The following is a 57,671-nucleotide window of genomic DNA, read 5'->3' as shown; positions in this document are numbered from 1 at the left end:
ATACTCCATACAATTTAAATTCTCTCAAGCCATTGACTCGATCAGAAAATTTTATGGCTTTGAGGTTCCTGTTTATGGCTGGATCATAATAGGCACCGCGCTTTTTTCAGAGCCAATAATTACCAACTTAGAATTATTAGATTGAGCTAGCTTTTCTGTGGCTTCAATCGCTCGTAATTGTAGCATTTGGTTACTAAGTCCACCTGAGAGAATTTTTTGGGAATCAGCTATACCTCGCGCTTCAATCAGCTTTCGTTGTGCCTCTTGACGCTCTTTCTCTAAAACAAATTTCATCTGCTGATTTTCTTGCTCTGTCTTGAGTTTGTTTTGAATTGCAGCTTGTAGAGTATCAGGCATTTTGATGTTTCTTAAAAGAGCTTCCTCAACGATGAAACCCAAAGCTGGTATCTCTTGGGTGAGTTGTTGGTCAATTTTTTGGGCGATTTCTTGGCGTTTGGTAGAGTAAATAGCATTGGCTGGGTAATTTGCCGTGATGGCGCGGACGGTAGAGCGGAATCTGGAAATCACCAGTTGTGTTTCATCAGTTCCAATTGTTTTATAGACTGTAGCTGCCTTTTGCGGATCGAGCTTGTACTGAAGGCTGACATCAAGATTTAGGCTCAAACCTTCTTGGGATGTTGCATCTACATTTTCTTTTATATCCTTAATGCGAGTAGAAAAATTCAGCACCTTGCTAAAGGGGTTAAGCAAGTGGACACCAGGATTAAGAGTAGTTTCGGAAACCTCACCAAAGAAATTGACGACACCGACATTACCAGGTGGGACAATCACCAAAAGCCTAGAAAAAGAATTCAGTACTGCAATACTGCCAATTAATATCATAATTCCACGTATTGCTAAACGTGACCTTTCACTAGATATCCTATCTGTATTGAGATAAACGAGAATTGCAATTAGGCTAGTTATAAGAGAGACTAGAAAACCCATGAGTTTAAGACGAATGTACTTAATCACATAATTCCCAAATGCTTTTATGAAACTCATATCATTTCAGACAAGTTAGAGATTTACAAATCCTTTTACAGATTAAAAAAGATTCCCAACTTTTATTAGAAGTCAGGAATCTCAGCCTTGGAGCGATGCCTACGCACCTTACTAGAAAGTAATGTATAATTCAATGTATACATTAGATACAATTTAAATTGTGTCGAGTAAAATTCGTAAGCAGATTTATATTGAACCGCATCAAGAACATCTGCTAAAAGTGATCGCCCAACAAGCGGGTGTAAGTGAAGCAGAGATTATTCGCCAAGCTATTGACCTTCATCTTGGTGAAATAACTGCACCCCAAACCAATCTTGCAATGTGGGAAGCCGAAAGGGAATTTATTGACCAAATCAAAACTCGATCGGCTCAACTTGGAGGTCGGGACTGGCAGCGTGAAGACCTGTATGAACGGTAGAATTTTACTTGATACCAACATTCTTGTTTACATCTACGATCCACTGGATACCGCAAAACAGGAACGAGCGATGCCTACGGCGGGCAAAGCCTACGCACTTACTGACCAATTGATTCGTTCTGGCAAGGCGGTAATTAGTACCCAGGTGTTGGGAGAGTTTTTTATGGCCACAACCCGGACTCGGCGATTGTTGTTAACTCCGGCTGAAGCGCTGGTACGAATGCGTAACTATTTAGCTGCTTGCCATGTCGTTGATATTACACGGCTCATTTCCTTAGAAGCAATTCGCGGCGTGGAAACTCATCACTTCGGGTTTTGGGACGCGCAAATTTGGTCAACGGCGCGACTCAACCAAATTGAAGAAGTTTACACTGAGAATTTTGCATCAGGTGCGACGATTGAGGGCGTGCGGTTTACGAATCCCTTTATAGATTGAAAAAGATTCCCGACTTGTAAAAGAAGTCGGGAATCTCAGCCTTGGTGATATTTACAAAAACAAAATTTTGTTATTTTAGCAATATTTTCGGGAAAACTATTACTGTAGCTTCTCTTTTAAAACAAGATTGGAAAATAGTTATGGATTTAAATGGATTAATTTGGACTAAAAACGTAAAACCTTTAAATGGTGAAGATTGGGCTTATCACAGTATACCTACCATATATCCCGACTTAAAGATTTTCGCTTTACATTGGAGAAATTTTCAAGGTGGAGACGAAATAAATGCTAATACTCCACAACAAGATGAACTGATAATTTTAAGACAACGTAGCAAAGTAACACATATTGTAAAAGTACTGGATAAGCAATTTTCTTTTGACAAAAATGCTGGAGATGAATTTAATATTTATCGTCTTGTATAAGTAGCTTGGATAGCTGATAATTGGGCTACTCCCCCAGATACTAATAAAGTATTTGATTGTGTTATTAAGTTCCCTCGAAATGGAAAGGCAATAAAATTGGAAAATATACATATATTCCAAGAACATTGGAGCAAAAAAGAAGTAGCATTTCAACACCATGTTCAGAGTGTATTAAATATTCATTAACAAAAAGCCCTGCACTTTTAAATACAGGGCTTTGATTTTAAAAAAATCCAAAATTACTTACCGTTGCCGTTACTACCATTGCCATTGCTATGAATGACACGTTCGGCAAGTTTTTCCGGCACTTCCTGGAGATGGTCGTATTCCCAGTGGAAGGAACCAACGCCGAGAGTGAGCGATCGCAGCTCTACAATAAAATTCTGCATCTCTGCTTGTGGTAAGTATGCAGAGACATTATCCCAGCCTTGCCAATCGTTTCTCCCCTCATAGCCTAAAATTTGCCCTCGTCTACCACTCAACAGTTGCAGCACTTTGGAGGTAAATTCGCTCGGTGTTGTCACTTCCACCCGCAAGATTGGTTCTAATAGGGTAGGTTCCGCTTGAGATATCCCTGTTTGCATTGCCAATCGGGCAGCTTGCTTAAAAGCTTGTTCGGAACTATCAACGTTGTGATACGAACCATTAGTCAGAGTTACCGCTAAATCCACTATTGGGAAGCCCAAAGGCCCGTGTGTCAAAAATTCCCGCACGCCCATTTCTACGCCAGGAATGTACTGTTTCGGAACCACGCCGCCGACAATAGTTTCATTAAAGTTAAAACCTGTACCCCGTGGTAAAGGCTTGATTTCGAGAAAAACATCACCAAACTGTCCGTGACCACCGCTTTGGTGCTTGTAGCGCCCATGAACTGAAGCCACCGTTTTGCGGATGGTTTCTTTGTAAGGCACTTGCGGCAAGTGGGTTGTCATTGGCAAGTTATATTTGCGGCGCAGTCTATCTAGGGTGACTTGCAAATGAATCTCGCCTTGACCCCACAAGATAACTTCGTGAGTATCCCCGTGTTGTTCCCAAGCCAGTGAAGAGTCTTCTTCTAACAACTTGGTAATGGCACTGCTGAGTTTAACTTCATCGTTGCGCTTTTCTGGTGTAATAGCGAGGGCATACACAGGTTCCAACTGTACAGCTTTGGGTAATTCCATCGCCGATTGCTGTTCTGTGGAGAGTGTATCGCCTGTCTTAATGCCTTCTAAACGGCTCAATGCGACAATTTCACCAGCACCAACTTCATTAACGAACTGTTGTTGTTGTCCCATGAGGCGGTAAATCCCACCAGTGCGAATGCCATTGAGGACAATGCCATCAGTTAATTTGCCCTGCCAAACGCGCACCAGAGAGAGTTTACCACCTTGGGGAGTGTAGAAAGTTTTTAATACCTGTGCTAGAGGTTTATCACCTTTGATGTTTTTTAAACGACGTTCTGCTGTGGTTTCTGGTTCGGGGGCTTCTCGTAACAAGGCTTCTAATAAAGGTCTAACACCATAATCTTGTTCTGCCACACCAAAGAAAACGGGCACTACCAAATCTGCCCCTAATTCCATTTTTAAATCTTTGAGGATTTCTTCTTGGGATGGTTCGATGTCTTCTAAAAGTTCTTCGAGTAAATGATCGTCAAAATTTGCTAAGGCTTCAAGCATTTCTGCTCGTGCTGTATGTTCTTCTTCTTTTAAACTTTCGGGGAAGGGAATGGGGTCGGCAGGTGCGCCTGGATGATATTGATATGCCTGTTCGCTCACCATATCGATAAAGCTGGTGAGTTGTTCCCCGTTCATGATGGGAAATTGATGCGCTACCAAAGGACGGCTAGATACTGCTTTTAGGGCGTGTAACGTTTCTAGGACGTGAATATTTGCCCGATCCATTTTGTTGACGAAGACAAGGTGGGGAATTTCCCAATCGTCCAGGAATTTAAATAGAGGGGCTAGGGTGAGAACTCTTTCGCGGATGGGTTCGCAAACTACAATTGCTGCATCCACTCCAATTAGAGCATTGTACGTTTCTTGGGCAAATTCTACGCTTCCCGGACAGTCAATAAAAGTGAAGCGAATGCCGTTATACTCAGTGCTAGCGGCGCTGACTTCTACACTCATGTGGCGATCGCGCGACTCGGCTGCACTATCTCCCACTGTATTGCTGTCCTTAATATTGCCTTTGCGGGAAATTGCCCCTGTGACAAATAACAAGCTTTCTAGTAAAGTGGTTTTTCCACTTAAATAAGGCCCGACAATTGCAACGTTCCGCGAACCCGATTTTACTTTTTCGTTCATAAAACCTCCCTTGCGGTAAGTCTTTTATAACCGCATGATTCTTTATGTATCAAGGGTTAAAGAAGAATCCAGAAATCAGAATTCAGGATTCAGAATTAAGACAGTAGCAAGTCCGCGAGCATCTTAAAACGATTTATTTCTTTGTCAGTCGTACAGAATTACCAACTGAATTCTGGCTCCTGACTCCTGAATTCTATTTGAAAAAAATGGTTCTCTGGAGTCAAAATTACCCCTTCTTTAATTTGTTATTATGCTCCTTTTAATCGAAAGTTAAAAAAATTGTAGCCTGTCGTAAGATTTAGCTTAAGAAAAGTTAAGCATCAAAAATTTTTATGCTGAATCAAAAACTTTTGTAAAAAACTTTTTATCAAGTAAATTTAACTGAAAGTGTTGCGAGTCAGAAAATCAATGAGATTATCATTCTTTAAATATCGCATAGCAGGGTTAGTAAGTTTAACTTTGCTGATTATGAGTATTTCCTCCCCCTCTCTTGCTCTATCTCTTCCTGTCGCCTCAAAGCTAGCACAATCTAATCCTAAAACTGCTGTAGACTGGTTAAACCAAGGCTTACAGGCAATTCAGGCGGGAAGGGTACAAGATGCGATCGCAGCTTTTAAACAAGCAACCCAGTTAGATCCGGCATTGGCACCAGCGTATTATAATCTGGGGTTAGCACTCCGACAAACGGGACAATTACAACCCTCTGCGGATGCATTTTATCGAGCGACGCAAGCCGATCCCAAATTTGCTCCAGCTTTTGCTAATTTAGGCGGAGCGTTGTTAGAAGGCAATAATTTAAAGTTAGCTAACGATTATTTGCGACGCGCCTTAGAACTCGATCCCAAACTCGGATTTGCCCACTATAACTTAGGGTTAGTACAAGAACAGCAACGAGATTGTGAGCGAGCGATCGCATCTTTTAAAAAAGCCGTAGAATATAGCAAAAATGCACCAGAACCTCCTTACCATATAGGGATGTGCTATCTCCAACAAGGTAAACTCGATCAAGCCAGAAGTGCATTTTATCAGGCATTAAAAATTAATCCCAAGTATCCAGAAGCTTATTACAATCTCGGATCAATTTTTTTCCAACAAAGTAAATTACAAGAAGCATTAGAGGCTTTTAGAAAATCAGCCGAAGCTAACTCTAACTATCCCAACGCTTATTATGGTGCTGGGTTAGTTTTTATGCAGTTACAGCAATATGGCGATGCAGTACAAGTGTTGCAATTTGCTAGAGATTTATACAATGCTCAAAAAAATCCCCAGTGGGCTAAAAATGCCGAGCAATTGTTGCAACAGGCACAAAATTTAAATTACCAACCTCGCTGAGGCAAAAAAACTTAATATTGCATAACATAAAACTATTGGGTTGACTCGCTGGTGTTGTCTGAACTAGTCCCGATTGGAAAAATGTACATGCAAAAGCGCCAGAAAAGTCGATTTTTATTTAGCGATCGCTGGCTTGATCGGCAATCAATTGTTCGCAACATGGAAGCCTTTCAAGACTTAATTGTGATTGTTTTGTGTTTTGGTTTGTTCGCCGTCATGCTAATCCAATTGTGGGGGATAGCTATCGCCCTCACGCAGCCACTAGACTATAAACATGTGACTGCAAAAATACTATTTGTGTTGATCTTAGTCGAGTTATTTCGACTATTAATGGTCTATTTGCAAGAACATAGTATCTCTGTGGGAGTAGCAGTTGAGGTAACAATTGTATCTCTACTGCGCGAGGTAGTAGTTCACGGAGCGCTAGAAATGCATTGGGTTAATACGCTTGCAATTTGTGGTTTGTTATTTGTTTTGGGTGGACTACTCGTGGTATGCGCTAAGACACCACACATGGATTGTATGAGCGCTAACACTAAGTTTTGTCCGGTTGTGTATAGGGGAGGTAGAGAACGCCAAAACGAGTTGGAATTACAGTATTCACGTCAATGTGATGAGAATCAACCCCTTGGATAAATTGTTATGAAAATGGGGAGTGGGAGAGACGTGATTAATCGCATCTGTACTGGGGAGTAGGGAAAATACTTTTTCTCCACTCCCCACTCCTTTGTCTAAGGCTGTATCAGGAAATTATTTTTGCAAGGTACTTCCGACGTATTGAAATATACTCTTTTTGGAAGATGAATCGCTCTTTAAGGGTGAATATAACGTTAATTAGAAATTCTAAAAGAGGTTCAAGCAATGACTACAAATAGAGGTAACGGACAATCTCAAGCAGCGATTAGCGACTTGGAGTATGATTTTGTCACCGTTTTGCAGAACAAGGCTGAAGCTGTTAAAGCTTACGATACCTACATCAAAGATGCAGAAAAAGTAGGTTCTCAACCTTGTGTAGAGTTGTTCCAAAAATTGCGGCAATCTGATATTGAACATGCACAAGAGATTCGCCAACATCTACAACAAGTGCTGCAACACGGTAAGATGTAACCCAGATTTTAAGTTCGTAGGCGTAAGCCCGTCGTAGACATCGCTTCTGGTTTAGCTAAAACAAAAAGAGGCGATGTCTAAAACAGGCTATGACGCTCGCCTCGTGGACTCGCTAACGCTTCTCCGTTCGCGTAGCGTTCCGCACGAAAGGAGTACGCTATCGGTGTCGCAGTTGCTGATTAAATTAGAGGCAAGCACTACTCACTATTAGATAGACTTAATTCTGGGCTGCTTGCTCTACTTGTGCCACCGTTAAATCGAGAGCCACCGCCACTTGTTCTACACTCAATCCCAATGCCAACAATCGGGGAATAGCTTCTAACTTAGCTTCCTGGCGACCTTCCTGGCGACCTTTCTGGCGACCTTCCTGGCGACCTTCTTCTAAGCCGTCTTCCTTGATTGATTGATACATCCGTGTTTTTTTGAATTCCTCGTCTATACCCAACATTTCTGCTAACTCCTCTCGGCTTAACCGGGTAAATTTGTACAACAGAATAGTCTCTATCAATTCTACAATTTGCTTGCTGGTAGATTCATCTGCCAGTTCTTGCCTTGCTTGTAAAATCAATTCTCTACCTTTGTCAAGGGCTGTCTCTTCTCTTTCGATAATTAATTTAACGATCGCAACTTGAAGTGAGTTCTCTGTGGAATCTAATTCATCTAGATAAATACGTTGCACTTGTGAACTGTCTAGCAGCAATTGATATGGTAGCCGATCGTTTGGATCTAAACTTCGTTGCGGATAGATGACAACAGCACGCCAAAAATTGACTGATTCATTTTGACGTAGATAAAGGAAGATTTCGGCAAAGAAGCGTCTATAAAAATTTGAGTCTAATTGAAACTGAACTTCAACAAAGTAAAGTGGTTGGTTTGTAGTTTCACTTGTGGGGATGAATACCCCATCAATCCTAAAAGCAGTTTCTTTTAGCTCAACTGAAACAAATTGATATGCGTTGACATTGGCAGTCGTGTCGCCAATTATCGCAAAAAATATGCTAGGAAAAGCTTGAAATAAGCTATAAAATATTTTGTCAGTTTGCACCTAAATTTAGTCAAGGGAACATTGGATATTGAAAGTCTATCAAAAATAGTGTAACCGTGTCTGTTTCCGCATAAAAAAAGCAGATAGGAATAACCATCTGCTTTAATAAAAGATTAATTTTCTAATTTACATAGATACCAATTGCTTCACTGGAGCAATCCCAGCCAAATCTAAAATTGGCGCGATCGCATCTTCACGCTTCACTGCCATCATGTGAACTCCTTGACACAATTGCCGCGCTATTTGCACTTGCTCGGCAGCAATTTTTATCCCTTCCTCAAAAGGATCTTTGGCTTTTGCCAATCTATCAATAATATGTTGGGGAATATCTACACCCGGAACACATCTATTAATAAACTGAGCATTTTTTGCTGATTTCAACAGAAATATTCCTGCCAAAATCGGTTTTTTATAACCAGCAGCAATGGTATCCATAAACTTTTCCAGTCGCTCAAAATCGGTAATCAACTGACTTTGAAAAAATTGCGCTCCGGCTTCGATTTTGCGTTCAAATCGACTTTGTAAACCCGACCAACTTTTACATTGCGGATCTACCGCTGCACCAACAAATAAATCTAAAGCTCCATCAGTCAAGGGTTTTTCATTGCAATCAACACCTTGATTCATCTTCCGAATCAGTTGCAGCAGTCGCACAGCTTCTAAATCAAACACCGCTTTGGCATCTGGATGATCGCCTGCTTTTACTGGGTCGCCAGTCAAAGCTAAAATATTACGAATACCTAAAGCATGAGCGCCCATCAAATCAGCTTGTAAACCGATGCGGTTGCGATCGCGGCAAGCAATTTGACAAATCGGCTCTATGCCATTCTGTGACAAAATTACCGACGCGATTAACGAAGACATCCTTAACACGGCGCGGCTACCATCAGTAACATTGACGGCATGAACTCTCCCCTTAAGAGTCGCCGCCATTTGAATCATGTGCGCTGGATCTCCCCCTTTCGGCGGTGCTACCTCGGCGGTAACTAGAAATTCACCTGCTTGTACAGCTCTGCGAAAGGCTGTGTGGCTATGGGTGTGATGCATAACATTAAGGTTTTCAATTTCTTAAATGGTATAGCAAGTCACACCTAAAAGGGAAAACTTAGAGAGGAAGAGAGTAGCCTAAAGCAGCTTTTACTTGTGATAAAGTTTGATTGGCGATCGCTCTAGCTTTTTCCCCTCCATCCCGTAACACAGAGTCCAAATAGCTTTTGTCTGCCGTTATCGAGTGATATTTTTCTTGAATTGGTTTCAGGGACTCAATAATTGTGTCTGTCAACAATGGCTTGAACTGTCCCCAGCCCATATCCTGACACTCAACCGCTACATCTTCCTTTTTCTTTCCAGCAAGCAATGTATAAAGCGTTAACAAATTATTACACTCTGGACGTGCTGGATCGTCAAAAGTCAGCCCACGAATCGGATCGGTTTTACAACGCTTAATCTTGTATTGAATCTGTTCCGGTGAATCTAGCAAACTGATTCGGCTTAACTCCGAAGGATCAGACTTCGACATTTTGCGTGTACCGTCCGCTAAACTCATCACCCTAGCCCCTTCCTTGCGAATTAAAGGGTCTGGTAACTTCAGAACTGGTTGATCTGGTTTACCAAATTGGTGATTTAACCGAGCTGCAATATCCCGTGTCAATTCCAAGTGTTGCTTTTGGTCTTCACCCACTGGCACTTTATCCGCTTGGTAAAGCAAAATATCCGCTGCCATCAGCACAGGGTAATCCAATAAACCTGCACTCACATTTTCTCCCTGCTTGACGGCCTTTTCCTTAAACTGAATCATATCTTGCAGCCAGTTTAGAGGTGTAATGCAGTTGAGCAACCAGGTGAGTTCACTGTGGGCCGAAACGTGCGATTGTACAAAGATAGTGGAGTGATTTAAATCAAGACCACAAGCTAAATAAAGAGCAGCAAGAGTGTAGGTATCAGCTGCCAATTGTTTTGGGTCGTGTGGCACTGTAATCGCGTGCAAATCAGCCACAAAAAGGTAATTTTCGTATTCGCTCTGACCTTCTACCCAGTTGCGAATGGCTCCCAAGTAGTTACCTAGATGGTAATTGCTGGTTGGTTGAACTCCAGAAAGAACACGTTGCTTGCCCATAAATTTCAACTTAGTTATCTCAAATCCGCGCTATGTCAAGTGGCGATGTCTGGCGACAAGTTTCTTGCGCCTACGCAAAACTCATTTAATTTTGACATTTTCCAGGTCAACTCGCCGTTATGGGATGAGAGATTTTAACTCGTTCCCAGTCGGAGACCATTAGTTAAAATTTAAGACTAGTTGATTGTTGAGCGATCGCTACTTATAAAAATACATTAGCGATCGCATTAATTTTGCTCACAAAAACCAAACTCTTAAATTCGATTTACCTGTCTACCAAACCCACCTGTCCGCCAATTAGCCCCAGAAATCCAGTTCCAAAATGCTGAATCTCTAAAAAGCTTGCTTGCTCTGGTGAAGTTTTGTAAATTTTGAATGTCTTCATAATTCCTAATGTGGCAGCACTTTCTAAAGGGCCAACAAAACTAATATCTCGGTCAAGAAAATAGGTTTGATTAGCCCAGTAAGCCATTTGATTTGCATTTAAAAAGTAGCAGCCCGCGTGAGGATTGAGGGCACGACGAAAGGTAATTGGTGCATTCATAATTGCACCATTGAGTTCCTGTTGATCTTGCACATTTTGAAAAGGAGCAGTTACTCGCAAAGCCAAATCCCCATCAATATAAGCTTTGTAAACCAAAGCTTTGGGAGAGACTTCATAACGATTTGGCTGAAGCAAATTTAAATCACCCGCTTGTTGGGTAAACCAGTTTAATTTGATAAAAAACCAAGGGTCATGAATAATTAAGTCATCTTCAAGAAAGCAATAATAATCATACTGACCGAGACAACTTTGCAGAACAGCTTGACACTCAAACCCCAAAAGTAGAGGTTCTGCTTTAGTAGAATGATGCCTATATAAATGGGATGGTAAGGAAAGCTGATTCAGAAGATGATTATCTTGAGTTGTACAAATAACAATATCTAGTTCGTGAGACTGCGGCTGATTAGCAGGAAAAGCTAGTCGTTGAGCAATGTTGATAATACTTTGAGATTTACCAAATAATTGGTGTAAGGCGGTAATACTTTTAGTTAACGCCTCCAAACGGGGTTGCGGGTCTTTGCGTTGGGAAGCATGACGACCCTCATTGCTAGGTTTGAAAAAATGGGCAATGGTAAAAATAATTCGCATTTTCAATATCGCTTTTATCTTTATTTGTCATATCATGTCCGTATAATTAGTTATGATTTCCAAAGTCATTGCACCCCACCTCCTCCCCGCAAGCGGGGAGACAAAGCATAGCTTTGGCGGGGTGGGGTTCTTCAGGTTTAATAAGTAATTTAGCGGACATAATATCATTGGTCATTTGTACTAAGCTTAGTCGTTGGTGCAGCCTCTTCAAGAGTTATATTGGTCATTTGTCGTTTGCTCTTGATCAATAACTAATGATTAATATGCTTCTTGCAAAATTATTGCTTTTCAGGCTTTTATTTGCACCTTTGCTTGAGGTCAAAAATATTTATGCAAGTGACTAATGACCAATGACTAATTTTTACCAAATCCTTTAGAACTTGGACGCTTTTTCAAACTATCAGAATTTTTGCCAGCGAACATCCATTGCAAATGCTGTGGTAATAGTTTCGCTAAATCATAACGCTTCAGAATTGTCGCTCGTGCATTCGCTCGAATTGCATTCATCTCTTGAGGATTATTCAGCGCCTCTTCAATCCTATTAGCAATATTCTGGGGAGAAAAGAAATCTACCAGCAGTCCATTCACCCCATCCTGTACAACCTCCAATACTGGTGCAGTCTTAGAAGCTATTAGTAAACATCCTGCTGCCATTACTTCTAACATTGACCAAGATAATACAAATGGACGGGTTAAATAAACATGGGCAGAAGAAGCTTGCAAAACCTGAAGGTACTCATTGTAAGGAAGCCTATCTGTAAAGTGCAGCCTCGATAAATCCAAAGATAATTTTTCTAGCATTAATTGTTTATAAGTCTGACCATCGGGGAGATTTTTACCATAAGCAACCCGATCTTCTCCGACAACTACCACATGGCACTTAGGTCGTCGCTGCTGAATTAGCGCTACTGTTTCCATAAACTGTGGAAAACCTCTATAAGGTTCCATTCCTCGTCCTACATAAGTTACCAACTCTTCCACATGAGAAAGATCCAGATTTATTCTTGGTAAAACTAACTTTGCGCCTGGTTTGGGAACAAAATAATTGGTATCAACGCCATCATGAATTACAGTGAGTTTGCTATGATATTCTTTGGGAAACTGCTGACGCTGCCAATTAGTTGGAGAAAGTCCGCGATCGCAGCTATATAAATCAGTTAAAATCGGTGCATTTTTCACGCGGATGCGGCATTCATCATCAGCATTCAACGGCTCGTTGGGATCGAAATCTGCATCGGAACCGTGAGCATGGTAAAACCACTCGAAATAACACAATAATTCTGCTTTGGGGAAAACATCTTTCATAAATAAAGTCGGCCCCCAACCAGAATGACCATAAACTATATCTGGAAAGAAACCCTCGGATTTTAATTTTTCTGCCACGCGATAGACAGCTTGAGCGTTGAGAACAGCATTTTCCAGGTTGCGAACATAGTGGTGAGTTTGAGGCGCAGCTTCACGAGAAGGGGTATAAATAGCTTTGAAAACGCCAGGTATTTCCCCTTCACGACGATTTGTCCCAAAGACGACTTGGTGATTAGGATCTTTACCTAAAACTATCGCTAGATTGCGAAATTGCGAGGGGAAATTGGGATGTAAAAATAAAATTTTCATTGGAATAATCTTGATTAATTTATTACCAGATAAAATAAATTAAGACAAGCTGTTTAAGATTATAAGATTATTTATCACGATTTTTAACAAGTAAATTTAGGTAAATGGTTGCCCGAAAATGCGAAAATAATCGCAAATTCGTGTTATGACCATGAAATTTATTGGCATTGATTTAGGCTGGCGATCGCAACCAAGTGGATTGTGCTGTTTAGAATGGGTAGATGGACAACTACAATTACTCGATCTAGACCGCAAAGATGCCATTGCAGACATCCTCTCCTGGATCGATAAAAGCGTCCAAGCAAACGAACCAGCCATCATCGCCGTAGATGCACCTACCCTCATACCCAACGCTACCGGGAGTCGTCTCCCCGATAAACTTAGCCACAAATACTTTGGTAAATATCATGCGGGATGCTACCCAGCTAATCAAAACCTACTCTTCGCAGAGCGCACCGTCAACTTTGGCTTAGAATTAGAATCACGCGGTTTTGCACATGCACCCACCATTGAACCACAAAAACTTAGCAGATATCAAATAGAAGTCTTTCCCCACCCAGCAATTGTTAACCTATTCAACTTAGAACGCATCCTCAAATACAAAAAAGGACGACTCAATGAGCGCCGTCTAGAACTAATTAAACTCCAAAATTATCTTCTCGATATTCTCCCTTGTTTCTCTCCTCCTCTGTCTTCTCTGCGCCTCTGTGGTTCTTTCCCTTCCGAAATTCCCACCACAGGCGCAGCCCTCAAAGCAACCGAAGATAAACTAGATAGCCTAATTTGCGCTTATGTTGCTGCATACTGGTGGTATTGGGGAGAACAACGTAATTTGGTATTAGGCGATCGCACCACTGGCTATATTGTCATCCCTCAGAGAATATTAGCCTAAAATTGTAATGTAGTAAGATTTAATTCAAAGAGGTTTTATGCAAAGAGTTAGTTCTAATTTGAGTTTAAAAGAGCTATATGAAATTGACGATCATCTCTGGTTAGAGGAAACAATCAAACTCTTGAAAGCTAACCATTTAGAAAAATTAGATTTAGAGAATTTAATTGAGGAGCTAGAAAATTTGGGTCGTAGAGACAAAGCCAAGGTTGCTAGTTTATTAGAACAAATTATTAGACATCTTTTGCTGCTGCAATACTGGGCACAAGAATCTCAATATAATTCGGGACATTGGAAAGCAGAAATTAGAAGCTTTAGAAATCAATTAAAACGTAACTTGACAACGAATTTATATCAATATTTACAAAATGAATTAGCATCAATTTATGATGATGCTTTAGGGTATGTAATTGATAAAACTGAGGGTAAACTAGATAACCTACCTCAACATTGTATTTATACTTTAGAACAGCTACTAGATATTAATTATCTACCTGAAAACTTGTAAAATATAAGGCGTTGCTAAACTTAAATCAGCAACGTCTCATCTTATATTTCAGAGATTTTGGTGTTAAACATAATACTTCATACTTCTCAAACAATTTCCCTCAGTGATTGATTTTCCTACTCAAAACATGAAGTTTCCAGAGTGAAATTTGAATAATTCTGGTAACAGCACACACAAAAAGTGATGCCTACGGCGGCAAGCTACACAATTAAATTTCTGATTTAATCTGGTTCTTGGCTCAAATAGTGTTCATCGAGAGCGCGTCTTAGCATCATTTTAATCACAGCTTGACGGCTAATATTGAGTTCGGTTGCCATTTTGTCGAGTTCGTTGAGCATCGGACTAGGAATTTCAAGGTTTGTTGTGACTATATCCTGTCGTCTTCGTGAGGTCATTTGACGAGGTGTTCCGACTCTTGTTGTCGTGGAGTCAAAATAACGATCAACGACTTCCTCTCCCTTCGCAATTTTTTCTTCAAGTTCTTTAATAGAAATATTGTTCATAGATTTCTCTCTCCCGTCTCGTACTTTTCCAATAAGTAATTAACCAAATATATTCCCCTTCGCCGTCATAACGAACTTCGTAAATGACCGACAAAAGGGTGTTTCCCAGAAATCCAATAGCAATAAATTGTTCTGGATCATCTCGTTTGATTCGTTCTACATAGTCGCCTGCTAAAATAGTAGCGACCTCTTCCAAAGAATATCCCCTATTTTGCTTAAGAAGCTGACTTTTATGATTATCCCAGTCAAATCGCATTTCTCTTATAATTCCTCATCATTCTAGCAATAATTATTTTTGAGATGTGACTGCATCGCACAATAAAAGGCGTTGCTCAACTTAAATCAGCAACGCCTATTCTTGAATATTCAATAACTACTCAGCACTCTTACTCTGCCCAAGCAATCAACCTTGGTTCATAAGGATTAGCTAGGTGTGGATTTTTCGGCAATACACGCAAAGATAAACCTTGCAAACCAGAAGCGGTATAGATGATATTACCAGTGTAAATACTCAATTGCTGTCCATCTTCGCCTTGGTAATCCATGACTACTGGCACAGCGTTGACAATTTCACCATTGGCATCGATCGCACCTTGATATAGCTCCACCTGCACATCATCATTGGTCAAAGTTGCCAAGTCAACCTTGGCTTTGACGGCAACGGTTTGGTTAACTTCAATATCTGAAGCTGCGGATACGTCAACATCTTTGATTCTGATGTTGAACCAGTGTTCGCTCAGTTTTTCTTTCCAAGCGGCTAGTTCTTTGGCTGGTGCATAGTTATCAACAGTCAGGGTATGATAGCGATCGCTAGCCGGGAAATAAGCCCTTTGTGCATATTCTCCTACCATCCGCGCTGTATTAAAGAACGGACAATTCAACCGAATTGCATCCTTCATTTTGGCAACCCACGGACGGGGCAAACCATCAGTATCCCGATGGTCATAAAATAACGGTACAACTTCCTTCTCTAACAACTCGTAGAGAGCATTTGCTTCTACTTCATCTTGGTAGTTAGGATCGTCGTAATTCTCTCCATGTCCAATCGCCCAGCCTGTGCGGACGTAATCAGCTTCATCCCACCAGCCATCTAGTACACTTAAATTCGGCAATCCATTCATTGCGGCTTTCATGCCACTAGTACCAGAGGCTTCCCGTGGACGACGCGGTGTATTTAACCAGATATCGCAACCCGCAACCATCAACCGGGAGATGTGAATGTCGTAATTGGGAACAAACACTACCTGTTTTTCTAAATGCTGTTCGCGGATAAAGTGATTGATCTCGCGGATCAGTTCTTTACCGGGGATATCCTTGGGATGTGCCTTACCAGCAATCACAAATTGCACTTTCCGGTCTTTGTTAGCCAGCAGAAGCCGCTTAATCCGATCCAAATCGCGCATCCAGAGGGTGGCGCGTTTGTAGGTGGCAAAGCGACGAGCAAAGCCAATGGTGAAAGCGTAAGGATCTAAAACTTCTTGGGCTTGGACAATTTCGGAAGCGGAAGCGCCACGATCGGTCAAATGCTTAACTAAATGCTCCCGCACATACAAAATCATATCCAAGCGGCAGCGTTCGTGATTGCGCCACAATTCCTCATCGGGTATGGCGTCCATCCGCTCCCACAATGGGCTATCTGGTGGTGCTGATGACCAATTTGGGCCGAGGTAGCGATCGTATAACTCTTGAGTTGATTTGGCCACACAACTCCGAGCATGGACACCGTTGGTAATTGCTGCGATCGGTACTTCTTCCACTGGCACTTTCTGCCACAAGCCTTGGAACATTTGCCGCGACACCACACCATGCAGTTGTGCGACACCGTTAGAAAATGTTGCCATTTTCAACGCCAGCACCGCCATACTGAAAGGCCCAGATAAATCGCCTGTATTCTCACGCCCCAGTCCTAAAAATTGCTCTTTGGGCAACCCAAATATATCTGCGTAATATCCCAGATAGTGCAGCATTTTGTCGGGAGCGAACAAGTCAATCCCTGCTGGTACTGGCGTATGGGTGGTAAAGATATTGCTGGAAGCGACCACCTGTCTAGCTTGGACATAATTCAGTCCTTCTTCTTGAATTAGCAAGCGGATGCGTTCTAGGGCAGAGAAGGCGGCGTGGCCTTCATTCATGTGGTAAGCGGTAACTTTCAGCCCCAAAGCTTTGAGCATTTGCACACCACCGATCCCCAGCATGATTTCCTGGTGGATACGCATATCGATGTCGCCACCGTACAGCTGGTCTGTGATGTCGTGGTCGTAAGTGTTATTTGGTTCAATGTTGGTGTCCAGCAGATACAGAGGTACTGTTCCTACCTGTACGCGCCAAACTCTGGCATATACCTTGCGTCCTGGATAATCTACCGCAATCCGCAGTTCAGAACCATCGGCATTGCGCTCTAGATGCAAGGGCATATTATAAAAATCGTTGAGCAGGTAGCGTTCTTGCTGCCAGCCATCAGCATTGAGATACTGGGCAAAGTAGCCTTGCTGATATAGCAAACCTACACCTACAAGCGGTAAACCCAAGTCACTGGCAGATTTGAGGTGATCCCCCGCCAGAACGCCCAAGCCTCCAGAATAAACGGGCAAACAATCTACAAGTCCAAATTCCGCCGAAAAATAGGCGTAGCATTCTTTTGGTTTCTGCTCCCGTTGTTTCTGATACCAGGTGCGCTCTTGCAAATAATCGTCTAACTGACGGTCAGCTCGATCCATTTGCGCTAAAAAGCCTTCATCTTCGACAACTTCCAGAAGCCGCGATTGAGAGATCGTACCCAGCATTAACACCGGGTTATGATGGCTAGACTCCCACAGGTCAGAGTCTAAGCGACGGAACAAGTCTTTACTTTCAACGTTCCAATCCCAGTGTAAGTTATATGCCAGCCGCCGTAGTGGTTCGAGTCGCGGCGGTAGTGAAGGAGATACATTAAATGTCCGAATTGGCTGCATAAGTTGGCAAAACTCCAAGTTTAGCTATGGTTATTGTTTACTCTCTTTACCAATGTTGCCAATTCTTTATACAGTAGTTTGTGAAAAAGCGATGACTTTGTTAAGCATTGAGAATTATTTTTAACCTCGTTGCTAAAGTTTACACCAAGGTGTTTCTAATTCTATGCCTGACTCTGAGCCATGTACTTGGTATATTAAAATTTAATCATTGACTGGTATGTATCACTTAAAAAAATTTAGTTTTGAATAAATAATTTATATTTATTTTAGTATTGCTTCCGGGGATCAATTCGAGATTCTTGGCTGAGGGTGAAAATTCCCCATAGCTGTGTCCAGTAAAGTGAAATTTTTAATTATTTTTTAATAAAATTGGGCTATCAAAGATAGCACTCAGCACTCTCAAGCCAGGAAGCAGAAGGGAAACCCCATAAATAATCGGATGAAAGCCCTACCAAGCAGTTAATTAAGAAAAGCGATGCCTGGGGCGGGCTACACCTATGCTAACTACTTGGTATGAAATATTTGCACTAAATCAGGAAGATAACTTATAAAGGTGTTATTTTATGCACCTAGTGAAGGCTGATCTTTAGTATTTTTTGTCATTGTCAGAGCTACAGCTGCTGCATAAGCCAGTTCTGCTGCCATTTGATAAGCTAGTTTGATACTTGATGAAGTGTCCTTGGCTTTAAGAGATGGGGAAGCTTTTTTTCGGCGCGACTCAAGTTTTACATCACCTGCTGCAATAGCTCGCTGTAAAATGATCCAGGCATCTAGGTCTTCTGAGTCATAATTACTTTGAAGCTGCGATCGCAGTTGATCTTCGGCTACAACACTCAAAGAGCCGATAGTTAGAGCTTCTTGTACAATTTCTTTAATTAAAGCCATAATTTGAACCAAGTATGTGAGTTAAAACCGATACCTCAATTTGGGAAATTAGATGTTTTTTTGTAGATTTATCCTCGAAACTAAGCTACGTTTTAGCTTTCTTTAAATAAAATTTATAACGAGTAGTACCAAGCACACATCACCCTTTTGGCTCACCCGAATGGGTGATTCACAATATTTTAGATAGCAAGTATGTGGACAAAATAAATATTTTGAGCTAGTTTGGCTTTTTAACTAAGAGGGTGTCACAAGCATAGTAGATGTCAAATAAGTTGAAAGCTCAATCATAAAATTACTTTTATCAGTAATAAGATAAATATAGGCAAAAATGCCAAGAACCGCTGACAGGAGTTTTTAAATCTCCCTCCTCAATGAATTTTATCTAAGTGTATAAAAATATTTGTAAGTAGCTTGGGCTTTGCCCACCGAAGGCATCGCTCTAGTAAAAAAGTTAACTTATCTCCTTCATTCTCATTAACAATAAACTCTGGAACTAAACTTATTTCATGAGAGTGTTCCACTAAAAATAAAATGTGTTATCGTTAAAAACAATTGTTATTAAAAACCATTCATGTCATTACAAACGTGAATTGGTTAGTCTGTAAATCATCCGTGTGCAACATGATTGGAGCAGCATACTCTAGAAATTCGTTGCAAGAAAGCCGTCATAGCAGTCGGGGAAGCGCTTACTTGTTTGCACCGATGGTTAACTTCAATGTGATGGCTGATGTGGGAGATAATCCACCCTAATTGGATTTTATTTGGGCACCAATACCCATAGAAATCCAACAATAATTACATTGTTATGCTAGGCATAAATTTTATCTAAACTTTGAATATAGTCTAGTTAAATGTATTTTTTGTTGCAAAATAGCTTGTGAAACTGAGTTGCTTCAAAAGACTAAAATCGCTTGAGAAGAAATGCCTCAAGACAAACAACACTGTCTCTATTTACTTTAGGAGTGCTGTTAGCGGTAGCAAGCTTTTAAAATTTGCCAGATAACCAAAACAGTAGTCTATCTAAACCAGCAAATTTTCCNATCAGACAATTTAAAAGTCTGAGTTTTGACCCGGCAATGCACTGAAATTTTTTTGTTAATTGATTTTGTGAAAAATAAGCCAAAGTTTTACGTGCATATAGTACAAAATCTGCTAGCGACTTAACGTAATTGTGCATAATACTTGAGTAATTCTACACACCTAACCTCAAGAATTGCTTGCATAGTCAAAGCCATACTCTGGTTTTTCAAATGTTGGAAAACCATCTAAAAATCTTGGAAAATTTTGGTGATACTGCTAGCTCATGTATTAATACACACGGAGCCTATTGGTATTGGCAAAAGATTAGGATACAGCCAAAACAACTTGAAACACTGTCAACAAAAATTGATTAAAGAGATATGTAGCCATGCAGAACGAGCAATATTTTTCCAAATTGCAGCGCGTGCAAGAACTTTTAGTAACTACACTGTTAGGAGATATTCCAACACTTCTTCTCGGTCCAAAGTTGCGTAATTTAGGATATCGTAGTATTTTTAGCCAGATAGGCAGACCGGTGTATATTCAAAATGGTGTTGAATTTAACGGTACTTCTTGTATTGAGATCGGCGCAGGAGTCTATATTTTCAAGGGTGTGCGGATGGATGCGAGAGGACACAAAAATAATAGAATTCATCTAGGAAATAGAGTCGCGATTGAGCGTAACGTTGATATAGGGTGTTTAGAAGATACGTATATACATATTGATGAAGACACCTTCATTGCTCCCAACGTTTGTATTGAGGGGCCAGGAGACATTAAAATTGGTAAACACTGCTTAATTGCTGCCCATTCAGGGATATATGCCAATAATCATAATTTTGCCGATCCGATGGAGTTGATTAAATACCAAGGTGTTACTCGCAAGGGAATTGTGATTGAGGATGATTGTTGGCTAGGACATGGAGTAACAGTATTAGATGGCGTTACTATCGGCAAAGGCAGTGTTATTGGTGCGGGAGCAGTTGTTAATAAAGATATTCCTCCTTTTTCCGTTGCTGTCGGCATACCTGCACGAGTAATCAAAAACCGAATTAGCAAAGATATAGCAAAGCTTCAAGTTGAGAAATAGGGCATTGGGTATAAGAGGCAGAGGGGCGGAGGGGCAGAGGAGCAGCACTTCTCTACGAGAGGCTTCGCCAACGACTACGCTCAGTGAACGAGGAGCAGAGGAGAAATAATAACTCCTAACTCAGCACTCCTGAAAGGTATGGGGAATAGTAACTATCCTCTGTAACCTGTTGCCTTTTTTGGGAAACCTTTGCCATCAGTCAACGTCACAAGGGTAAACGTCTCTGGGTTATCTTTATTAAGGGCATCTACAAGTCAGACAACTGACATCTTGTGCGTTATCAATAACCGTAGGGTAGACATTGCTAGTCCTGAGTCCCCAGAGTCCTCTAAAAAAGGGACGAGATTTGGGTAATATAAAGTAGCTATCTTTTCTGCATTGCAGATACCGAAAGAAAAGCTTTCTTTGTTTTACCCGTTGGAGATATTTCTATGCTGACTTTAAAAATCGCTGTTTATATTGTTGTTGCCTTCTTCGTAACTATCTTCATCTTCGGATTTTTGTCGAACGATCCAGCTCGTAACCCCGGCCGTCGGGACTTAGAGTAAGAGGGCGATAAATCATCCGCGACTTTGGAAGGCGGAAAATACTAAACGCCACGGAAACTTACTAAGCGAAAATTTAGTAAGTTTCTTCCTCCAAGTAGCTTGCTGTAGGTAGCAGAAGGCGACAGTCGGAAGGCAAAATGTATGTTTAATCCTTCCCTTTGTCATTTGGCTGTTTGTTAGCCCGATTTTGCTCACTTATGCTTCATCCAGTTCTGCCACCTAATCCGCCTCCTATCGTTGAATCTTTACAACCTGTAAATCCCGCCTCATCTGCTAGTCATACAAAGTTTCTTTCAGGTGTAGATACTGGAATACACGAAAAGATAGACAAATCCAAGCAGCCCAAGAATTTGGCTCAGTTGGCAATTTCGGGTAACACTAAAAGCGATCCTTTATTGTCAACTCCGATCGACTCAACTCAAGATGACTTGGTAGTTGCGAAAACTTATTCTGTACCTCATTCACCAGAAACCTTTCCACCAGAAAGTTCCCCACTCCCCGGTTCTGCAACTGCTGGGCTTTTGGGACAGCCAATGGTTGTTGGTTATCCCACGCAGGAGGTTACAACCTCTAATAGCCAAGTTACAGAATATACAAAGACAAGTCCGAGCGTCGAACCCCGCCACTCGGAACTTCTTCTGATGTCGGCACTGCGTAAACGGGAGATGCAAAGAGAAGCCGCTGCCTTGCAAAAAAAAGTTAGAGCGGAGGCTTCAGACCAAGACGCAAAAGATGAGCCTGCTCAAAAACTCGGTCAGCCATCGCTAAATCCAAACTCTAATGGTGGAGCAAAACCAACCTTTTTGGACTCTTCTAGCTTTAGCTATAGAGTTTCTCCAAGTCCCCTTGTCGCCCAATCTCAACACCCTCTTCAAATTGCCCCAACTGCCACAAACAGCAACAAGTTAGGCAAATCCAAAGCAGAAATTTTAGCTGAGAAGTTAACCCAACAAAAACAGCAACGCGACCTTACTGCACAACAGTCTCTAAAACAAGACAATATCTCTGTATCTGCTGCCGATCTAGCACCGAGTTCTCAATCAGTACAAAATTTTATAACATTTAAATCTCGTAAGCCCACAAACCAACTCTCTGTACCGATCGCTGTAGAATTTAAGTCCCAATTCCAGCAACAAAGCCAAGTCCCAACGCCTACACCACAAGTAAATACCACTCAGCCACAAACTCAACCATCTGGTACAACTGCACCAGCTACCACACCACCAGCCGGGCCAAGAATTGTAGAAGTCACTTCAGATCGGCAAGAGTATGACGAGAAACAGCGAATTATTACAGCTGTAGGTAATGTAATTGTGCGATTTGATGGAGCGGTGGTGGATGCCGATCGCTTACAAGTCAATTTGGACAACATGATTGCTGCGGGAGAAGGTAACGTAACCTTAACACGGGGCGATCAGATACTACGTGGACAACGCTTTACCTATAACTTTGTTCAAGATCGTGGGGAACTGGAAAATGGTAGAGGAGAAATTTACGTACCCTCAGCACAAACAGATTTTGCTTTTTCACCCACAGCTGTAAATGCTGGTGGAGTTTCAAAACGTCCCCCCAGCGATCGCATTAGAGCCAATCAACCCCTTTCTGGTGTCAGCAGCCCTGGAGGAATTGATGTGACAATTGGTGGTCAGGCAAATGCAAGCAACATCCCGCCACCAAAAACAGGGGGTGCAGTCAATCGGCTCAGATTTGAAGCTGAACAAATTGACTTTTATCCGCAAGGCTGGCAGGCAAGCAATGTCCGCATCACCAACGATCCATTTTCGCCCCCAGAGTTAGAATTACGCGCAAATACAGTAACTTTGACGCGAGAATCACCCTTGATAGACCGCATCAGGACACAGGGGCAGCGTTTGGTATTGGATCAAACAGTCTCCTTACCAATTCCGCTGAATGAGCGGACTATTGATCGCCGAGAGCGGGACGTTTCACCTGCAATAGTTTCCCCCGGCTACGATGGAGAAGATCGGGGTGGTTTGTATATTGAGCGTGGCTTTCCAATAATCGATACAGAACAGACACGCTGGACGATCACGCCCCAGTTATTATTACAGAGAGCTGTGCAAGAAGGCACGGGTGACTTAGGGGCACTGTTTGGTGTGAAGACCAAGATAAATTCTGTTTTGAGTCCACGAACGATAATTCAAGGAACTGGGGAGTTAACTAGTTTTAACTTGAATGACGTGGAAGAGAATTTGCGAATGAATTTGGGATTACGCCAGACATTAGGCACTTCTCTTCCCCACACATTGAATGTGCAATATAACTACCGCGATCGCCTCTATAACGGTACTCTGGGTTTTCAAACTGTCCAGAGCAGTTTTGGCGGCATTATTAGCTCTCCTGTAATTCCTTTAGGAAAAAGTGGCATCAACCTCAACTACCAGGCAAGTGCCCAGTATATTGATGCCAACACCGATCGCCCAGACTTGCTAGAACCAGTGCGGGAAAACGATCGCATTTCACTTGGTCGTTTACAAGGCAGTGCTACCCTCAGTAGAGGGCTGTTGCTGTGGCAGGGAAAACCATTACCACCTACTGCCACTGAGGGATTACGATACACCGCTACCCCTGTAGTTCCTTATTTGCAAGCGATCGCTAGCCTTACAGGCACTACCAGTTATTACAGCAATGGTGATAACCAAAGTACTCTAATTGGTACAATTGGCTTACAAGGGCAAATTGGTCATTTTTCTCGACCTTTTTTCGACTATACCGCCTTTAATGTCAGCTTATCTCAAGGCTTAAATAGCGGATTATCACCCTTTTTGTTTGACCGCTCCGTTGATAACAAAGTATTGAGCGCTGGGATATCACAGCAAATCTATGGCCCTTTTCGCTTAGGCTTCCAAACATCTGTTAACTTGGATACTGGTAAAGAAACTAGCACTGACTACATCTTGGAATATAGCCGTCGCACCTATGGCATTACCTTGCGTTACAATCCGGTGTTGGAGTTAGGCGGCTTCACCGTCCGAATTAGTGATTTTAACTGGGGTGGCGGCACCGATCCATTTTCGGAAATTAAGCCAGTAGTGGGCGGCGTGCAACAGGATAATTAGTCTAAGGACTGGGGACGACTCGACAAGCGATTGATCGCACAATTTGTAAATACCGCGTCAGGTATTCTCAAGTTGGCATAGTCGCCGCTTAGTTGAACGCCTGATGGTGGTTGGTGTAGGGTTACACAGCATCTATGAACTGCGGCTTGATACTCTCGCCATTGCCTACGGATTGCAATACTTGTAGCATCGTTACCTAAGTCGGAAAATCTTAGCCCTGCTCGCATCAGCCAAGATTCCACGTCAGTTGTTTCACCAACTATTTCTGGAGTGGGATTAATCTTTTTCATGAGTAATATCTTATACGTGTATTCTCAATTACTCATTTCACTTTAAAAGAAAGTATCAATACTAGCCAATATCATTTTTTATCAAAATCATCAATAAAAACTATTCATACCTGAATAGAGTACTCAGGTATGAAAGAATGAATTACTATTACGGCTGGTAAACAGCATTGCTTTAGCTTGTGAATAGCCGTTTTCTAGGTGGTAATCACTAGAAACGATAGCCTAATCCAGCTTGGAAGCTGACAGCATCAGCATCACTATTTTTGTAGGCGTCAATACCCCATTTAGTATCGCCGTAGGCAATGACATTTTTGCTAACTTCTGATTCAATCCCAAGGGTGACTACAGGTGAATTCCGATTGCCCAATGGAGTTTTTTGACCTTCGTCAGTTACAAAGGAATAACCACCACCGAAGTAAACGTTAGTATTTTTGGCGATGGGGGCATCATAAGTCACGATAGGCATAATTGCAGCAGCATCGCCACCATACAACACAGAACCCCGCAGTGAAACAGGGGCATTGGGTACGGCGTATCGTCCTTGAATATTACCACCAATTTGGGCTTCATCGTTTCCTTGTCCGCCACTGGTTGCACCAACAGCAACACCAGCACCGATGTAGTTACCGTTAGTACCGTTAGTACCTGCTGTTTGAGCAGATGCAACGCCAGCTGAGAGGATAATGGAAGCAACAGCAAGTGCAGAGGCAGCTAATTTTGTCAGTTTCATAGAGTTATTCTCACTAGAGTTAGGTAAAATCAATGTTCTCTAGTACTAGAATCTCTTTTTTTACAAAATGTAACCTCACGCACCTGGTTCACCCAAGTGGCTGAATTATTTCTCACCCACCTGGGTGTAACAGTTATTTCTTCAAAAAACGCTGACGTAGACGAGAGATAAAAATATTCACCTCTGGTATTTTCAGCCATGAAGCGATCGCAGCAAACACCGCAATTCCCACGAAGCCGGATATACACAATTGCAACAACAGAACCAGTAAACCCGTTTTACCTAAGAATTGTTGAGAAGCAACCAAAGTCCCATAGCTTGCAACCCCAGCTACCACACTACCAGCAGTCAAACCCAAAATCGGCAAACTCCACTCCCGCCAAGGTAAACCATTGAGTTTGCGATCGAGCAACCATAACAGCATCAACAGGGAACTGCAATTTACACCCACTGTTGCTAACACCAAGCCGGGGGCACCAAAAGGCCCAACTAAAATCCAATCGAGCAGAGCATTCAGAAAGATATTAAAAGTACTAATGCGAAAAGGTGTCTGCCCATCACCCAAGGCATAAAATACCCGCACCAAGACATCACGCCCCAAGTAAGCAAACATCCCAATCCCGTAAACGATTAGCAACTCGGAAACTAGCTGTGTAGCATCTTGCTTGAAAGCACCCCGCTCATACACTACCTGAACAATGGGTACAGATAACACTACCATCAACGCTCCTAGAGGTAGCATGGTGACAGCACTAAGTAGGAGTCCCTGACGAATACGTAATTTGAGATCGTCCCAATTTTCTGGTTCGGCAAGTTTGGCAAATATTGGTAACAGAGGCAGCAAAATTATATTAGAAATAATCCCTAAGGGAGTTTGCACTAGCAAATTAGCATAGTTAAAGCCAGCAGCAGCACCAGGGATGGGACTTGCGAAGTAAAGCACAGTAGCAAAGTTAATTGGCATCATCCCGGAAGAAATTGTTGCCGGAGTCATGATTCTGATCACTTCTTGAACACCTGGGGATTTAAAATCAAACCGCAGGCGTAACGTACCTAGTCCTAACCGCCACTGAACAATTAGCTGCACCAGCCATTGGAGAATTGCCCCTGCCAAGGTTCCCCAGGCTAATACCATACCACCGATTAAAGCGTATTCTGGCTTGATAATGTCCTTGCCCACTTGCATGGTCATCAAAGCAATGCCGATAATAACGGTAATGCTAGATAATAGAGGGCTAATAGAGAGTAACCAATATTGATTTGCTGTATTGAGAGTACCGAAGCCAATGCCAATTAATCCTGAAAATAAAGCCATCGGGGCCATAATGCGGAGTTGTTGAATGGCGATCGCTCTAGTTGTCGCTTCCAAACCATGACCAACTAAATCAACGATCGCATCCGCAAAGAAAACTTGAGCCAGTGTCACCAGCAACAGCACTCCAGCTACCAGCGTTGTCACGGTTTCCACTAGGGGAGCCGCTTCTTCTCGGCGACGCTTGGCTAAAACGCTGACGAGCGCACTGTGTAATGGCCCATTTACGCCACCGAGTAAGATCAATAAAAAGCCAGGGATAACATAGGCATAACTATAGGCAGTGGCAGCAGCACCAACACCAAATGCGGCAGCGATCGCTTGCTGCCGCACTAAACCGAAGACTTTACTAATTAATGTGGCTGCGGCAACAATGCCAGCAATTCCAGCGAAAGAACGAGAGGGTTTTTGATCTTGTTGTGTCACGAATAATACCCGACAACTCTTGCAGAGTGCATACTTTAAAACATTTAACCTGAAATTCCACAGTCTGTCAGGTAAATTTTGACAAATTAGTAATTTTAAATGCCTACGCTCAGGGCAAAAGCAAAGCAATGCCTACGCCCAGAATTAAATTCCTGAGATTGCTATGATACAGCGAACGCGATTCAAAAGTGGTGAGGTCGCTTTTCTGATTTGTCCCTGCCATACTATAGCGTTTCCTAATCACATGAGGTACATCTTAGCCTGCCTCCTCGCTTGCCTACGGTGTACACACAAGTCTATATCTTTCTTTATGAATGAATCTCGCACTGTGTTTTGATCCCGCCTCGGAATGAATTCCGAGTTTCATAGCCCAAGTCAACTGAAAGTGGACTGAATGAATTATTTAGTCCACTTTCAGTGGAGTTTCGCTATCAGCCCTGAACTTCAGTTCTGGGCGGGATATGGGTGGGCGTGACAGTTTCACTGTAGAGGATTTTTCGACTTGTGTGTACACCGTAGCCCTTGGGAGAGGGGAGGGGTTGGGGTTCTTGTACCTCACTCAACCGAGAACCGCTATAACTTAGTCACCTCCTTTGTTGTGTACAAGCCAAAATTATTTTTTAACTCATTACGAGGATAGATCGAGAAAGGGGAACTATAACAATAACCATCTTCTGGGAAATTGTTGAACACTGTAAAAATTTGCAGTTTGTCATACTTTTGACACCCTTCAAGCCTATGAACTTTGGTGTGAGGAACCCTTGTATAAAAACGAGATAATCCAGAGCAATGGAACCCAATTCAAATTTCACAGAAAATCAACTTCTTTTGTCAAGCGCTCAACTTCAAGAGCAACTAGAGCAACAAAAAGCTCTGGCGAGTGTAATTGTCCGAATTCGGGAATCTCTTGACTTAGAAAAAATTTTTCAAACGACTGTTACACAAGTGCGTCAGTTGCTTAATGCTGACCGAGTAGCAGTCTTCCAGTTCGACCGCGAACAAAACTGGGAGGGAGAATTTGTTTCTGAAGATGTTGCAATTGGCTGGGACTCAGCAATGACAGTAAAAGTTTACGACCATTGCTTTGGAGAACAATTTGCTGCCAGTTATCAACAAGGTCGAGTGCAAGCAGTAGCAGATATTTTTAATGCGGGACTGAGTGATTGTCATCTGGCAATTTTGAGTAAATTTCAGGTACAGGCCAACCTCGTTGTCCCTCTATCGCGGAAGCAAGAACTGTGGGGATTGCTTTGCATTCATCAGTGCAGTGAGACTCGTGAATGGAAAGAATCGGAAATTGAGTTTATTCGTCAAATTGCTGACCATCTTGTTGTTGCCATTCAACAAGCAAAGCATCTCCATGAAGTCAAATTGCAAGCTACAAAATTGGCTCAAGCAGTTCAGCGCGACCAAGTAATAGCTAAAATTGTCGATGAAATTCGCTCGCCCCTTGATATTGAAACTATCTTTAAAACCACAACTCAAGAAATACGTAAGCTGTTGCAAGCTGACCGAGTTGCCATTTTTAGCTTCAATCCCGATTGGAGTGGTAACTTTGTTGCGGAATCATTTACGTCAGGCTGGACTCCCTTAGTTGGGGTTGAGCCTGCGATCGCTGATACTTATTTACAACAGACGCAAGGTGGGCGTTACGTTGACAACCAGACTTTTATAGTTAATGACATTTACCAAGCTGGATTAACAAACTGCCATGTAACTCTGTTGGAGCAATTCCAGGCAAAAGCCTTTGCAACTGCCCCTATTCTCCAAGGAGATCAACTTTGGGGAATCATTGCTGCCTACCAAAATGCCTCACCCAGAGAGTGGGAATCTTATGAAGTCGAATCACTGATCAAAATCGGTACACAAATTGGTGTAGCAGTTCGACACCATAAGTTGCTGGCATACGCTCAGTACCAAGCAGAGCAACAAAAGACATTAACTAGTGTGATTACTCGAATTCGGGAGTCTCTAGATTTAGATACAATCTTCCAGACTACTGTCACCGAGGCCCGGCAAATGCTGCAAGCAGACCGAGTGGCAGTCTTTCGTTTTGACCCGCAAAAAGATTGGGAAGGGGAATTTATTTCTGAGGATTTTGTACCTGAGTGTAACTCGGTAATGGCAGAAAAAGTTTATGACTATTGTTTCGGAGAAAACTTTGCACACCTTTACGCCCAAGGTCGAGTAAATGCGATCGCTGACATTTATCAAGGAAAGTTCCCCGGTTGCTACGTCCAAATCCTAGAAAAATTTCAAGTGCGGGCAAATATGGTTGCACCTCTATTAAAAAAAGGTGAACTTTGGGGATTGCTGTGTATTCACCAATGCACCGCTCCTCGTTACTGGCAATCTTCTGAGATTGAATTTGCCAGTCAAATCGCCGAACAATTAGGAGTCGCATTAAAACAGGATTCTTATTTAAAGCAAGTTCAAATGCAGGTTGTCCAGTTAGCAGAAGCCACTGAACGGGAGAAAGCAATGGAACGTCAAGAACTGCTGGCTGCAACTATTGATAAAATCCGCCAGTCACTCGATATTAAAACTATTTTTAGAACCACGACTCAAGCTGTACGAGAGTTGCTAGAAGTCGAGCGAATTGCAATTTACCGCTTCAACCCGGATTGGAGTGGTAAATTTGTGGCAGATTCCTTTAAAGATGGTTGGAAACCTGTTGTACAAGACCAACCAATGATTATAGAAACTTTTGAGGACACAGACGACGATAACGAACTTCCACGTAACGAAACCTTTGTGCCGATTCGGGAAGGTGAAAAATTATGGGGATTATTAGTTGCTTATCAAAATTCGCAACCGCGTTATTGGAAAGAGGAAGAAATTAATTTACTGGCTCAAGTTGGGGTGCAATTAGGAATTGCGATTCAGCAAGCAGAATTACTCGAGCAAACTAAACGTCAAACCTTGGAACTTTCTCAAACTCTGCAAGAATTAAAACAAACTCAGACTAGGTTAATTCAGGGTGAAAAAATGGCGGGATTAGGACAACTACTTGCTGGAGTTGCCCATGAAATCAACAATCCCATCAGTTTTATTTTTGGCAATCTTATCCATTTAAATGAATATACTGAAGAACTGCTAAAGGTAGTGAAACTTTACCGTCAAAGCTCCTCAATATTGCCAACTATCCAAGAGCAAATCGACAAGAGTGATTTGGACTTTCTCATCGAAGATTTACCCAAAACCCTTGAGTCAATGAAAGTAGGAACAGAGCGGATTTGTGATATTGTGCTATCACTACGAAACTTCTCTCGTACAGATGAGGCTGAATTGAAGCCAGTAGATATTCATGAAGGGTTAGATAGTACTTTGCTAATTTTAGGGCATCGCCTCAAAAATAATAATGAACGCCCAGCCATTGAGATTATTAAACAATATGATAATTTACCTTTGCTCGAATGCTATCCCGCGCAATTAAATCAAGTGTTTATGAATCTTTTGAGTAACAGTATTGATGCATTAGAGGAAAAGTTTAACACTATACAGCAAAGGTATTTGAAATTATTACAAACGTGTCCGAGAATACCTTTGACTATCTGGATTAATACGCAAACGATTAATAACCAGATTGTAATAAGAATAGCTGATAATGGTCTGGGGATTCCAGAAGAAGTGCGATCGCATATATTCGATCCCTTCTTCACTACCAAAGCACCAGGTAAAGGTACGGGGTTAGGATTGTCTATTAGCCATCAAATAGTAGTTGAAAAACATCATGGTCAGATGAAATGTTCCTCTAAACCAGGAGAAGGAACAGAATTTTTAATTGAAATTCCCTGCGGTAATTAAAGGCGACTGATTTTTGACAATTCTTCAGTCAATCTTAAATAGGGGAGCCTGGGTTTCCTCCGTTCCCCAAAGGCATCATAACTGCCATTGCGTTATAGTTTAGGACGTTTTTTGGGATGCGATCGCAGAGTTGATTTTTCGCAAAAATGTCTCTGTTTTTATGCTCAACGCGGAGATTCTCTACTTACAACCCAAACTATCTCGCGTTGACACACCCGTAACTGGATTTACGCCATCGGCTCTTTCACACAGCAGCGACACTTGATAACGGTCAATTAAAGCATCGGTAAAATCAGCACCAGTGACATCAGCATCAAAAAAGCGGCTGCGGGTCAAAGTGGCTTCCGTAAAGATGGCATTCTTGAGGTTAGCACCATCCATAGTGGCGCGATCGACTAAAGCGCCGCTCAAGTTCGCATCTTCCAAATTTGCCTTTAATAAAACTCCTTTAGTGAGAATTGCGTTGGTTAAATTCGCTCCTTGAAAATTTGTCCCCCGCATTTCTGCTGCTACAAAAGTTACACCCGCCAAATCAGCATGAGAAAAGTCACGATTTTCTAAATTTATATTGTTGTAATTGATTGTGTTTATTTGAGCAAAGGCCGGCTTAGGATTCAGTATTATCCACCCAAAGGCTAGTAGCAAAATTACAATCAAACTCAAAAAACGCAGTAAAATCTTTTTCATAACTTTATTATTTTTCAGTAGTCCTTCGTCATTAGTCCTCTCTTACAAAGTTCTGATCGGAGGAAACCTCCGATCAGACTTTGCGCTTTGTCATTTAAGCAATGACTAATGACTAATGACTAATTACTCTTAGCTATTTCCAATCTTTCCCAATGCGGATTGTCAGATCGGATTCTAAATCACCAATCGCTGCTACCTCGATTTGACCCAAGCCTAAGACTTTTTGCAAATCAACCCCAACTCGTCGATTGCCTTTTTGGACAATAATCTGAGTTTGACGTTGAGTATCCGGCCAATCAGGCACTTTGTAAATATTATTAAAGCCTTTCTGTTTAAGATAAGCAATAACTTTTTCAGTTAGCTGAGGTTGATTAGAAGCATTTTGAATAGCAATTTTGAGGTTAGGAACCTGACGCATATCTGGCTTTAGACCAGGTACATTTACCCCAACATAATCATTCAACAGGCTCTGTTGTCCAGTCATATTTAGCCAATAGCTATCAGGGTCTTTGCTAAAGCGGCTAAAAGTACCAGGCAACACGGTCATTTGGAAATTATCCCGATCTAGGTTGAGTCCGAAATTTACCAACGCCATCATTTCTTCCATCTTCAGGTTGGTATCAAAGTATTTTCGCATCAAGCGAGTTAATTGAGGCAACCTGGGTAAGATAGTAGGACTATTTAAGCGTTGCAGCAGGGCTGCTGTTAGTGCTTGCTGACGCTGTACTCTCGGCAAATCTCCCAAACCTGGTTCGCGGAATCGGGCAAACTGTTCAGCTTGTTCGCCGTTGAGGGTTTGCCAACCACTGACTAAATTAATCGACAGCCGACTGCTGGAGTCTTTATATTCCATTGATTGGGGAACAAAGACTTCTACTCCGCCTAACTGATCGACTAACTGCCGTAAGCCGCTGGTAGAAATACGGATGTAACGATCGATTGGGGCGTTGTTTAAGGTACGGCTAACTACCCTTGCTGCTAAGACTGGGCCGCCTTTGGCATTGGCATCAGATACCTTAGTTAATCCCTTTTCTCCCTTTTCGGGGATGGCGATCATTGTATCTCTGGGAATGGAAAGCACCCTTACAGATTTTTCACTAGGGTTCAGTCGTACCAGTAGCATGGAGTCGCTTTTCCCGGCAAAGCTTTCTGGTGAGCCATCAACGGTACCGCTGACTGGTTCAATCCCCATGATTAAAATATTCATCGGACGTGAAAGCTTGTACTGGGAGAGTTTGCTCCATAACTCCCCTGGTAATGGGATTTTTACTTCGTCTTTAGCAGTAGTTCCTAAATCTTCATCTGTTCGATCTAGATTGCTCCATAAAGGAGTCCACAGCGCTAATGTTGACACCAGCAGCCCAGATAAGATGATGCCAATGACAACCGTCATAAACCATAACAGCCATCGAGGCATGGTTAAGCCCAGTCTCTCAGAAAGCTGATTAGGAAACGCACCCACAGATTCGACGACGCTACGGTTCGGATTCGCTGGCTGGTTTAGTTCGACCTCCTCCTCTGAGTCGGCTACTGGTGCTGGTATTACTTGATTTTCTATCCGTTGAAGTTGCGACGATCGCACGTCACTTTCAAACTCTACTACTTGCTGAGACGTAACCGGATTTTCCGACCATTCGACTTGTTTTATCACAATTATCTCCCCACTCAACCACTCCCTAAAAGTATGTTAATCCAAGCTACAAATATTGCCAGTGGAAAAGCTCACTGTAAACTTGTAATGTTCTTCGGTAGGCGTGTATGACAACATGAATACTTTATTGTTCCCCGTAATCCTAGCTGGTGGTAAAGGTGAACGTTTTTGGCCCCTAAGCCGCAAAGACCGACCCAAGCAATTTTTAAGTCTTGATGGTAGCTCTAGAAGTCTATTACAAGCAACCGCCGATCGATTGATTGAACTCGGTGGCGGATGGGATTCCTTGTGGGTTATCACTTCTAGTCAGATAGCTGAAGGCGTAAGACAACAACTACCCGATCTACCAGTTGAAAACTTACTGATTGAGTCGGAAGGAAGAGACACTGCCGCAGCCGTTGCTTGGACAAGTTTAGAAATCAAACGGCGCTATGGTGAAGACGCTGTGATTGGCTTTTTCCCTGCTGACCACTGGATTGCTGACCAAGAGGCCTTTGCACACACATTAAATGCAGCTACGCAACTGGCAACAAGCACAGCAGCGATCGTTACACTGGGGATCAAGCCTACTTTTCCATCAACCGGTTACGGCTACATTGAACAAGGTGAAAAAATAGGTAGCTTTAATGAGTTGCCAGCTTATCACGTGAACCGCTTTACTGAAAAGCCCGACCGAGAAACGGCAGAGACTTTTTTATCTACGGGACGTTTTAGCTGGAATAGTGGAATGTTCGTTTTTCGGGCGGGGGTTGTTCTCAAGGAACTACATACCCATGCTCCAGAAATTATCGAACCTTTAGAACAACATGGCCCTGATATCTATCCCCAGTTGCCTAAGAAGAGTATAGACTATGCGTTAATGGAAAAGACAACTCTAGCATACGTTTTGCCAGTTGATTTTGGTTGGGATGATTTAGGAGATTGGAATGCGATCGAACGTTTACTGAAAACGGAAGATACTCCAAACGTGGAACTCGCTACTCACGTAGGTTTAGATACGCAAGGGGCGATTATTTACGCCTCAAACCCAGAAGATGTAGTTGTTACTATTGGTTTAGAGGATGTGGTGATTGTGCGCGATCGCAATGTCACCCTCGTTGTCAAAAAAGAACGTACCCAGGAAATCAAGCAGATCCTTAAAATTCTCCAAAGTGATTCCCGATTTACTGACCTGCTATAAAAGTTAGAACCCTTGGCAGAGGCGAAAAAGTCTATTTTCCCATTATAACTTGACAGTCTGTTATTTTATCTGACAGTTATGGACATTATTAGCTTTGAGCCTCTGGCCAAGACAATGGCAATCGACTCTATTACTGCTTATCAAAAATATATTTCTCCGTCTAAAGGATTTTCTTGTTCCCATCGCTTATTACACGGCGGGGATTCCTGCTCTAATTACGTCAAACGGATGCTGAACGAACAGAAGCTTCACGAAGCCGTACAATCATCCATAAAAAGATTTCAAGATTGTGCCGCAGCTAGCAAAACTTTAGCAAGCATCAAAACTAGAGCCGATTTCCGTTGTATTGTCATCCCCTGCTGCTTACCTCTTTAACTCCTCTGCCTCTTTGAGTTTTTTACAAAATGTTCCTCACCCAAACTGTTCCCCGTCAACGAGAAATCCTGGAAGTCTTCCTTCGCAATGGCTGGGACTATATGCGAAGGTTACTTACTGGTGGCAAAGCTGATGAACCCCAACTGCCGACACCTGCGGTTTTAAAAAATATTCTGGTAGACTTGGGGCCAGTTTACGTCAAACTTGGTCAGCTACTCTCTACCCGCCCCGACTTACTGAGCGCCTCCTATATTGAGGAATTGTCAACTCTACAAGATGAAGTACCGCCAGTTCCTTGGTCAGAGATAGAAATAATCCTCCGCAAAGAATTAAAACGTCCATTAGCAGAAACCTTCAGCACTGTTAACCCGATCCCCGTAGCAGCCGGATCGATTGCTCAGACACATCGCGCTACACTAGCAGACGGTCGAGAAGTCGCTCTAAAAGTGCAACGTCCAGGAATTGATATTACTATTGCTCAAGATATTGCTTTAATTCAAGGTATTGCCGATTTAGTGGCGCGAACTGATTTTGGGCAAACCTACGAAATCAAATCCATCGCCGAAGAATTTACTAAAGCCTTAGAAGCCGAGTTAGATTTTACACGGGAAGCGGGTTTTACAGACCAGCTGCGGCGCAACTTATCCAAGAGTCGCTGGTACGATCCCACACAAATAATGGTGGCGGAAATTAACTGGGAGTTGACCACAGAGAAATTGCTGGTAATGGAATGGCTGGATGGAGTGCCGTTCCTGGCGGCGGATTTGGATAATGACCCCAACGTTAAAGATCCTGCCGAAAAGCGTAAAGAAATAACTACTTTGTTGTTTCGGGTATTTTTCCAGCAACTATATATTGATGGCTTTTTTCACGCTGATCCCCATCCGGGAAACTTGTTTTATCTCAAAGATGGGCGTGTCGCTCTTTTAGATTGTGGCATGGTGGGAAGACTTGATCCCCGGACACAGCAGATATTAACAGAGATGTTGTTAGCGATCGTTGATTTAGATGCTCAAAGGTGCGCTCAGTTAACTTTGCAACTATCAGATTCTGCTCAACCAGTAATTTTGTCGCGGTTAGAAAATGATTACGATCGCATGTTGCGAAAATATCACAACGTCAGCCTCACGCAAATAAACTTCAGTCAGATAATTTATGAAGTTTTACAAGTTGCCCGCAACAATAAAATTAGATTACCTAGTAATATGGGTTTGTATGCCAAAACCCTAGCAAATTTAGAAGGGGTAGCGCGGACATTCAACCCAGAGCTTAACTTTTTTGATGAAGTCAAACCATTAATTACAGACTTGTTTCGTCGGCAATTACTGGGCGATAATCCAGTGCGATCGCTATTACGGACAGCTTTAGATATTAAAAGTCTGTCTCTCCAATCTCCTCGCCAAATCGAACTCTTATTAGACCGAGTTACCTCAGAAACCCTACAGTGGAATCTATCGCTGCGGGGGTTAGATGGTGTCCGGCGCACTATGGACGATGCCGCTAACCGACTATCTTTTAGTATTTTAGTGGGTTCGCTGATTATGGGTGCGGCAATTATTTCCACCAGAGCGCAAACAACTCAGCTATCTTTTTTAAGTACCATCCTGTTTGCAGTCGCTAGTTTATTGGGTTTGTGGTTAATTATTAGTACATTGCGATCGGGACGTTTACGGTAAAATCATCTTGAATTTTGGACTTTGAATTGAAATAAAAATCTAAAATTGAAGTTTGTAGTAAGCACTTTAGTGCTGAGAAAATTAAGGACTAAAGTGCTTACTACGAACTTGCTTAACCATCAATTTTTATTAGCTGGATAAGACTCCTGCAATACTCGTCAATTCCATGATTTTCTCAAACTGGAAATCATGAGCTAAATTCTTGATAAAATTTTGCAGTACAGCATTTTCTAAGGGTATTTGCTCAATCAATTCTAAAATCAGGTCATCACTACATTGGGCTGCGGCAGTGTACACTTGTTTCACCCATTCAGGCGGCATTTCAGATAATAGAGTTACTAAATCTGTGAGTGTCAACATTGATTTTGGTCTTTGTTGCTTTAGATTTGTTAACTGATAGCTTTCTTCTTGATAAATATATTGAACTCCCAAATATTCGCTCAACTTTTCTAGTAATTCTTCCTCACGGAAAGGCTTGTTAATATAATCATCGCAACCCGCTTTGATTATTGCCTCTCGTTGTTCCTCAAAAGCATTAGCAGTTAAGGCAATAATAATGGTCTTCCAATTGGGTATTTGGGATTCGGTATTTTGGATTAAGGTTTCTTCTCTAGTTTTAATAACTTTTGTGGCTTCGTAGCCGTCCATAATTGGCATCCGCATATCCATTAAAATTAGATGTGGTTGCCATGTCTGCCAAAGTGCGATCGCTTCCATGCCATTTATTGCTTCCTGGACTACAAAACCGATAGATGTCAGAATTTTCTTTAACACTAAACGGCTATCTGTGGAGTCATCAACCACTAAAATACGGTATTCACTTTGATCAGGCACTAAACTAATAACTTGGGGTCTAATTTGTTGGATCTGGATTTCGCTGACTGTGGCTAGACCAATTTGAATATCAAAAGTAAATTTACTTCCCTCGCCAATAGTGCTGGTGACGCTAATATCTCCTCCCATTAGTTGCACATATTTGCGGCTAATTGCTAAACCTAGTCCTGTTCCCTGTTGCGATTTTCTTCCGGTTTCAGTTTGCCCAAAAGCTTCAAATAGCAAGTCAATTTCTTGTGGGGCAATACCGCGGCCAGTATCTTGTACCTCAAAGGTTAGGAATTGGGAATTGGGCATAGGAAGAGGCAGAGGTGCAAAGGGGCAGAGGGGCAGAGGGGAAAGACTTACTGCTACTTCTCCCCTGCTCCCCTGCTCCTCTGCTCCCCTGCTCCCCTGCTCCCCTGCTCCCCTGCTCCCCTGCTCCCCCATCCCCACCCGCAGCGTCACCCTGCCAGTATCGGTAAATTTGATGGCATTTCCCAGGAGGTTAAGCAAGACTTGACGCAGTTTACTTTCGTCAACTTGGATGTATTGGGGAAGGTGAGATGTATATTCAAAGACCAATTCCAATCCTTTGGAGGTGGCGCGGAAGCGCAACATCTCTTTAAGGTTTTCCAAGAGGCGAATTAAGTCAAAACTGTTGAGATTTAAGGTTATTCTCCCAGCTTCGATTTTAGACATTTCCAAAATATCGTTGATTAAATTCAGGAGATGTTCGCCAGCACGATTGATGATTGCTAGATTTTGCTGATGTTCAGTTGATAAATCACGATCGTGGCTCATGACTTGGGTAAAACCGAGGATGGCGTTGAGTGGAGTACGCAGTTCGTGACTCATGTTGGCCAGGAATTCGCTTTTGGCGCGGTTAGCAGCATCAGCAATGATTACAGCTTCTTGCAATGCTTGTGACTGCCTTTGAGTTTGCGCTAGCAATTGTGCCTGTTGTAAAGCAACACCCAACTGATTGCCAATTTGAACTACGATGTTGATTTCTCCTGGTTTCCATTGGCGGGGATCGGAATTTTGATAACTCGCCAGCAATCCCCAAAGCTGACTACCATGTAAAATCGGAACAATAATGTAGGCTTTAGCCTGAAATCGCTCTAAGAGATTGATATAAGCAGGATGAAACTCAGCGTTGTAAATGTCTGGGACACAGAGGAAACTTGCACCTGGGGTTGCTTGCAGGTCAGAATATTCCATCTGGTTATCCGCACTATCCAAAATTTTCGCTAGGCAACGTCCATCTTGTAAAACACCTTCTGTGAGATGAGGATCGTTGTTGTGTTCTTCTATGAGAGAAATCCAATCGTTACCCACTGATTCAGAAACAAATTCGCCATTCCAGTTGGGATTGAAGCGATAGACAACAACCCGATCGCAGTTGAGTACTTGGCGTAATTCTTCGGTTGTCGCCGCAAATATCGTCTCTAAATCCAGTGTTTGGCGCATTCTTTGAATCACTTGCGCGATCGCTCTTTCTCGCTCTGCACTCTCACGTAAGGCTTCTTCTGCCAATTTTCTCTCGGTAATATCTGTAATTGTACCGATGTAACCTTTAATTTCTCCATCATCTCTAAATTCTGGCAAAGCATGACAAATTACCCAGACGACTGTATTATCATCGTCATGTAAGAAACGATGTTCGTACTTATAGGTTGATTTAGCGACTGTTGCTTGATTCCATGCCAACAATAGCTGTTCGCGGTCGTCTGGATGTACGGCATTTGCCCAACCTGTTCCCAGAGAATTTTCTAAACTACATCCAGTAATTTCACTCCAGCGTTGATTAAAATATAAAACATTGCCATCGACATCAGTATGAAATATACAAGCTGGTGAGGCTTCTGCTAAAAGTTGATATCGTTGCTGACCTGACTGCAAAGCTAGTTCTGCTAATTTGCGATCGTTAATATCTGCCCAATAACCAACCCATTCGATCGGGGAATTTGCTTCGTCACGAATTAACCTCATCTTTTCGTAGAACCAGTGATAAGTTCCGTCAGCGTGTAACCAACGGTATTCGTAAGAAATGTACTCCTGCTTAATCAGGTGAGAAAATTTTTCCGATATCAGTTCAATATCTTGTGGATGGACGCGATAAAGCCAAAAACTGGAGTTATCGATAAATTCCCGCGCTTCATAGCCCACCATTTCTTTAACGTTTTCACTGATAAAAGTAATGCTAAAATCCTCTGATGTTTTGCTGCTATAAATGACTACAGGGCTAGAGGTGAGCAGATATTGTAGGCGTTCGTTGGCTAAACGTAGTTCTTGTTCGACGTGTTTGCGTTCGCGTAGCGCTGCGTGTAGTTCGCTAATTTCTACTAAAACTGTGCCAACACCAGAGGGGCGATCGCCTTCACTAACAATCGGAAAATAAGAAGCTAAGAAGTGGCGGATAATATCTGGTTGCTTGATTGATGCGCTGCTTAATTCTTGATTGAGAATCGGTTGACCAGTTACCAGAACTTGTTGATAAATTGGTTCTACTACAGGGGCGATGTCGGGTAAGACTTCATGGATGGTCTTGCCAATATGATCTTGCTGGGGTAGTCCATTAATCTCCGCTAGCAGTTGGTTAATTTGGACAAATCGCAGCTGGTTATCTACAATATTCATACCGACGGGGGCACTGCTAAAAAAGGCATTGAGACGAGCTTCTCTGAGTGCTAGTTCTTGTTCTAAGGTTTTGCGCTCAATCAACCCACCCAATTGAGCAGCAACAGCACTGACTAGCAAGAGCAAACGCCGATCTACCAATACTGAGCTACGTTTAAAAAACACTAAAACAGCTAATACTTGGTTCCCAGCCAGTATGGGAACACCAAAACCAGCTTTGAATCCTACCTTTGCGGCTTGTGGCGATCGCAAGAAAACTGGTTGTGTAACTTTAGAAACATCTTCTATCCATTCGGGTTCTTGGTTCTGCCAAACTCTTCCTGGCAATCCCACTCCCAGAGCAAATTTCACCGTTTGGCTTTGCTGGCAGAATTCTTCTAAGCTGCTCTCCTCTCCATACCAACCCAAACTATGCTCTAAAACAGTCCCATCTTTATTAGGTAGCCAGGCTTCACCAAAATCCCAGCCAATGGTGTGGCAAATTAAGCGCAAGACCACTGCTAAGGCGCTGTTGACATCACTGGCGCGAGTGATAGCTTGGGTTGTCAACAGTAACAAACGGCTTTCATTTTCTGCCTGCTTGCGTTCAGTAATATCTTTTGCGGTTCCCAGTACGTACCATTGCCCATCAATCTCGATCATTTCTGCACTCAACAGTGTTGTCCTGATTTCTCCTGTTGCTGTGCAGACATCAATTTCATAGTTGCGGATGGCTTTGGTTTCTTGCAGGATGTTGATGAGAAAATGATATTCTTCTGGATTCACCCAAATATGCAATTCTTCATCGGTGCGATCAATCACTTGAGAGCGAGAATAACCAAAAAACCGACAAAAGCTGTCGTTGACTTCGATGTAGCGTTTATTGGGAACAGTAATTAAGGCAATTGGATCGGGAGATGACCGGAAAGCTGATGCTAACTTTTCTTCAGAAGCCCGTCGTGCTGCTTCTGCGCGTTGGCGTTCTTTTGCCTCCAATACCAAAGATACTAAATTACCCAGAGAGCGAGCGAAATTTTGGTCCTCTAGCGTCCAATGATGAGTAACTTCCACTGCCTCTAGACATAAAACTCCTACGGTCTTTCCCTCCAGCCTAACGGGTGTATCGAGTATGGAGGTAATATTTAATCTTGAATAAGACGCAGAAAATTCTTTAATTCTGGGATCGGTATGAGCATCATCTGCGGCGATTGATTGGTTTTGCTGCAAAGCTGCAAAATAAACTGGATAGTCTGTCGCTGACAAGAAAAGTCCTTCGTTATGTTGATTGCGACTGCCCTCAAATAAATCAAAACACTGGATTTTCATGCCCGTTTCGTCATACAGCCATACACTAGCTCGTTCTACGCCAATATTGTTGACAGCTGTTTCTGTGATTATACTCAAGGCTGCTTTCAAATCACCCTGATAAAGCGTCTGATTTTGTGCCAATTGTGTTAGCACGAGATTATGGTTACGGAGCTTAATCGCGCTTTCTTGGAGTAACTTTTCTATACCTCTGCGCTGCGTAATATTACTAGCAGTGCCCGTCATGCCTATAACCTGACCCTCTTCGTTGCGTAATGCGATCGCATTCAACATTAAATAAAGTAAAGTACCATCTTTAGCCACACAGGTAGTTTCATGCTGGAAAATAGACTTTCCCTGAAGAACACGCTCAAAGGCTACTTTATCTTGAGCAACTTGTGTAGGTGAGATGAAATCAATTAAGGCACACCCGATCATTTCTTGGGGTTCGTAGCCATAAATCTGTTTGACTGCTGGATTGACAAAGGTAATTAATCCATCAATGCCCACCGACCAAATCATGTCCTGGGATGTCTCCACCAGGAGGCGATACTGACTTTCACTCTTCTTGAGGGCGGCTTCAACTACAAGGCGTTCGCTTCGATAAACTTCTCTACAAAAGGCTTTGCTAATACTAACGGGAATTTCTTTAAAAATATCTTTTATTTGTCTGTCGCGAATATTTAACTCAACTGTAATCCGTTGACGCTCTTTAATCTCCTGTTGCAGTTGGGCATTTTTTTCTTTTAACTGTTTTTTCAGTCTTTGAAGAGTGAGTTGATTTTGGACGCGTAATAAAACTTCTTTGGTTTGGAATGGTTGAGTAATATAGTCAATATCGCCTAAATTGAAGACGTTTATTTTTTCAAAAAAATCATCGAAAATTCCGAAAAGAATTATCGGAATTTCTTGAGTTTGATCCTTAGCTTTCAAATATTGACATACTTCATACCCATCCCTCTCTATAATCAAAACATTTAGCAAAAGCAAATCCGGGGGAGAAGCAATTGCCGTATTGATTGCCAATTGTCCAAAAATGACACTTTCTACCTGATAACCTTGGTGTTGAAGGATGTCTGATAAAAAATGTAAATTCTCTAAGTTGTCATCAACTAATAAAATTTTTATTTTTTGAGCATCCATATCAGTTACTAAGTTAATTTTAAATCAGGAAGAATTTCTTGAATAAAACTGAACATGAAATCAGACAGCAAAACTCTGCCACCAGATTGTAAATAAAATCATCGTCGCTTACAACCATACTTCAGCGCCGGGTGTATAGAAAAGTTGCATATAAAGCAGGATAACTGTTTATATCATCTCCGCTTGATTATTTAATTAAATCCGAAGAATCCCAAACAGCCAAAGCTACGGTGTACACACAAGTCCTAAAAACCTAGCTTAATGAGCCTTGACTCGTTCCCAGTCTCCGACTGGAATACATTCATTGAGTCTCTGACTCAATGTCTGACTGGAGGCAGCAGTCGCTAATCAGCCATTGCCATGCTCTGTATGGGAAGGAGATAATTGAGCTTTTTTTTAATTGTGTCCACACCGTAGCCCTTCGCATTGGGGAGACGCCAGAAGCGTTAGCAAGTCTTCATACGGCAAGCTATGTTCAGCGTCTTTGTCAATCTAACCCTTAGCATCGGGCTAGAGCTTCTAGCTACAAGCGAATTTAATTAAATTTACATTACATAATATAGTTTAATTTACGATCGCCTACTTCCTTTGACATTCATTATTCTCAAGCTTTTCATAATTTTTTTGTTTGATACGGTAAATCCAACCTATGTCTGTACGGTTTACCCAACTGTTTTTAGATTCTTCTTTTATTAAATTACTTACTAGAGAGAAGAAACAAAGCAAATAAAGCTCCTCTCTAAAAAATACCTCTAAAACTTTGTTTGATTACCCAAGATTGAATTAGAAAGTTAAGGAGAGATTAAAATATGGCACTGATTCGTTGGGAACCATTCCGTGAAATGGAGATTCTGCGTCGTCAAATGGATCAACTATTCTCTGAGCTTACAGTAGCCGAGCGCGGTAACTCTGAGATTTCTTCATCACCGAGAACAGCGTGGGTTCCTGCGGTTGAATTACATGATAATGGCTCAGAGTTGCTATTAAGAGTTGAGATTCCAGGCGTGGAAGCTAAAGACCTGGATGTTCAAGTTACTCAAGATGCAGTTTCGATTGCTGGTGAGCATCGTTACGAAAAACATTCCCAATCTAAGGATAAAGTTCATTCGGAATTCCGGTATGGCAAGTTCGCTAGAGTAATTCCTCTGCCAACCAAAGTTCAGAATCAACAAGTTAAGGCAGACTTGAAAGATGGGATTTTAATTTTGACTTTACCCAAACTGGAGCAAGAGCAGAGCAAGGTATTCAAAGTGAATTTAGGCCAATCTCAAAGTTCCACAGCTTCTATAGAAGGCGGCAATGGTAACACACAATCCAACATTAGATCGCAGCAAAGTGTTGAAACTGCTTGAGAAGACGTTCTATTTTCTCATTCAATGATTCCTATATCTCTGAAATAGGTAAATTTTGCTAGAAACCCCAGCCAATGAGTTTAGCTGGGGTTTTTCTTTTCAGGACTTACGCAACTGGCGTATTATTTTAACGTGAGTTCGACAAGTCTTATTTGACCTCTCCCCCAGCCCCTCTCCGACGCGGAGAGGGGAGCAAAAAGCTTAATTTTTCGTTTCTCCTCCCTTTCCGTTTCGGAGAGGGAGGCTGGGAGGGAGAGGTTCATCGAACTCACGTTATTTTAAGCTTGTAGTAAGGACTTTAGTCCTCAAGATAAGGGCTGAAGCCCTGACTACAAACAAAAAACTTTTATTTTCTGTGACACTTGCGTAAGTCCTACTTTTTTTTACTTAGAACTATTTCAGTAAATTCAGGGAGAGGGTGCTATTCCTCTTGCACATCAACCCAGATACTACCTTCTTCAACACGAATCGGAAACACTGGTAGGGCCTTTGGTTGTGAAACTAACGAGAGTACCTTACCTACACCAGGTGGCCAAGAACACCAATCTTTTACCTCACCAGTCCGCAGGTCAAAAGCACTGTGATGGAAGGAACAAACAATTGCGCCATTCTCATTTATTTTCCCACTTTTCAACGGTAATTTTAAGTGAGGACAAGTGTTATCTACAGCATAAAGCTGACTTTCGTGATTCAAAAGCAAAATTTTCCGGCTGCCAACTTTCACCACTTCTCGCGCACCTGGGGAAAGTGCATCGACTGCAAGAACTTTAGTCCAACTCATTAGGTTCTCCTCTCCTAATATATCTGCTTTCAGTTTCCCGCAATTGTGACCAGTGCGATCGCCTTTCAGTAGCAGAGAGTCGAGAATGTCTAGGACTGGCTCTGTCTACGCTGGTAAGATACTAAAACTATAAAATCTTACATTAAATACCATTTTTATACTGAACAAACTTATTTCTGGGTAAACTAAATAAAGCGCTTACTGTCTATGTTTCACAAGCCTTGTAGCTGATAAAAGACAATTCTGAGGGATATAAAAAATGATTAAGACAAGTTACGAATTTGACCAATCTATCCTCGCCGCAGGATCTTCATTAAAGACTGATATTCTGCTACGTTTTCGTACTGATATAGCTAAATCTCCTCGACGTAACCTTAACCTTTCGCTTGTAATTGACCGTTCCGGCTCTATGGCAGGCGCTCCCTTGCATCACGCACTCAAAGCCGCTGAGTCTGTGGTAGATCAACTTGAGCCTGATGACATTCTCTCAGTAGTTGTTTACGACGATGAAGTAGATAGTGTTGTGCCACCCCAAGCTGTGACTAACAAATCTACACTGAAAAATTCCATCCGCAAGGTGAGAGCAGGTGGTATTACCAACTTATCGGGGGGATGGCTCAAAGGCTGCGAACACGTGAAAACGCGACTCGACCCGCAAAAAATCAACCGTGTTCTCCTACTTACCGATGGTCATGCCAATATGGGCATTCAAGACCCCAAGATACTGACGGCGACAGCAGGGCAAAAAGCTGAGGAAGGCATTATCACAACTACGCTAGGTTTTGCTCAGGGTTTTAATGAAGACCTGTTGATTGGGATGGCAAGGGCAGCCACGGGCAACTTCTACTTCATTCAGAGCATCGACGAAGCAACTGAAGTGTTTAGTATTGAGCTAGACAGTCTCAGAGCAGTAGTGGGACAGAACCTCAAGGTGACACTTGAATTGGCTAATGGTGTCAGCCTGGTTGATACCTTAAGTCTGGCTAAAGTTAGTCAGAATGATGCAGGTCAAACTGTCATCACCTTGGGAGAGCTTTACGAGGGCGAAGATAAACTTCTCGGTTTGAGTCTGGGGATATCAAGTGCTCAAGTTGGCGATTTACCTGTGATGAAATTGCATTACAGCGCCGATGTTGTGCAAGATGACCGCATTCAAAGCGTGTCAGGTACAGTCGATGTCGTCGCCAAAGTTGGCACCATTGAGGAAGCAGCTTTTGCTGCTACGAGTCATATAATTCTGGAACTGAGTCGCCTTACCATCGCTAAGGCCAAAGAGACTGGACTTCATCTCGCTGAACATGGCAAGCATCAGGAAGCTGAACAAACCCTGCGATCGCTTGTGAAAGATTTGCGGGATAAAGGGTTGAATGAGAATTTTGAAATTGCTGAAGAAATCGATCAGCTTGAATATTTCGCCAGTCGAATCGCTCAAAAAGCTTTAGGCAATGCCGGACGGAAAGAGATGCGAGATCAGACTTACCAAACGATGACGCGCAATCGCAGCGATTTGGTAGGTCGCGGTGTCACTACTGGCGATGAAGTGTACGCCATGCCCATTGTGAATGAAGTCGGTTCAGGTGTTGAATTGCACTGCGTTCGTGAAGGGGGTAAACTGCGGGTCAAGGTCATGTCCGAAGGCTATGATTCAACCAAGAACATCCAGTTTCCTCGTGCCATTCGTGCCGAGGGGGCACGTTATGTTGTTGAAGGATTGGAACTTTCAAGCGATGCTACTTTCTATCGGGTACGTGGTAAGATTACCCGTTTTGCTCAACCTGGTGAAACAGATATCTTTGTTGCCCCTAGACAATCGTATCCAGCTAACACAGGTAAAGCTTCCAAAGGCCCTGCCAGTGCTGCCGATCTGCCCACAACTGACAGTGTAGGAGACAGCATTTTAGTTCAATGTGTCAAAGATGGCAGCAAACTACGTGCTAGGGTGGTTTCCGACGGATATGAACCGGATTGGAACATGCGTTTTCCGCGATCGGTTCGCGAGGAAGGAATGCTTTACGTTGTTGATGAAGTCAAAACCGCACCGGATGGCAAGTCTTATATTGCCTGTGGTGAAATTAAGCGATTTGTCCAACCCACTTGAATTGAGGAGCGGGGAGCAGAGGGGCAGAGGGGCAGTGGGGCAGCAGGAGCAGGGGAAAAGGTTAAAGGTTAAAGGGAAAAGGAATAAATTTAATCTTTCCCCTTTTCCCCTTACCCCTTTCCCCATGCCCAATGCCCAATGCCCAATGCCCCAATCCTTAAAATATGCCAAGTAAATATGCCTTAGCCGACTGAGACTGTCAGGATCAAAGAGTAAAGAGTAAAAGGCAATCTATTTTGACTTTTAACTTGCTCCTTTTGTTCAACTTCCACAACGGGAGGTTTAATCTTGACTAAATTGAAAGTTGGTATCAATGGCTTCGGTCGAATCGGGCGACTTGTGCTTCGTGCTGGCATCGATAACCCCAACATTGAGTTTGTGGGCATTAACGACCTAGTACCACCAGATAATCTTGCTTACCTATTAAAGTACGATTCAACCCACGGCAAATTAAAGCAGAAGGTTGAAGCCAAGGAAGACGGTATTCTCATTGACGGACATTTCATTCCTTGTGTGTCAGTGAGGAATCCAGCAGAGTTACCTTGGGGAAAACTAGGTGCAGATTATGTCGTGGAAGCGACCGGACTCTTCACTGACTACGAAGGAGCTGCAAACCACCTGAAGGCAGGTGCAAAGCGAGTGGTAATTTCCGCTCCCACTAAAGATCCAGATAGAGTTACTACCCTGTTAATGGGTGTCAATCATCACCTATTTGACCCTGGTAAGGATATCATTGTCTCCAATGCTAGCTGCACTACAAACTGTCTAGCTCCCATCGCTAAGGTGATTAATGACAACTTTGGGTTGACTGAAGGGTTGATGACTACAGTCCATGCTATGACTGCGACTCAGCCAACTGTAGACGGCCCCAGCAAAAAAGACTGGCGGGGTGGTCGAGGTGCATCCCAAAATATTATTCCCTCCTCCACAGGCGCAGCGAAAGCCGTAGCACTGGTTTTACCAGAATTGAAGGGCAGATTAACTGGGATGGCATTACGAGTTCCGACTCCCGATGTCTCTGTAGTTGATTTAACTTTCAAAACAGCCAAAGCTACCAGTTATCAGGAAATCCGTGCTGCTATGAAGGAGGCTGCCGCAGGTTCACTAAAAGGTATCTTGGGTTACACAGATGAAGAAGTAGTTTCCACAGATTTTCAAGGTGATACTCATTCCAGCATCTTCGACGCAGGTGCTGGGATTGAGTTGAATTCCAACTTCTTCAAAGTAATTGCCTGGTATGACAACGAGTGGGGCTACTCAAATCGTGTGATTGACCTGATGTTGTCTATGTCACAGAAAGAAAAACTCGCCCCGACTGCGGCTGTGGTTTGATTAGTCATTAGTCATTAGTCATTAGTCATTAGTCATTAGTCATTGGTCATTAGCTTTTGACTGCTGACTCTTGACTAGGGACTTTTGGGATTTGGGTCTAATGGTAAATACTCCGAAAATAAAACGGAATCTAGTATTTTTATTTAGCAAACCAGTGATATGAAGCACGTGTGAATTTGGATGTTTTGTGCGATGTCTACGACGGGCTACGCCTACGCTCAAAGCATTCAAATTCACAGGTTACTCCTCAACCCCCAATCCCTATGCGTCGAACCAAAATCATTTGTACTGTTGGCCCGGCTACATCTGCACCTGAAAAGCTGCAAGCCTTGGTAAAAGCTGGAATGAATGTGGCACGGCTGAATTTTTCCCACGGAGCTTATGAATTCCACGCCCAAACGGCTCACTATCTCAGGCAGATTAGTACTGAGTTGCAAAAGCCGATCGCCATTATGCAAGACTTATGTGGCCCCAAAATTCGCTTGGGAACTTTACCACCGGAAGGCTTAAATTTAGAAGCTGGTACTGAAGTTACTTTTGTTTTGCAAGAAAAGGGCGAGAGTATTGACGAACTACCCTTACCGTTGCCGACTTTATTTGCAATGGTGCGACCAGGCGAACCGATTTTAATTAATGATGGTCGCGTCAAATTGATAGTTACCGATCGCGATGCCGATCGCATTCGGGCACAAGTGAAAAATGGCGGGTTAATTTCTACGCACAAGGGAGTAAACCTACCCCAAACTCCTTTACCTGTAAGTTCGATCACCGAGAAAGACTTGCTGGATCTGCGTTTTGGGATTCAGTTAGGTGTAGACTGGGTAGCGGTATCCTTCGTGCGATCGCCACAAGACTTAGAACCCGCCAAGCGCATGATTGAAGCCGCTGGCGCTTCGATTCGCTTAATTGCCAAAATCGAAAGATCGGAGGCAGTAGAAAACTTTGATTCCATTCTGAAGGTTGCCGACGCGATTATGATTGCCCGTGGCGATTTAGGGGTGGAAGTGCCAATTCACGAAGTACCCCTAATTCAAAAAGATATTATTCGCCGTTGCAATCGTGCTGGTAAGCCGGTGATTACAGCCACCCAAATGCTAGAGTCGATGATTAGCGCCCCCGATCCCACCCGCGCCGAAGCCACCGATGTTGCTAACTCGATCTTGGATGGAACAGACGCGGTAATGCTTTCTGGTGAAACAGCTGTCGGACAATATCCCGTCGCCGCCGTCCAGATGATGCACAACATCGCCGTGCGGACAGAACAGGCTCTCGATGAGGGTAGCAAACACGCTTGGTGTCATGAAGCAGGCAGTCTTAGCGTTACCGAATCTGTGGCAGAATCCGTCTGTCGCATCGCTTATGAAACTGGCTCACGGGCAATTCTCTGTAACACTTCATCAGGAAGTACAGCGAGAATGGTGTCTAAATATCGGCCGACTTCTCCCATTATTGCCCTCACCTCCGACATTACCGCTTATCGCCAGCTAGCACTTTCTTGGGGTGTGGAAGCTTTGCTGATTCCACCAGTCCACAATGCCGAAGAGATGTTTACCAATGTAGTGAACACAGTTGTAGACATGGGTCTAGCAAACAAGGGCGATAAAGTAGTTATTACCTCTGGTGTTCCAATTGGTAAATCAGGAACAACTAGTTTAATCAAAGTGCATTCCATTGGACAGCCAATTTCGGCATAAGGCACTTAGAATAAGGCTGTGGCTCAAGATAGTAAGCAAAATTGGGCAATCATTAAGAAAAATTGCCAGAATCAGAATTGAAGGAAGAGTAAAGAGTGTAAAGAACTGGGGAATAAGTAAATCCTAAACAAACATCACGGAGTATTTTATGTCTAAGAATTTACTGGAACAATTGCGAGAAGTGACTGTTGTGGTCGCAGATACAGGGGATATCCAGGCAATTGAAAAGTTTAAACCCCAAGATGCCACCACCAATCCTTCTCTGATTACTGCTGCGGCGCAAATGCCAGAATATCAGGGAATTGTCGATCAAACTTTACTCCAAGCAAAAAAAGATGCTGGAGCCGGAGCCACCCAAGCACAGATAGTTTCTCTAGCGTTTGACCGTTTGGCAGTTGCTTTTGGATTAAAGATTTTGCAAATCATTCCCGGTCGCGTGTCTACGGAAGTGGATGCTCGCTTGTCCTACGATACGGAAGCCACTCTGACTAAAGCACGGGACTTAATTGCCCAGTATAAAGCTGCCGGAATTGGCCGCGATCGCGTTTTAATTAAAATTGCCAGCACTTGGGAAGGCATTCGCGCTGCGGAAATTCTCGAAAAAGAAGGTATTCACTGTAACCTTACCTTGTTATTTGGTCTTCACCAAGCGATCGCTTGTGCTGAAGCTGGCGTTACCCTAATTTCTCCCTTCGTTGGCCGGATTCTCGACTGGTACAAAAAAGATACCGGACGCGATAGCTACCCAGCGGCCGAAGATCCAGGTGTTTTGTCTGTCACCAAAATCTACAACTACTACAAGAAATTTGGCTATAAAACCGAAGTTATGGGAGCTAGTTTCCGTAACCTTGGTGAAATTACTGAACTTGCAGGTAGTGACTTGCTGACCATTTCACCGTCGCTTTTGGCTGAATTACAGTCAACTGTTGCAGAACTGCCACGTAAACTTGACCCCGCCAAGGCAGCAAATTTGGAAATTGAAAAGATATCCATTGACAAAGCGAACTATGACAAAATGCACGCCGCTGACCGCATGGCAACTGACAAACTAGACGAAGGTATTAAAGGTTTCACCAAGGCACTAGAAGACCTTGAGAAACTTTTGGCAGACCGACTCGTTCGCCTAGAAGGAGAGGTAGTGGCAAGCCATTAGAGATTTCCAATTAAAAAACATCCAAAGTAGTGTGCGTTACGGCTCAAGCCGTAACGCACTTCAAATATCATGTCTGGGTAATTAATATTCAATTCCCCTTCTCCCTTGGGAAAAGGGGTTAGGGGATGAGGGCGTGAGGGATTTGCAAAACGCCTGTCCGATATAGTTTTCGGCTTAAGTTGACACCAATGCACCCCACACACCAGTCGCTCATGGAGGAAACCCCGACGAGCAACAGCAATGTTTATCTACGTAGACGTAGCCCATCGTAGACATCGCACCAAAAATTTACGCTGCGAGCATGATATGACTCATTTTAATCTTCGTGGTCATCAAACGGATCGTTCAACTCCTTGCTAGGAGGGCCAAAGGAGGTATAAATCGAAATTCCAGTGATGGCAACCACCACGGCAGCCATAGAAATGCTAAGAACTATTGCGGGTTCCATAATTGAGAGATAGATGATGAGTGCTATTCTTATAGAATATTACAGAAGATTAAAAAAAGCTTTGGCAAGTAATCTTAGGTGAACTATGGCACAAAGGACTAGGTTGGGAGATATCCTGAAACCACTTAACTCTGAGTATGGTAAAGTGGCTCCAGGTTGGGGTACTACCCCTGTGATGGCTGTTTTTATGGCACTATTTTTCGTGTTTCTGCTGATTATTCTGCAACTTTACAATAAATCACTGTTGGTTCAGGATGTATTTGTCGATTGGCGCAGTTTAGGACGCTAACGCATACAAAGCGAGCGAGTTTGGATAACAAGTTAAGTTTCACCCGGTTCTTCCGGGTTTTTTTGTGAGTTGCGATTTGCTACTGAACAATAACTCAGCAGGTGTAGGTTGGGGAGCCACTGCGCCCTTGCGGTTTCCCGATTTGTACCCCTTCGGGGAAGCAAGCTACGCGCAGGGTCTCCCCTTGGGAGAAGCAAGTGGCGTTTGAGGAACGAAACCCAACATTCTCAAAAGTTTGTTGGGTTTCAGTTCCCTACGGGACGGTGTTCGCGTTTGTTAAACCCAACCTATATTTATTTTTTTCTCCTTAGAGTGACACAAGCGTCATAAAAGCGAAACATCTGCCAAAAGAAAAAATGTCGTACTACAATATCACTAAGTATTACTTAGTCAAACAGGATTAAAAGTTAATCTAGCTTTTAAATACGAACTATAAATATTGATCAAAAAATAAAACTTTTAGAGGTGTAAATGAGCGAAATTCCTCTCTGTAGCATAGTGATTTCATCCCAACTGCCCTCAAATGAAATAGAGTCTTTAGAAACATTGCTGGGGATGAGTTCAATCAATGTGCAAAAGTCACCAAGTCGAATATTAGGTGCAGATGACATAGTTTTTGTAGCTACAGTAGTTGGAGGGATAGCAGCAACAGCCAATTTGATAGAGTACAGTATCAAAGTCGCTAAGGCGATCAATAATTGGCGGCGAAAATTGCGAGAAAAAGGGATAGAACCAAAAGGCACGTTAGAACACCCAGTTCGTCCCTCTCTTGATTTAAGCACCGCTACTGATGAAGAAATAGAAGAATGGCTGTCTCGAAAGTAGCTGAAAAAGTTCCCCTTAGTCCAGGGGTAGAAAAATTTACTAAACAAGATAATTCGTTCAGTAATCAAATTCTGATCTTGTTTTCAGCCCCTCTGCTGACTGAAGAATTATTGGCGGTAGAGAATTTATCGATTCAGGAAGAAATTGATGCTATTGCTTTGGTGTTAGAGGATATATCTCACCCTATAGCAGTAGAAATAGTGGTTAAAGTAGCCACCTCACAGACTCTACAAGATGTGTTGTCTCATCGTGTCAAACCACTGATTATTCATTTTATTGGTCATGGAATGAGAGATCGGGATAATACAGCTTTGGTGTTAGAAGATGAAGTGGGAATTACTCGTTCTTTTAGTGAAGAAGAACTCGCGATCGCCCTATCCAACCAAAAGCAACCACCCTGTCAATTAGCATTATTGAATGCCTGTCATTCCGAAAAGTTAGCTCAAGCTTTTGTAAAAGCAGGAGTGTCTCATGTAATTGCGGTTAATGCTGAAGATAAAATTTTAGATATTGCAGCTCGATGTTTTTCTCGACGACTTTATCAGGCATTATTCAATCAGAATTCAGTTGCAAATAGTTTTTTATTGAGTCGTAATGCAGTTAAACTTGATGATAAATTAATAAAACTGTTTAACTCTCAGACTTTTAGGCAAGGAGTTAATTTTGATGAAGCCTTCAAATTTCGATTGCTACCCCAAACTGACCATAATCAATCGCTGATTATCGAACCAGCCGATTCTCACCAAGTTATCTATCCTCAGTGGTCAAATACTAATATTCCCCGTAAAGATCCAAATTTTGTCGGACGCAGGCAAGAAATACATCAGGTAATTAAAGAACTAGTAGAGTCGGATAATCGTTGTATTGCTCTTCATGGTATGGGAGGAATAGGTAAAACTGCCTTAGCTTATGCCGTTGCTCAGTGGTTACATGAGCGCGATCGCTATAAGGATGGAGTTTGGTTTATTAGTTTGCGCGATACTGATTCTGTAGGAACGCTAATTATCAAAGTTACACAGAGTCTGGAATTAAGGAGTTTTGCTTTAGAGAAAGAGTTAAGGAATAGTCGATTGTTTTTGATTCTCGATGATTTGGATAAATTGATTGAGAAAGAATCCAATGAACTAATTAAACTTTTGAACTCGCTTTTAGAACAGTGTCCTAATTTAAGACTGTTGTTAACTTGTCGTGATTCTTTAGTAAGGGATATTGATTGCCGTCAACAAGAAGTTTACAGCATGGGAGCTTCAGAAACGAGACAGATATTTAAAAAATATGCACCATTAGAAGCAGAATGGGGAGATAATGATGATTTGGTGTCAGATTTTAATCTTTTAGTAAAGTTTCTTGATGGCTATCCCTTACCCATTAAACTAGCAGCATCTTATATGGCAGAAACTCAATGTACTCTCAAGATGCTGTGTGAAGATTTGGACATTGAACCATTAGAAATTCTTGACGATTATTCTCCTGAACAAAGAAAAGACAGAAGTCTGCGGATAACTTTAGAGCGCTCCTTTGAAATGTTATCGGTAGAAGGACAAGATATATTTCCTTTATTGGCTTTTTTTCCTAGTGGGTTGAGTCGGGATTTAGCTATGGCTATTCGGGGCAGAAGTGGAAATAAGGCTTTAATGGAATTGCTCAAGTTTTCTATGGCAGAAAAGTCTCTTAGTGCATCTGATTGGAGAGTAACTTTACCCGAACCTGCCCGTACTTATGCACAAAGTAAATTGCAGAAAGGTAGAGGAATTGACTATCTTGCTCCTCAAGTTTTAGATTTTTATTATAGTAATTTGTGTGACACAGTTCTCAAGCATTTTGGCAATAGAGATGAGAAGAAAGGGCAGGAGTTGCTTCTGGAAGAAAACTCAAACTTAATCTTGTTTCTTGAATGGGGTTATGAGCATGAAATGAGTTTAGATAAAATCTGTCGCAGTGCGAGGATAACAGCTTCATTAAGTCCTTATTGGCGTTGGATTGAAGCGAATCAAGACCCTTTGGTTAGATTGGATTTGGCAATAGAGGCAGCCCAAAGAAATCAGGATCGAGTGGGAGAAGACTTAGTAAGAAATGCGATCGCTACTTTTTCTTCTAGAGAAGTATTTAAAGATGTTCAATCTTTGGGACGAGAAAGTGACGATCTAGAGTCCTTTGAGTTTGAAAGCATCACCGTCAACCATCGCGGCGAAATCATCGAACGAGAAACAAAACTTGCCCAATACTTCACCGAAACTCTACAAAGCCCCTCTCTCAGTGGCATACTGGACATCACCCTCGATATGGTTGCCATCCCTGGTGGTACATTCATGATGGGTTCACCCCAAGGGGAAGGAGATAGCTTTGAAAAACCTCAACATGAAGTAAAGGTTCAACCCTTTTTTATGGGCAAGTACCCAGTCACCCAAGCACAATGGCAAGCAGTCACATCTCTCCCGCAAGTAAACCGCGAACTGAAACCTAACCCATCCTATTTTAAAGGAGAAAATCGACCAGTTGAGAGAGTATCTTGGTTTGAAGCGGTGGAATTTTGCGATCGCCTCTCTCAATACACAGGCAAAAGCTACCGTCTTCCCAGTGAAGCAGAATGGGAATATGCCTGTAGAGCCGGAACTACGACTCCATTCCATTTTGGCGAAACAACTACATCAGAGTTGGCTAACTACGATGCTAACTATACTTACCGTGCTGGTGTGAAAGGAACATATCGAGGACAAACAACAGAAGTGGGCAGTTTTGAAGTAGCTAACGCTTTTGGGTTATACGATATGCACGGTCAGGTATGGGAATGGTGTCTTGACGATTGGCACGATAACTATGAAGGTGCACCAACAGATGGCAGTGCTTGGTTTGATGATAATAATAAACTTTCTCAAAAAATAGGAAGAGCCATACTGCGCGGCGGTTCCTGGTTCGACAATCCTAATTACTGCCGTTCCGCGTCTCGCAACCTCATCTTCTTCCTTGGCTTCCACAGCAACATTTTTAGTTTTCGTGTTGTGTGTGCTGTTGGGAGGATTCTTCAGTAGCCCTTTATACTTTTCCTCTTTCGCCCTTTGCTCTTGTTCTTTTTTCCTTTTTTGTCGCATCATGGCGACTCGAATTTTTTGGCATAAATATTAAGATTTTTTAATTTCAATGAAATAATTATCGGTCATCCAAAAGACTTATGATTGTATTGAGTGGTACGTTTTAATTGTTGAGAAATTGCCGAAAATTCATAAGTTTACTTTAGGCGGCAGGATAATCAATCAACTGTACGATTTATTTGAGGGATTAATTCAAGCCAAATATGCTAAAGATAAACTTATTCAACTAGAATCTCTCAATACTCAACTGGACATTTTGCGCTATCAAACACGAATGGTGCTTGACTTCAATTTGATGTTATTAAGTACTTAATTTACTCAAACTCAGGTGGCTACAGTTCTTTTATTGTTAATTCCCAACCTTGAAGTAATTCTGGTATTGTCAGTTTGTCGTTATCTTTTAAAACTACTGGTTCAAGGTTAGAGCGATAAACTGTTACTAAAAGTTTATCAGGGTCAATGAGAATACCCACTGTAGATCCTAGTTATAGGAATAGTTTAATCTTTTCTTGGAGTGGTTTGAGGCGATCACTTTTCGATTTGACCTCAACCATGAGATCGGGTACTAACTGCACAAAGTCACGCTGAGTCTTCTTGAGTCGTTCTGCTCGAACAAAAGAAACATCTGGAGCGCGTAGGTTTCTTTTTTCTGGGTCGCCTCCAGTTTCATTTGTTTCAATACTGGGCAAGATAAAACCAGCACTAGAACCAGTAACACGTCCCAGTTTGCGAGGCATGACCCATATATTCAAAAATTTCAGCAGACGAGAACCAATTTCGTCTGACTGATAATCGGATGGCTCCCATAACGATGATGTTTCCCTCTACTAGCTCCATTCGCCAATCAGGATTCTGTGATTGTAATTGTTCTAAGTCTTTGATTGTCAGAGACATAAGGCATCACTCGCTGGTGGGGCGTTAGCGTAGCTCGCCGCAGGCATCGCTTTCTATGATAGGCGATTATTGAGTAGACTACATAATAATATGTGAGTTTCTGTAGTAGTTCTATAGTTTACAGGAGACAAAAAATGAATATATTTGGTATCGGTCTGCCAGAAATGGCTGTAATTATGGTGGTAGCGCTGTTAATCTTTGGCCCAAAAAAGCTACCAGAGATCGGTCGGAGTGTGGGCAAAACAATTCGTAGTTTCCAAGAAGCTTCTAAGGAGTTTCAAAACGAGTTTCAAAAAGAAGCAGAACAGTTAGAAGAAGTTGTCAAGACTACTGCTGAATTGGAACCCAAGCAAATCCACCCTGCGAAATCTGAGCAGGATACCGCTAGTTCTTCCCAACCTAGCTAGTAGTCTGTCAAGTTCTTAGTAAGGACTTTAGTCCTTATTTTCTAAGCACTAAAGTCTTACTTACTACAAACCCTTCATTACTAGCTTAGACATTGTACTAGTGGTCTGTCCCATTGATTTTGAGGGGCTGCTAGATCCCCGACTTCTCTAAGAAGTCGGGGATCTGAACACCACTAACCTCTCAAAACTTTTGGGACAGACTACTAGAAGAGTGCTGCATATCAATTGACTGTAGGCAAAATGACAGAAGCTGTTACGCAACCAGCTTTGGTAATTCCCCAACTAATCGTCGGATTAGGGAATCCAGAAGCTAAGTACGACCAAACACGCCATAATATCGGTTTTGCTGCTTTAGAAACTCTCTCTCGTTCTTGGCGCATTTCCTTAACAGAAAACCGCAAGTTTCAGGGTGAGTATGGCGAGGGTATGGCCTCAGGTGGAGGTAAGATTCGCTTGTTGAAACCGTTAACTTATATGAATCGCTCAGGACAAGCAATACAAGCGGTGACAAGTTGGTATAAATTGCCGCCTGAGTCAGTGTTGGTAATTTATGACGATATGGATTTGCCCTTGGGAAAAACTCGTTTGCGTTTATCTGGTTCGGCTGGGGGACATAACGGGATGAAAAGTGCGATCGCACATCTTAATACCCAAAACTTTCCCCGTTTGCGAATCGGTATTGGTAAACCCAAAGATGCAGCTAATAAGGATGATTCTGGTACTATTTCTCATGTGCTGGGGCGATTTTCCGCTGCCGAAAATCAGCAGATGTCTCTTGTACTTCAGTTCGTAGTTGAGTGTATTGAACTAAGTCTCAAACAGGGAGTAGAAAAGGCGATGAATGTTTGTAATAGCCGCACCATTAATAATTCTGAGTCTTAGGGCTGGATGAATACTGTC

General features: G+C 42.4%; 46 protein-coding genes and 2 pseudogenes (1 of these 48 running past the window's edge). 28 read left to right on the top strand and 20 right to left on the bottom strand.

The features are described from left to right. Window positions 1–18 carry the 3' end of a hypothetical protein gene (locus QUD05_RS33090; RefSeq protein ID WP_289799739.1) on the top strand. Its footprint begins 141 nt before the window's first position, so 18 of the gene's 159 nt are visible here — the last part of the coding sequence; its start codon lies beyond the left edge, outside the window; its stop codon occupies window positions 16–18. Window positions 19–72: 54 nt separating this feature from the next. On the opposite strand, the gene QUD05_RS33085 is transcribed toward QUD05_RS33090, so the two are convergent. Beyond that, a complete protein-coding gene (locus QUD05_RS33085) occupies window positions 73–948 on the bottom strand; it encodes a prohibitin family protein (protein WP_289800132.1) in 876 nt (291 codons plus the stop codon). A gap of 217 nt (window positions 949–1,165) precedes the next feature. Here QUD05_RS33085 and QUD05_RS33080 point away from each other — a divergent pair, with 217 nt between their 5' ends. Genes QUD05_RS33080 through QUD05_RS33070 form a run of 3 tightly spaced genes read left to right on the top strand, consistent with a single transcriptional unit; the run spans window position 1,166 to window position 2,284 of the window. Next, the gene (locus QUD05_RS33080; RefSeq protein ID WP_289799738.1) at window positions 1,166–1,423 is read left to right on the top strand and encodes a hypothetical protein; all 258 of its coding nucleotides are present in this window, start codon (window positions 1,166–1,168) and stop codon (window positions 1,421–1,423) included. Then, entirely contained in the window at window positions 1,413–1,859 is a 447-nt protein-coding gene (locus QUD05_RS33075; RefSeq protein WP_289799737.1) for a PIN domain-containing protein, read from the top strand. The genes QUD05_RS33080 and QUD05_RS33075 overlap by 11 nt, the downstream gene beginning before the upstream one ends. A 41-nt stretch (window positions 1,860–1,900) precedes the next feature. Further along, on the top strand, window positions 1,901–2,284 hold the full coding sequence (locus QUD05_RS33070) for a hypothetical protein (protein WP_289799736.1): 384 nt from the start codon (window positions 1,901–1,903) through the stop codon (window positions 2,282–2,284). Between the two features lie 239 nt (window positions 2,285–2,523). On the opposite strand, the gene QUD05_RS33065 is transcribed toward QUD05_RS33070, so the two are convergent. Beyond that, complete coding sequence (locus QUD05_RS33065; protein ID WP_289799735.1) at window positions 2,524–4,572, bottom strand: elongation factor G; 2,049 nt, start codon at window positions 4,570–4,572, stop codon at window positions 2,524–2,526. Window positions 4,573–4,980: 408 nt separating this feature from the next. On the opposite strand from QUD05_RS33065, the gene QUD05_RS33060 reads away from it, so the two are divergent. From QUD05_RS33060 to QUD05_RS33050, 3 genes are all read left to right on the top strand, one after another. After that, the gene (locus QUD05_RS33060; protein ID WP_289799734.1) at window positions 4,981–5,904 is read left to right on the top strand and encodes a tetratricopeptide repeat protein; all 924 of its coding nucleotides are present in this window, start codon (window positions 4,981–4,983) and stop codon (window positions 5,902–5,904) included. 81 nt (window positions 5,905–5,985) lie between these two features. Beyond that, window positions 5,986–6,540 carry a phosphate-starvation-inducible PsiE family protein gene (locus QUD05_RS33055; protein ID WP_289799733.1) on the top strand — a complete coding sequence of 185 codons (555 nt, stop codon included), beginning with the start codon at window positions 5,986–5,988 and terminating at the stop codon, window positions 6,538–6,540. A gap of 225 nt (window positions 6,541–6,765) precedes the next feature. Beyond that, window positions 6,766–7,011 carry a hypothetical protein gene (locus tag QUD05_RS33050; RefSeq protein WP_289799732.1) on the top strand — a complete coding sequence of 82 codons (246 nt, stop codon included), beginning with the start codon at window positions 6,766–6,768 and terminating at the stop codon, window positions 7,009–7,011. Between the two features lie 217 nt (window positions 7,012–7,228). Here the strand turns inward: QUD05_RS33050 and QUD05_RS33045 are convergent, their stop codons facing one another. The 5 genes from QUD05_RS33045 to QUD05_RS33025 all read right to left on the bottom strand — a co-directional run bounded on the left by QUD05_RS33045 (window position 7,229) and on the right by QUD05_RS33025 (window position 12,918). Further along, entirely contained in the window at window positions 7,229–8,056 is an 828-nt protein-coding gene (locus QUD05_RS33045; protein WP_289799731.1) for an Rpn family recombination-promoting nuclease/putative transposase, read from the bottom strand. Window positions 8,057–8,182: 126 nt separating this feature from the next. Next, a complete protein-coding gene (locus QUD05_RS33040) occupies window positions 8,183–9,103 on the bottom strand; it encodes a methylenetetrahydrofolate reductase (protein ID WP_289799730.1) in 921 nt (306 codons plus the stop codon). Window positions 9,104–9,161: 58 nt separating this feature from the next. Next, complete coding sequence (trpS, locus tag QUD05_RS33035) at window positions 9,162–10,172, bottom strand: tryptophan--tRNA ligase (protein ID WP_289799729.1); 1,011 nt, start codon at window positions 10,170–10,172, stop codon at window positions 9,162–9,164. A 265-nt stretch (window positions 10,173–10,437) separates the two neighbouring features. Next, the gene (locus tag QUD05_RS33030; protein WP_289799728.1) at window positions 10,438–11,304 is read right to left on the bottom strand and encodes a calcium-binding protein; all 867 of its coding nucleotides are present in this window, start codon (window positions 11,302–11,304) and stop codon (window positions 10,438–10,440) included. 354 nt (window positions 11,305–11,658) lie between these two features. Then, window positions 11,659–12,918 carry a glycosyltransferase family 4 protein gene (locus QUD05_RS33025; protein WP_289799727.1) on the bottom strand — a complete coding sequence of 420 codons (1,260 nt, stop codon included), beginning with the start codon at window positions 12,916–12,918 and terminating at the stop codon, window positions 11,659–11,661. Window positions 12,919–13,069: 151 nt separating this feature from the next. Between QUD05_RS33025 and QUD05_RS33020 the strand changes: the two genes are divergently transcribed. Both QUD05_RS33020 and QUD05_RS33015 read left to right on the top strand, forming a co-directional pair. Continuing rightward, entirely contained in the window at window positions 13,070–13,810 is a 741-nt protein-coding gene (locus QUD05_RS33020) for a DUF429 domain-containing protein (RefSeq protein WP_289800131.1), read from the top strand. Between the two features lie 37 nt (window positions 13,811–13,847). Then, window positions 13,848–14,315 carry a DUF29 domain-containing protein gene (locus tag QUD05_RS33015; RefSeq protein ID WP_289799726.1) on the top strand — a complete coding sequence of 156 codons (468 nt, stop codon included), beginning with the start codon at window positions 13,848–13,850 and terminating at the stop codon, window positions 14,313–14,315. Window positions 14,316–14,536: 221 nt separating this feature from the next. On the opposite strand, the gene QUD05_RS33010 is transcribed toward QUD05_RS33015, so the two are convergent. From QUD05_RS33010 to QUD05_RS32995, 4 genes are all read right to left on the bottom strand, one after another. After that, entirely contained in the window at window positions 14,537–14,818 is a 282-nt protein-coding gene (locus tag QUD05_RS33010) for a ribbon-helix-helix protein, CopG family (RefSeq protein ID WP_289799725.1), read from the bottom strand. Further along, window positions 14,799–15,074, bottom strand: a complete 276-nt coding sequence (locus QUD05_RS33005) for a BrnT family toxin (RefSeq protein WP_289799724.1) — start codon at window positions 15,072–15,074, stop codon at window positions 14,799–14,801. Before QUD05_RS33005 ends, QUD05_RS33010 begins: the two co-directional genes overlap by 20 nt. A gap of 130 nt (window positions 15,075–15,204) precedes the next feature. Continuing rightward, window positions 15,205–17,769 (bottom strand): alpha-glucan family phosphorylase, encoded by a 2,565-nt coding sequence (gene glgP / locus QUD05_RS33000; RefSeq protein WP_289799723.1) that lies wholly within the window; start codon window positions 17,767–17,769, stop codon window positions 15,205–15,207. A 561-nt stretch (window positions 17,770–18,330) separates the two neighbouring features. Next, on the bottom strand, window positions 18,331–18,654 hold the full coding sequence (locus QUD05_RS32995; RefSeq protein WP_289799722.1) for a hypothetical protein: 324 nt from the start codon (window positions 18,652–18,654) through the stop codon (window positions 18,331–18,333). A gap of 621 nt (window positions 18,655–19,275) precedes the next feature. Between QUD05_RS32995 and QUD05_RS32990 the strand changes: the two genes are divergently transcribed. The 4 genes from QUD05_RS32990 (at window position 19,276) to QUD05_RS32975 (ending at window position 24,392) form a co-directional block, all read left to right on the top strand. Then, complete coding sequence (locus tag QUD05_RS32990) at window positions 19,276–19,404, top strand: hypothetical protein (RefSeq protein WP_256091202.1); 129 nt, start codon at window positions 19,276–19,278, stop codon at window positions 19,402–19,404. 658 nt (window positions 19,405–20,062) lie between these two features. Beyond that, entirely contained in the window at window positions 20,063–20,764 is a 702-nt protein-coding gene (locus QUD05_RS32985) for an acyltransferase (RefSeq protein WP_289799721.1), read from the top strand. Between the two features lie 431 nt (window positions 20,765–21,195). Further along, window positions 21,196–21,312 (top strand): photosystem II reaction center protein I, encoded by a 117-nt coding sequence (locus tag QUD05_RS32980; protein WP_041566417.1) that lies wholly within the window; start codon window positions 21,196–21,198, stop codon window positions 21,310–21,312. Window positions 21,313–21,509: 197 nt separating this feature from the next. Further along, entirely contained in the window at window positions 21,510–24,392 is a 2,883-nt protein-coding gene (locus QUD05_RS32975) for a DUF3769 domain-containing protein (RefSeq protein WP_289799720.1), read from the top strand. On the opposite strand, the gene QUD05_RS32970 is transcribed toward QUD05_RS32975, so the two are convergent. From QUD05_RS32970 to murJ, 3 genes are all read right to left on the bottom strand, one after another. After that, the gene (locus QUD05_RS32970) at window positions 24,389–24,682 is read right to left on the bottom strand and encodes a hypothetical protein (RefSeq protein WP_289799719.1); all 294 of its coding nucleotides are present in this window, start codon (window positions 24,680–24,682) and stop codon (window positions 24,389–24,391) included. The genes QUD05_RS32975 and QUD05_RS32970 overlap by 4 nt on opposite strands. Window positions 24,683–24,890: 208 nt before the next feature. After that, the gene (locus QUD05_RS32965) at window positions 24,891–25,412 is read right to left on the bottom strand and encodes a putative outer membrane beta-barrel protein (RefSeq protein WP_289799718.1); all 522 of its coding nucleotides are present in this window, start codon (window positions 25,410–25,412) and stop codon (window positions 24,891–24,893) included. 133 nt (window positions 25,413–25,545) lie between these two features. Further along, the gene (gene murJ, locus QUD05_RS32960) at window positions 25,546–27,150 is read right to left on the bottom strand and encodes a murein biosynthesis integral membrane protein MurJ (RefSeq protein ID WP_289799717.1); all 1,605 of its coding nucleotides are present in this window, start codon (window positions 27,148–27,150) and stop codon (window positions 25,546–25,548) included. Window positions 27,151–27,939: 789 nt separating this feature from the next. Here murJ and QUD05_RS32955 point away from each other — a divergent pair. Next, window positions 27,940–30,957, top strand: coding sequence for a GAF domain-containing sensor histidine kinase (locus QUD05_RS32955; protein WP_289799716.1), 3,018 nt, complete (start codon window positions 27,940–27,942; stop codon window positions 30,955–30,957). 180 nt (window positions 30,958–31,137) lie between these two features. Here the strand turns inward: QUD05_RS32955 and QUD05_RS32950 are convergent, their stop codons facing one another. Further along, window positions 31,138–31,644: a pentapeptide repeat-containing protein gene (locus tag QUD05_RS32950; protein WP_289799715.1), complete on the bottom strand. Its 507-nt coding sequence runs from the start codon at window positions 31,642–31,644 to the stop codon at window positions 31,138–31,140. Between the two features lie 133 nt (window positions 31,645–31,777). Then, complete coding sequence (locus tag QUD05_RS32945; RefSeq protein ID WP_289799714.1) at window positions 31,778–33,295, bottom strand: LCP family protein; 1,518 nt, start codon at window positions 33,293–33,295, stop codon at window positions 31,778–31,780. A gap of 115 nt (window positions 33,296–33,410) precedes the next feature. Between QUD05_RS32945 and QUD05_RS32940 the strand changes: the two genes are divergently transcribed. The 3 genes from QUD05_RS32940 (at window position 33,411) to QUD05_RS32930 (ending at window position 36,526) form a co-directional block, all read left to right on the top strand. After that, window positions 33,411–34,475, top strand: coding sequence for a mannose-1-phosphate guanylyltransferase (locus tag QUD05_RS32940; RefSeq protein ID WP_289799713.1), 1,065 nt, complete (start codon window positions 33,411–33,413; stop codon window positions 34,473–34,475). Window positions 34,476–34,553: 78 nt separating this feature from the next. After that, window positions 34,554–34,850 carry a membrane protein insertion efficiency factor YidD gene (gene yidD, locus QUD05_RS32935; RefSeq protein WP_289799712.1) on the top strand — a complete coding sequence of 99 codons (297 nt, stop codon included), beginning with the start codon at window positions 34,554–34,556 and terminating at the stop codon, window positions 34,848–34,850. A gap of 29 nt (window positions 34,851–34,879) precedes the next feature. Next, window positions 34,880–36,526 (top strand): ABC1 kinase family protein, encoded by a 1,647-nt coding sequence (locus QUD05_RS32930; RefSeq protein ID WP_289799711.1) that lies wholly within the window; start codon window positions 34,880–34,882, stop codon window positions 36,524–36,526. 129 nt (window positions 36,527–36,655) lie between these two features. Here the strand turns inward: QUD05_RS32930 and QUD05_RS32925 are convergent, their stop codons facing one another. Further along, window positions 36,656–42,409 carry a PAS domain S-box protein gene (locus QUD05_RS32925; RefSeq protein ID WP_289799710.1) on the bottom strand — a complete coding sequence of 1,918 codons (5,754 nt, stop codon included), beginning with the start codon at window positions 42,407–42,409 and terminating at the stop codon, window positions 36,656–36,658. Window positions 42,410–43,218: 809 nt separating this feature from the next. On the opposite strand from QUD05_RS32925, the gene QUD05_RS32920 reads away from it, so the two are divergent. Further along, window positions 43,219–43,761: an Hsp20/alpha crystallin family protein gene (locus QUD05_RS32920; RefSeq protein WP_289799709.1), complete on the top strand. Its 543-nt coding sequence runs from the start codon at window positions 43,219–43,221 to the stop codon at window positions 43,759–43,761. Between the two features lie 421 nt (window positions 43,762–44,182). Here the strand turns inward: QUD05_RS32920 and QUD05_RS32915 are convergent, their stop codons facing one another. Continuing rightward, on the bottom strand, window positions 44,183–44,542 hold the full coding sequence (locus tag QUD05_RS32915) for a Rieske (2Fe-2S) protein (protein WP_289799708.1): 360 nt from the start codon (window positions 44,540–44,542) through the stop codon (window positions 44,183–44,185). A 259-nt stretch (window positions 44,543–44,801) separates the two neighbouring features. On the opposite strand from QUD05_RS32915, the gene QUD05_RS32910 reads away from it, so the two are divergent. From QUD05_RS32910 to QUD05_RS32895, 4 genes are all read left to right on the top strand, one after another. Beyond that, window positions 44,802–46,640, top strand: a complete 1,839-nt coding sequence (locus tag QUD05_RS32910) for a vWA domain-containing protein (protein WP_289799707.1) — start codon at window positions 44,802–44,804, stop codon at window positions 46,638–46,640. Between the two features lie 288 nt (window positions 46,641–46,928). Then, window positions 46,929–47,972: a type I glyceraldehyde-3-phosphate dehydrogenase gene (gene gap / locus QUD05_RS32905; RefSeq protein WP_289799706.1), complete on the top strand. Its 1,044-nt coding sequence runs from the start codon at window positions 46,929–46,931 to the stop codon at window positions 47,970–47,972. Window positions 47,973–48,235: 263 nt separating this feature from the next. Further along, a complete protein-coding gene (pyk, locus tag QUD05_RS32900; RefSeq protein ID WP_354666192.1) occupies window positions 48,236–49,666 on the top strand; it encodes a pyruvate kinase in 1,431 nt (476 codons plus the stop codon). Window positions 49,667–49,814: 148 nt separating this feature from the next. Next, window positions 49,815–50,819, top strand: coding sequence for a transaldolase (locus QUD05_RS32895; RefSeq protein ID WP_289799704.1), 1,005 nt, complete (start codon window positions 49,815–49,817; stop codon window positions 50,817–50,819). Window positions 50,820–51,135: 316 nt separating this feature from the next. Here QUD05_RS32895 and psbN read toward each other — a convergent pair whose 3' ends face one another. Beyond that, window positions 51,136–51,267, bottom strand: a complete 132-nt coding sequence (gene psbN, locus QUD05_RS32890) for a photosystem II reaction center protein PsbN (RefSeq protein ID WP_012410654.1) — start codon at window positions 51,265–51,267, stop codon at window positions 51,136–51,138. Window positions 51,268–51,352: 85 nt separating this feature from the next. Here psbN and psbH point away from each other — a divergent pair, with 85 nt between their 5' ends. The 4 genes and pseudogenes from psbH to avd all read left to right on the top strand — a co-directional run. Next, entirely contained in the window at window positions 51,353–51,556 is a 204-nt protein-coding gene (gene psbH, locus QUD05_RS32885) for a photosystem II reaction center phosphoprotein PsbH (protein ID WP_094348882.1), read from the top strand. A gap of 471 nt (window positions 51,557–52,027) precedes the next feature. Then, window positions 52,028–52,381 (top strand): hypothetical protein, encoded by a 354-nt coding sequence (locus tag QUD05_RS32880; protein ID WP_289799703.1) that lies wholly within the window; start codon window positions 52,028–52,030, stop codon window positions 52,379–52,381. Continuing rightward, window positions 52,363–55,410, top strand: coding sequence for an SUMF1/EgtB/PvdO family nonheme iron enzyme (locus QUD05_RS32875; RefSeq protein WP_289799702.1), 3,048 nt, complete (start codon window positions 52,363–52,365; stop codon window positions 55,408–55,410). Before QUD05_RS32880 ends, QUD05_RS32875 begins: the two co-directional genes overlap by 19 nt. 127 nt (window positions 55,411–55,537) lie before the next feature. Continuing rightward, window positions 55,538–55,768: pseudogene (gene avd, locus QUD05_RS32870) on the top strand (diversity-generating retroelement protein Avd); the annotation flags it as partial. Between the two features lie 34 nt (window positions 55,769–55,802). Here the strand turns inward: avd and QUD05_RS32865 are convergent. After that, window positions 55,803–56,364, bottom strand: a pseudogene (locus tag QUD05_RS32865) (Uma2 family endonuclease). 134 nt (window positions 56,365–56,498) lie between these two features. On the opposite strand from QUD05_RS32865, the gene QUD05_RS32860 reads away from it, so the two are divergent. Beyond that, window positions 56,499–56,771: a TatA/E family twin arginine-targeting protein translocase gene (locus tag QUD05_RS32860; protein ID WP_099103129.1), complete on the top strand. Its 273-nt coding sequence runs from the start codon at window positions 56,499–56,501 to the stop codon at window positions 56,769–56,771. Between the two features lie 240 nt (window positions 56,772–57,011). Beyond that, window positions 57,012–57,653 (top strand): aminoacyl-tRNA hydrolase, encoded by a 642-nt coding sequence (gene pth, locus QUD05_RS32855; protein WP_289799701.1) that lies wholly within the window; start codon window positions 57,012–57,014, stop codon window positions 57,651–57,653. The last annotated feature ends 18 nt before the right edge of the window (window positions 57,654–57,671 follow it).

Source organism: Nostoc sp. GT001, from assembly GCF_030382115.1.
Classification (GTDB): domain Bacteria; phylum Cyanobacteriota; class Cyanobacteriia; order Cyanobacteriales; family Nostocaceae; genus Nostoc.
Note: the sequence above shows the minus strand (reverse complement) of the source record. Positions and strands in the feature narration are given on the sequence as shown.

What these genes read in the sequence shown, in the direction of transcription:
- QUD05_RS33085 (WP_289800132.1), bottom strand. Translation starts at nt 948, where the DNA reads ATGGGTTTTCTAGTCTCTCTTATAACTAGCCTAATTGCAATTCTCGTT.
- QUD05_RS33075 (WP_289799737.1), top strand. Translation starts at nt 1,413, where the DNA reads ATGAACGGTAGAATTTTACTTGATACCAACATTCTTGTTTACATCTAC.
- QUD05_RS33065 (WP_289799735.1), bottom strand. Translation starts at nt 4,572, where the DNA reads ATGAACGAAAAAGTAAAATCGGGTTCGCGGAACGTTGCAATTGTCGGG.
- QUD05_RS33060 (WP_289799734.1), top strand. Translation starts at nt 4,981, where the DNA reads ATGAGATTATCATTCTTTAAATATCGCATAGCAGGGTTAGTAAGTTTA.
- QUD05_RS33055 (WP_289799733.1), top strand. Translation starts at nt 5,986, where the DNA reads ATGTACATGCAAAAGCGCCAGAAAAGTCGATTTTTATTTAGCGATCGC.
- QUD05_RS33050 (WP_289799732.1), top strand. Translation starts at nt 6,766, where the DNA reads ATGACTACAAATAGAGGTAACGGACAATCTCAAGCAGCGATTAGCGAC.
- QUD05_RS33040 (WP_289799730.1), bottom strand. Translation starts at nt 9,103, where the DNA reads ATGCATCACACCCATAGCCACACAGCCTTTCGCAGAGCTGTACAAGCA.
- trpS (WP_289799729.1), bottom strand. Translation starts at nt 10,172, where the DNA reads ATGGGCAAGCAACGTGTTCTTTCTGGAGTTCAACCAACCAGCAATTAC.
- QUD05_RS33030 (WP_289799728.1), bottom strand. Translation starts at nt 11,304, where the DNA reads ATGCGAATTATTTTTACCATTGCCCATTTTTTCAAACCTAGCAATGAG.
- QUD05_RS33025 (WP_289799727.1), bottom strand. Translation starts at nt 12,918, where the DNA reads ATGAAAATTTTATTTTTACATCCCAATTTCCCCTCGCAATTTCGCAAT.
- QUD05_RS33020 (WP_289800131.1), top strand. Translation starts at nt 13,070, where the DNA reads ATGAAATTTATTGGCATTGATTTAGGCTGGCGATCGCAACCAAGTGGA.
- QUD05_RS33015 (WP_289799726.1), top strand. Translation starts at nt 13,848, where the DNA reads ATGCAAAGAGTTAGTTCTAATTTGAGTTTAAAAGAGCTATATGAAATT.
- QUD05_RS33010 (WP_289799725.1), bottom strand. Translation starts at nt 14,818, where the DNA reads ATGAACAATATTTCTATTAAAGAACTTGAAGAAAAAATTGCGAAGGGA.
- QUD05_RS33005 (WP_289799724.1), bottom strand. Translation starts at nt 15,074, where the DNA reads ATGCGATTTGACTGGGATAATCATAAAAGTCAGCTTCTTAAGCAAAAT.
- glgP (WP_289799723.1), bottom strand. Translation starts at nt 17,769, where the DNA reads ATGCAGCCAATTCGGACATTTAATGTATCTCCTTCACTACCGCCGCGA.
- QUD05_RS32995 (WP_289799722.1), bottom strand. Translation starts at nt 18,654, where the DNA reads ATGGCTTTAATTAAAGAAATTGTACAAGAAGCTCTAACTATCGGCTCT.
- QUD05_RS32990 (WP_256091202.1), top strand. Translation starts at nt 19,276, where the DNA reads ATGATTGGAGCAGCATACTCTAGAAATTCGTTGCAAGAAAGCCGTCAT.
- QUD05_RS32985 (WP_289799721.1), top strand. Translation starts at nt 20,063, where the DNA reads ATGCAGAACGAGCAATATTTTTCCAAATTGCAGCGCGTGCAAGAACTT.
- QUD05_RS32980 (WP_041566417.1), top strand. Translation starts at nt 21,196, where the DNA reads ATGCTGACTTTAAAAATCGCTGTTTATATTGTTGTTGCCTTCTTCGTA.
- QUD05_RS32975 (WP_289799720.1), top strand. Translation starts at nt 21,510, where the DNA reads ATGCTTCATCCAGTTCTGCCACCTAATCCGCCTCCTATCGTTGAATCT.
- QUD05_RS32970 (WP_289799719.1), bottom strand. Translation starts at nt 24,682, where the DNA reads ATGAAAAAGATTAATCCCACTCCAGAAATAGTTGGTGAAACAACTGAC.
- QUD05_RS32965 (WP_289799718.1), bottom strand. Translation starts at nt 25,412, where the DNA reads ATGAAACTGACAAAATTAGCTGCCTCTGCACTTGCTGTTGCTTCCATT.
- QUD05_RS32955 (WP_289799716.1), top strand. Translation starts at nt 27,940, where the DNA reads ATGGAACCCAATTCAAATTTCACAGAAAATCAACTTCTTTTGTCAAGC.
- QUD05_RS32950 (WP_289799715.1), bottom strand. Translation starts at nt 31,644, where the DNA reads ATGAAAAAGATTTTACTGCGTTTTTTGAGTTTGATTGTAATTTTGCTA.
- QUD05_RS32940 (WP_289799713.1), top strand. Translation starts at nt 33,411, where the DNA reads ATGAATACTTTATTGTTCCCCGTAATCCTAGCTGGTGGTAAAGGTGAA.
- yidD (WP_289799712.1), top strand. Translation starts at nt 34,554, where the DNA reads ATGGACATTATTAGCTTTGAGCCTCTGGCCAAGACAATGGCAATCGAC.
- QUD05_RS32930 (WP_289799711.1), top strand. Translation starts at nt 34,880, where the DNA reads ATGTTCCTCACCCAAACTGTTCCCCGTCAACGAGAAATCCTGGAAGTC.
- QUD05_RS32925 (WP_289799710.1), bottom strand. Translation starts at nt 42,409, where the DNA reads ATGGATGCTCAAAAAATAAAAATTTTATTAGTTGATGACAACTTAGAG.
- QUD05_RS32920 (WP_289799709.1), top strand. Translation starts at nt 43,219, where the DNA reads ATGGCACTGATTCGTTGGGAACCATTCCGTGAAATGGAGATTCTGCGT.
- QUD05_RS32915 (WP_289799708.1), bottom strand. Translation starts at nt 44,542, where the DNA reads ATGAGTTGGACTAAAGTTCTTGCAGTCGATGCACTTTCCCCAGGTGCG.
- QUD05_RS32910 (WP_289799707.1), top strand. Translation starts at nt 44,802, where the DNA reads ATGATTAAGACAAGTTACGAATTTGACCAATCTATCCTCGCCGCAGGA.
- pyk (WP_354666192.1), top strand. Translation starts at nt 48,236, where the DNA reads ATGCGTCGAACCAAAATCATTTGTACTGTTGGCCCGGCTACATCTGCA.
- QUD05_RS32895 (WP_289799704.1), top strand. Translation starts at nt 49,815, where the DNA reads ATGTCTAAGAATTTACTGGAACAATTGCGAGAAGTGACTGTTGTGGTC.
- psbN (WP_012410654.1), bottom strand. Translation starts at nt 51,267, where the DNA reads ATGGAACCCGCAATAGTTCTTAGCATTTCTATGGCTGCCGTGGTGGTT.
- psbH (WP_094348882.1), top strand. Translation starts at nt 51,353, where the DNA reads ATGGCACAAAGGACTAGGTTGGGAGATATCCTGAAACCACTTAACTCT.
- QUD05_RS32880 (WP_289799703.1), top strand. Translation starts at nt 52,028, where the DNA reads ATGAGCGAAATTCCTCTCTGTAGCATAGTGATTTCATCCCAACTGCCC.
- QUD05_RS32875 (WP_289799702.1), top strand. Translation starts at nt 52,363, where the DNA reads ATGGCTGTCTCGAAAGTAGCTGAAAAAGTTCCCCTTAGTCCAGGGGTA.
- QUD05_RS32860 (WP_099103129.1), top strand. Translation starts at nt 56,499, where the DNA reads ATGAATATATTTGGTATCGGTCTGCCAGAAATGGCTGTAATTATGGTG.
- pth (WP_289799701.1), top strand. Translation starts at nt 57,012, where the DNA reads ATGACAGAAGCTGTTACGCAACCAGCTTTGGTAATTCCCCAACTAATC.